The sequence below is a fragment of the Deltaproteobacteria bacterium genome, from assembly GCA_011773515.1.
In the GTDB taxonomy this organism is placed as follows: domain Bacteria; phylum Desulfobacterota; class Deferrimicrobia; order J040; family J040; genus WVXK01.
Genome location: WVXK01000016.1, coordinates 70,017 through 117,328 on the forward strand (window position 1 = coordinate 70,017; position 47,312 = coordinate 117,328).

41 protein-coding genes, 2 tRNA genes, 3 rRNA genes and 1 other RNA gene are annotated in these 47,312 nt (G+C 52.2%); all 47 read left to right on the forward strand.

Annotated features, from left to right (window positions below; all coding sequences use genetic code 11):
• Positions 1–88 precede the first annotated feature (88 nt).
• The 47 genes from GTN70_02085 (at position 89) to GTN70_02315 (ending at position 46,951) form a co-directional block, all read left to right on the forward strand.
• Positions 89–1,510: an NADP-dependent isocitrate dehydrogenase gene (locus GTN70_02085; protein NIO15786.1), complete on the forward strand. Its 1,422-nt coding sequence runs from the start codon at positions 89–91 to the stop codon at positions 1,508–1,510.
• A 45-nt stretch (positions 1,511–1,555) separates the two neighbouring features.
• Positions 1,556–2,494, forward strand: coding sequence for a malate dehydrogenase (gene mdh / locus GTN70_02090; GenBank protein NIO15787.1), 939 nt, complete (start codon positions 1,556–1,558; stop codon positions 2,492–2,494).
• A gap of 30 nt (positions 2,495–2,524) precedes the next feature.
• Positions 2,525–3,370: a fumarate hydratase gene (locus GTN70_02095; GenBank protein ID NIO15788.1), complete on the forward strand. Its 846-nt coding sequence runs from the start codon at positions 2,525–2,527 to the stop codon at positions 3,368–3,370.
• A 20-nt stretch (positions 3,371–3,390) separates the two neighbouring features.
• Entirely contained in the window at positions 3,391–3,948 is a 558-nt protein-coding gene (locus GTN70_02100) for a Fe-S-containing hydro-lyase (protein ID NIO15789.1), read from the forward strand.
• Between the two features lie 59 nt (positions 3,949–4,007).
• Entirely contained in the window at positions 4,008–4,331 is a 324-nt protein-coding gene (gene sdhC / locus GTN70_02105; GenBank protein NIO15790.1) for a succinate dehydrogenase, cytochrome b556 subunit, read from the forward strand.
• A 12-nt stretch (positions 4,332–4,343) separates the two neighbouring features.
• Positions 4,344–4,715 (forward strand): succinate dehydrogenase, hydrophobic membrane anchor protein, encoded by a 372-nt coding sequence (gene sdhD, locus GTN70_02110; GenBank protein ID NIO15791.1) that lies wholly within the window; start codon positions 4,344–4,346, stop codon positions 4,713–4,715.
• Positions 4,716–4,742: 27 nt separating this feature from the next.
• Positions 4,743–6,449, forward strand: coding sequence for a succinate dehydrogenase flavoprotein subunit (gene sdhA / locus GTN70_02115; GenBank protein ID NIO15792.1), 1,707 nt, complete (start codon positions 4,743–4,745; stop codon positions 6,447–6,449).
• Positions 6,450–6,461: 12 nt separating this feature from the next.
• Entirely contained in the window at positions 6,462–7,163 is a 702-nt protein-coding gene (sdhB, locus tag GTN70_02120) for a succinate dehydrogenase iron-sulfur subunit (GenBank protein NIO15793.1), read from the forward strand.
• A 69-nt stretch (positions 7,164–7,232) separates the two neighbouring features.
• Positions 7,233–8,390 carry an ADP-forming succinate--CoA ligase subunit beta gene (gene sucC / locus GTN70_02125; GenBank protein ID NIO15794.1) on the forward strand — a complete coding sequence of 386 codons (1,158 nt, stop codon included), beginning with the start codon at positions 7,233–7,235 and terminating at the stop codon, positions 8,388–8,390.
• Between the two features lie 24 nt (positions 8,391–8,414).
• Positions 8,415–9,296 (forward strand): succinate--CoA ligase subunit alpha, encoded by an 882-nt coding sequence (gene sucD / locus GTN70_02130; GenBank protein ID NIO15795.1) that lies wholly within the window; start codon positions 8,415–8,417, stop codon positions 9,294–9,296.
• A 37-nt stretch (positions 9,297–9,333) separates the two neighbouring features.
• Positions 9,334–9,564, forward strand: a complete 231-nt coding sequence (locus GTN70_02135; GenBank protein NIO15796.1) for a 4Fe-4S dicluster domain-containing protein — start codon at positions 9,334–9,336, stop codon at positions 9,562–9,564.
• On the forward strand, positions 9,557–10,690 hold the full coding sequence (locus GTN70_02140; GenBank protein NIO15797.1) for a 2-oxoacid:acceptor oxidoreductase subunit alpha: 1,134 nt from the start codon (positions 9,557–9,559) through the stop codon (positions 10,688–10,690). Before GTN70_02135 ends, GTN70_02140 begins: the two co-directional genes overlap by 8 nt.
• Entirely contained in the window at positions 10,690–11,520 is an 831-nt protein-coding gene (locus tag GTN70_02145) for a 2-oxoacid:ferredoxin oxidoreductase subunit beta (protein NIO15798.1), read from the forward strand. The genes GTN70_02140 and GTN70_02145 overlap by 1 nt, the downstream gene beginning before the upstream one ends.
• Positions 11,517–12,068 carry a 2-oxoacid:ferredoxin oxidoreductase subunit gamma gene (locus GTN70_02150; GenBank protein NIO15799.1) on the forward strand — a complete coding sequence of 184 codons (552 nt, stop codon included), beginning with the start codon at positions 11,517–11,519 and terminating at the stop codon, positions 12,066–12,068. The genes GTN70_02145 and GTN70_02150 overlap by 4 nt, the downstream gene beginning before the upstream one ends.
• An 11-nt stretch (positions 12,069–12,079) precedes the next feature.
• Positions 12,080–12,493: a nucleoside-diphosphate kinase gene (locus tag GTN70_02155; protein ID NIO15800.1), complete on the forward strand. Its 414-nt coding sequence runs from the start codon at positions 12,080–12,082 to the stop codon at positions 12,491–12,493.
• 81 nt (positions 12,494–12,574) lie between these two features.
• A complete protein-coding gene (gene rlmN / locus GTN70_02160; GenBank protein ID NIO15801.1) occupies positions 12,575–13,630 on the forward strand; it encodes a 23S rRNA (adenine(2503)-C(2))-methyltransferase RlmN in 1,056 nt (351 codons plus the stop codon).
• A gap of 47 nt (positions 13,631–13,677) precedes the next feature.
• Positions 13,678–14,538 (forward strand): S-methyl-5'-thioadenosine phosphorylase, encoded by an 861-nt coding sequence (mtnP, locus tag GTN70_02165; GenBank protein ID NIO15802.1) that lies wholly within the window; start codon positions 13,678–13,680, stop codon positions 14,536–14,538.
• Between the two features lie 15 nt (positions 14,539–14,553).
• Positions 14,554–15,309, forward strand: coding sequence for a tetratricopeptide repeat protein (locus GTN70_02170; protein ID NIO15803.1), 756 nt, complete (start codon positions 14,554–14,556; stop codon positions 15,307–15,309).
• Between the two features lie 11 nt (positions 15,310–15,320).
• Positions 15,321–16,118 (forward strand): DUF4115 domain-containing protein, encoded by a 798-nt coding sequence (locus GTN70_02175; GenBank protein NIO15804.1) that lies wholly within the window; start codon positions 15,321–15,323, stop codon positions 16,116–16,118.
• Positions 16,115–16,822: a GAF domain-containing protein gene (locus tag GTN70_02180; protein NIO15805.1), complete on the forward strand. Its 708-nt coding sequence runs from the start codon at positions 16,115–16,117 to the stop codon at positions 16,820–16,822. Before GTN70_02175 ends, GTN70_02180 begins: the two co-directional genes overlap by 4 nt.
• Positions 16,823–16,854: 32 nt before the next feature.
• On the forward strand, positions 16,855–18,201 hold the full coding sequence (gene mgtE / locus GTN70_02185) for a magnesium transporter (protein NIO15806.1): 1,347 nt from the start codon (positions 16,855–16,857) through the stop codon (positions 18,199–18,201).
• A gap of 5 nt (positions 18,202–18,206) precedes the next feature.
• Positions 18,207–18,977 (forward strand): DNA repair protein RecO, encoded by a 771-nt coding sequence (gene recO, locus GTN70_02190; GenBank protein ID NIO15807.1) that lies wholly within the window; start codon positions 18,207–18,209, stop codon positions 18,975–18,977.
• Between the two features lie 98 nt (positions 18,978–19,075).
• On the forward strand, positions 19,076–19,954 hold the full coding sequence (glyQ, locus tag GTN70_02195) for a glycine--tRNA ligase subunit alpha (protein ID NIO15808.1): 879 nt from the start codon (positions 19,076–19,078) through the stop codon (positions 19,952–19,954).
• A gap of 23 nt (positions 19,955–19,977) precedes the next feature.
• On the forward strand, positions 19,978–22,047 hold the full coding sequence (locus tag GTN70_02200) for a glycine--tRNA ligase subunit beta (GenBank protein NIO15809.1): 2,070 nt from the start codon (positions 19,978–19,980) through the stop codon (positions 22,045–22,047).
• A 33-nt stretch (positions 22,048–22,080) separates the two neighbouring features.
• The gene (locus tag GTN70_02205) at positions 22,081–24,885 is read left to right on the forward strand and encodes a pyruvate, phosphate dikinase (GenBank protein ID NIO15810.1); all 2,805 of its coding nucleotides are present in this window, start codon (positions 22,081–22,083) and stop codon (positions 24,883–24,885) included.
• 149 nt (positions 24,886–25,034) lie between these two features.
• Positions 25,035–28,595 (forward strand): chromosome segregation protein SMC, encoded by a 3,561-nt coding sequence (gene smc / locus GTN70_02210; protein ID NIO15811.1) that lies wholly within the window; start codon positions 25,035–25,037, stop codon positions 28,593–28,595.
• A gap of 104 nt (positions 28,596–28,699) precedes the next feature.
• Complete coding sequence (ftsY, locus tag GTN70_02215; GenBank protein NIO15812.1) at positions 28,700–29,614, forward strand: signal recognition particle-docking protein FtsY; 915 nt, start codon at positions 28,700–28,702, stop codon at positions 29,612–29,614.
• A complete protein-coding gene (locus tag GTN70_02220; protein NIO15813.1) occupies positions 29,607–31,223 on the forward strand; it encodes a hypothetical protein in 1,617 nt (538 codons plus the stop codon). The genes ftsY and GTN70_02220 overlap by 8 nt, the downstream gene beginning before the upstream one ends.
• Before the next feature lie 84 nt (positions 31,224–31,307).
• The gene (locus GTN70_02225; GenBank protein ID NIO15814.1) at positions 31,308–32,396 is read left to right on the forward strand and encodes a hypothetical protein; all 1,089 of its coding nucleotides are present in this window, start codon (positions 31,308–31,310) and stop codon (positions 32,394–32,396) included.
• Between the two features lie 11 nt (positions 32,397–32,407).
• Positions 32,408–33,154 (forward strand): hypothetical protein, encoded by a 747-nt coding sequence (locus tag GTN70_02230; GenBank protein NIO15815.1) that lies wholly within the window; start codon positions 32,408–32,410, stop codon positions 33,152–33,154.
• A gap of 13 nt (positions 33,155–33,167) precedes the next feature.
• Positions 33,168–33,392: a cell division protein ZapB gene (gene zapB, locus GTN70_02235; protein NIO15816.1), complete on the forward strand. Its 225-nt coding sequence runs from the start codon at positions 33,168–33,170 to the stop codon at positions 33,390–33,392.
• Between the two features lie 23 nt (positions 33,393–33,415).
• Complete coding sequence (gene zapA, locus GTN70_02240; GenBank protein NIO15817.1) at positions 33,416–33,697, forward strand: cell division protein ZapA; 282 nt, start codon at positions 33,416–33,418, stop codon at positions 33,695–33,697.
• A 6-nt stretch (positions 33,698–33,703) separates the two neighbouring features.
• Positions 33,704–33,882, forward strand: a non-coding RNA gene (gene ssrS, locus GTN70_02245) — 6S RNA.
• 173 nt (positions 33,883–34,055) lie between these two features.
• Positions 34,056–34,658: a 5-formyltetrahydrofolate cyclo-ligase gene (locus tag GTN70_02250; protein NIO15818.1), complete on the forward strand. Its 603-nt coding sequence runs from the start codon at positions 34,056–34,058 to the stop codon at positions 34,656–34,658.
• 14 nt (positions 34,659–34,672) lie between these two features.
• Complete coding sequence (gene rny, locus GTN70_02255) at positions 34,673–36,226, forward strand: ribonuclease Y (protein ID NIO15819.1); 1,554 nt, start codon at positions 34,673–34,675, stop codon at positions 36,224–36,226.
• A 5-nt stretch (positions 36,227–36,231) separates the two neighbouring features.
• Positions 36,232–37,014, forward strand: coding sequence for a TIGR00282 family metallophosphoesterase (locus GTN70_02260; GenBank protein NIO15820.1), 783 nt, complete (start codon positions 36,232–36,234; stop codon positions 37,012–37,014).
• 12 nt (positions 37,015–37,026) lie between these two features.
• A complete protein-coding gene (locus tag GTN70_02265; protein NIO15821.1) occupies positions 37,027–38,238 on the forward strand; it encodes a tyrosine--tRNA ligase in 1,212 nt (403 codons plus the stop codon).
• Between the two features lie 142 nt (positions 38,239–38,380).
• Positions 38,381–39,890: ribosomal RNA gene (locus tag GTN70_02270) — 16S ribosomal RNA — on the forward strand.
• A gap of 70 nt (positions 39,891–39,960) precedes the next feature.
• Positions 39,961–40,037 (forward strand) — tRNA-Ile (locus GTN70_02275).
• Positions 40,038–40,071: 34 nt separating this feature from the next.
• Positions 40,072–40,147, forward strand: a tRNA-Ala gene (locus GTN70_02280).
• A gap of 87 nt (positions 40,148–40,234) precedes the next feature.
• Positions 40,235–43,267 (forward strand): 23S ribosomal RNA (locus GTN70_02285).
• Between the two features lie 51 nt (positions 43,268–43,318).
• Positions 43,319–43,433, forward strand: a 5S ribosomal RNA gene (gene rrf / locus GTN70_02290).
• Together the 16S, 23S and 5S rRNA genes with 2 tRNA genes alongside form the textbook arrangement of a ribosomal RNA operon.
• 305 nt (positions 43,434–43,738) lie before the next feature.
• On the forward strand, positions 43,739–44,497 hold the full coding sequence (locus GTN70_02295; GenBank protein NIO15822.1) for a YebC/PmpR family DNA-binding transcriptional regulator: 759 nt from the start codon (positions 43,739–43,741) through the stop codon (positions 44,495–44,497).
• Entirely contained in the window at positions 44,498–45,010 is a 513-nt protein-coding gene (ruvC, locus tag GTN70_02300; protein NIO15823.1) for a crossover junction endodeoxyribonuclease RuvC, read from the forward strand.
• A 35-nt stretch (positions 45,011–45,045) separates the two neighbouring features.
• Positions 45,046–45,669 carry a hypothetical protein gene (locus tag GTN70_02305; GenBank protein NIO15824.1) on the forward strand — a complete coding sequence of 208 codons (624 nt, stop codon included), beginning with the start codon at positions 45,046–45,048 and terminating at the stop codon, positions 45,667–45,669.
• Positions 45,670–46,692, forward strand: a complete 1,023-nt coding sequence (gene ruvB, locus GTN70_02310) for a Holliday junction branch migration DNA helicase RuvB (GenBank protein NIO15825.1) — start codon at positions 45,670–45,672, stop codon at positions 46,690–46,692.
• A gap of 40 nt (positions 46,693–46,732) precedes the next feature.
• Positions 46,733–46,951 carry a DUF2905 family protein gene (locus GTN70_02315; protein NIO15826.1) on the forward strand — a complete coding sequence of 73 codons (219 nt, stop codon included), beginning with the start codon at positions 46,733–46,735 and terminating at the stop codon, positions 46,949–46,951.
• The last annotated feature ends 361 nt before the right edge of the window (positions 46,952–47,312 follow it).

Consider the following 47,312-nt stretch of genomic DNA (forward strand, 5'->3'; position numbering starts at 1 on the left):
TTTGTATACTGTATGCATTGTTTTGAGGCTTGCCAAATCTCCGAAAACGGCAAACGATTTTTGATGAAAAAAATTTGGGAGGGGAATTATGCCGAAGTTTAAAGATCTTGTTCCACCGAAAGAAGGACAGCAGATCACCGTTGATGCAGAGGGGAATCTGCAGGTGCCTGACAACCCGATACTGCCATTCATAGAAGGGGACGGGACGGGCGTTGACATATGGAATGCATCGGTGAAGGTATTTGACGCCGCCGTGGAAAAGGCATTTGGAGGAAAGAAAAAAATTCAGTGGTTTGAGGTTTTTGCGGGGGAAAAGGCATTCAACAAGTTTGGCGACTGGCTGCCTGAGGATACCGTCGAGGCTTTCAGGGAGTACATGGTTGGCATCAAGGGGCCGCTTACCACCCCTGTTGGCGGTGGAATCAGGTCGTTGAACGTTGCTCTCCGCCAGATTCTGGACCTCTACGTCTGCCTTAGGCCCGTTAAGTATTTCAAGGGCGTTCCAAGCCCGGTTCGGCAGCCGGAACTCGTCGACATGGTAATTTTCCGGGAGAACACGGAAGATATCTACGCGGGAATCGAATGGATGGCGCAGACCGCCGAAGCTGAAAAGATAATCGATTTCCTCATCAAGGAAATGGGAGTCAAGAACATACGATTCCCCGAGACGTCCTCCATCGGGATCAAACCCGTTTCAATCGAGGGCTCGAAGAGGCTGATTAGAGACGCCGTGCATTACGCCATCAAACACGGGAGAAAATCCGTCACCCTGGTTCATAAAGGGAACATTATGAAATTTACCGAGGGGGCTTTCCGGGACTGGGGGTATGAGCTTGCAAACGAGCCGGAACTGAGGCCTCACGTGGTTGCCCAGCGGGAAGCCTGGGTCCTGGAGAACAAGGAGAGCAACCCGGATATCTCCAACGTGGACAATGCCAGGATGGTCGAGGCATGGTTCGACCAGCTTGATGAGGACAAGCAGAAGGCCATTCTCAGTGAGGTCGAGGAAACTCTGAAGCTGTGGGATACCCACGGCGGCGGAAAGTGGAAAGACAAGGTTCTCATCAAGGACAACATTGCCGATATTACACTCCAGCAGGTGCTCACCCGCCCCAAGGAGTTCGACGTCATCGCAACGATGAACTTGAACGGCGATTACATCTCCGACGCCCTTGCAGCCCAGGTGGGGGGAATCGGGATCGCCCCGGGAGGGAACATCAACTATCAGTCCGGACATGCCATTTTCGAGGCAACCCACGGCACCGCGCCCAAGTATGCGGGGAAGGACGTGGTCAACCCCTCATCTGTGCTCCTGTCTGGAGTCATGATGTTCCAGCATATGGGGTGGAACGAGGTGGCTGACCTCATCATCAGGGGGATTGAAGGAGCCATCGGATCTAAAACGGTCACCTATGATTTTGCCCGCCTGATGAGGGCGGAAGGCGTCAAGGATGTGAACGAGGTAAAGTGTTCTGCGTTCGGGCAGGCCATTATTGCAAATATGGATTGATCGTTTCCCTAGCAGTTTAACTCTTTTATGAAAAGGAGGGGTGAAATGGCTCGCAGCAAAATCACCGTTATCGGTGCGGGACACGTGGGGGCTACGACTGCGCAAGACCTTGCATTGAAAGATTTTGCAGACATCGTTCTCGTCGATATCGTAGAGGGGATGCCTCAGGGAAAAGGCCTCGATCTCATGCAGACGGGCCCGGTTTTCGGCTACGACTCCAAGGTGATCGGCACGAACGGTTACGAGGAAACGGCAGGATCCGATATCATCGTCATCACTTCAGGGGTCCCGAGAAAGCCGGGCATGAGCCGGGACGACCTTTTGAAAATCAACTCGGGAATAGTCAAGGAGGTTACCGAGAAATCTGTTGCCACATCTCCCGATGCGATAATTATCGTCGTGGCAAATCCTCTGGATGCAATGACCTATGTTGCCTACAAGACTTCCGGATTCGACAAGAAAAGGGTTATGGGTATGGCGGGCATTCTCGACTCGGCCAGGTTCAGGGCTTTCATCTCTATGGAGCTTGACGTGTCCGTGGAAAACATCAACGCCTTCGTTCTGGGCGGGCACGGCGACACGATGGTTCCCTCTACCAAATATACCACCGTCGCAGGCATTCCGGTGGAGGACCTCATCGGCAGCGACAGGCTCGAAGCGATCGTGGAGAGGACGAGAAAGGGGGGCGGAGAGATAGTATCCCTTCTCAAGACCGGCTCGGCTTACTACGCTCCCGCAGCGGCCACAGTTGAGATGGTGGAATCGATCGTATTCAACAAGAAAAAGATCCTTCCCTGTGCCGTTCTCTGTCAGGGCGAATACGGGATCGACAACCTCTTCGTCGGTGTCCCCGTGAAACTCGGCTCGAATGGGATTGAACAGATCATAGAGTTTACGCTGTCCGATACGGAGAAGGCTGCCCTGATGAATTCTGCAGGTGCGGTAAAAGAGCTCTGTGACATCGTCGACAGCATGGGATTTTAATAAAAATAAAGAAGGAAGGATAAACCCAAGATGAGGGAGATAAATGTCAAGGACATGATTCCTGTGGTGTCGAAGATGTGTATCGATGCGACCACCAGCCTGGGTGAGGACGTTATCAAGGCCTACAAAGATGCCATTGTAATGGAGGAGTCCCCTGCGGCAAAGGATATCCTGCAGCGGCTGATTGAGAACGCTGAGATAGCAAGAGAGGAAGGAATGCCGGTATGCCAGGACTGCGGGTTTGCCGTTCTTTTCGTCGATGTGGGACAGGATGTCAGGTTTGTAGGCGGGGACATATCCGAAGCCCTTACCGAGGGGGTGCGAAAGGGATATGAAGAAGGCTTTCTCAGGAAGTCTATCGTTGCAAAGCCGGCAACGGAGAGGGTGAATACCGGCGATAACACTCCACCCGTGATTCATTACAACATCGTTCCCGGCGACAGGGTGCGTATAACCTTCCTTGCGAAGGGGGGAGGGTGCGAGAACATGTCCTCTGTGATGATGCTCACGCCGGCGCAGGGGCTCGAAGGGATAAAAAAAGCGGTGATCGAGAGGGTTCGAAATTCCGGTGGAAACCCCTGCCCTCCCATCAAAGTGGGGGTCGGCATTGGAGGGACCTTTGAAAAAGCGGCCATGCTGGCCAAGAAGGCGCTGCTCAGGAAGATCGGGGAGTTCAGCGCTGAGCCGGAGATGGCAGCGGTGGAAAGGGAACTCCTGGAAAAGATAAACAACACCGGCATTGGACCCCAGGGCCTTGGCGGCCGGATAACCGCTTTTTCCGTCTCAATCGAATCACATCCGAGCCATATTGCAAGTCTTCCCCTGGCAATAAACATCGACTGTCATGTCAGCAGGCATAAAGAGGTCGAAATTTAACAGAGTGAGGTGCGGGAAAAGTGAGCGAAATAAAGATTACGACTCCGGTTGACGAAGATGTGCTGTCCGAGCTCAAGGTGGGGGACAGGGTCCTGATCAGTGGAGTCCTCTACACCGCGCGGGATGCGGCCCACAAGAGAATGGCAGAGGCCCTTGAAAGGCAAGAGCCGCTGCCGGTAGATCTCACCGGACAGATAATCTACTATGCCGGTCCAAGCCCCACCCCCCCGGGAAAGCCGATAGGGTCAGTGGGTCCCACGACCAGTTACCGGATGGACCCCTATGCCCCCAGGCTCATGGATGCAGGGCTGAAAGGTATGATCGGCAAGGGGCCCAGGTCTCACCAAGTTATCGACTCGATGGTCAAGAACAAAGCGGTATATTTTGCCGCCATAGGCGGTGCTGCTGCCCTCCTGGCAAGGCAGGTCAAAAAGGCTGAAGTCGTTGCCTATGAAGACCTCGGCCCGGAAGCCATAAGGAGGCTCGTTGTCGAGGATTTCCCCGCCATCGTGGTCAACGATATACATGGAAATGATCTCTTTGTCGAAGGTGTCAAAAAATACGCAAAGGAAATGTAAAATTTCCCCAATAAAACTCAGGAGGTAGGCTTATGGGCTACAGGTGGCATACAGGTTCAGTGGCCTGGATTCTGCATCGGCTCTCCGGTGTGGCGCTCACCCTGTATCTGGTTATCCACATCTGGGTGATTCACCATATCGGGCAGGGGCCGGAGGCGTTCGACGCCATTATGGCCAAGGTTCAGACACCGTTTTTCAAACTTCTCGAAATAGGGCTTCTGGGAACGGTTCTCTTTCACTCATTCAACGGGTTCAGGATTCTGCTCTTCGACCTTGGAGTGGGGATCAGGCAGCAAAAGCAGGTATTCTGGGGTTCGGTCGTTGTCGGGATACTGTTCCTTCTCTACGGTGGGTTCAACATTCTATCCCACCTAGCTCACTGATGGGAGGATGCCATGCAGAGATATAAAGGATCTTTGAAATCCGGTGGGGCCCTGGGGTGGTTCTACCAGCGCCTGTCCGGGATGGCGCTTATCGTTCTTCTCCTTACTCACTGGGGGATCGAACACCTCGGGCCGAAGACGGCGGACGGCATTGAATATCTGGACATAGCGACACGTCTCGCTTCACCGTTCTGGAAAACTTTCAACCTCCTTTTCCTGGTACTGGCCATATTCCACGGCATGAACGGTCTTCTCATGATCATCAGGGACTACGTGAAGGTTCCCTGGCAAAAGGGGACCCTTTATTCTGTGGTGGTATTCTTAGGGGTAGTTTTCCTGATACTCGGTGCGCTCACCGTCATTCCTTTCCAGGTCAAAGCTTAAAAATTCAATGGAGGAAGGTGATTAGCAATGATTCACAAGCATGAGGTTATTATAATTGGTGCGGGGCTCGCCGGGCTTCGGGCTGCCCTTGAGCTTGCAGGAAAAGCAGATGTCGCCGTGCTCAGCAAAGTGTATCCCACCCGCTCCCATTCAGGGGCTGCCCAGGGAGGGATAGCAGCGGCAATTGCAAACGAGAGCGACGATACGATCGATTTGCACACATATGACACGGTGAAGGGGAGTGACTGGCTCGGTGATCAGGATGCACAGGAGCTCATGTGCCAGGAAGCTCCCGAAGTCATTTACGAACTCGAACATATGGGGTGTCCTTTCAGCAGGCTTCCCAACGGGAAGATCGCCCAGCGTCCTTTCGGCGGGCACTCGAGGCCGAGAGCGTGTTACGGGGCCGACTCGACGGGGCATTTCATTCTGCATACGCTGTGGGAAAAATGTCTGGAAAAGAAAGTGCTCTTTTACAACGAGTTCTACGTTTCCCGGCTGATCGCACAGGACAATCAGTGTTCCGGAGTTGTGGCGATAAATCTCAAGGATGGTGAGCTTCACACATTCCGGGCAAAGGCCATTCTTTTCGCGACGGGTGGATATGGCAGGGCATACCAGATAACCTCCAACGCCCATGCAAATACCGGTGACGGGCTTGCCCTCGTGTACCGGGAAGGGTTGCCGATCGAGGACCTCGAATGTGTGCAGTTTCATCCGACGGGGCTCTACAAGTCGGGCATACTCCTGACCGAGGGCGCAAGAGGCGAAGGCGGGTATCTTCTGAACAGCGAGGGCAAGCGTTTCATGGAGAAGTATGCGCCGAAATTCATGGAGATAGCACCGCGGGACCTCACTGCACGGTCCATGCAGACGGAGATAAACGAGGGCAGGGGGATAGAGGGGAAGGATTACGTCTATCTCGATCTCCGCCACCTCGGCAAAGAGAGGCTCATGGAGAGGCTTCCCCAGATAACGGAATTGACCAGGAAGTTTGCAGGCGTCGATCCTCTTTCGCAGCCCATACCGATTCAGCCAACCGCCCACTACTCCATGGGTGGTATCCCCGTCGACATCCATGGCCGTGTTATTTATGACGCGGCAAATAGTGTGGTGGAAGGGTTATATGCAGCGGGAGAGTGCGCATGCATGTCGGTTCACGGTGCAAACAGGCTCGGAACTAACTCGCTCCTTGACGCCGTCGTACACGGCAGGAGGGCGGGAAAAGCGATAATAGGAGATTTGAGAAATGGCCTCGATTACCGGACTCTTTCCGATGAGCCCGAAAAGCCGGTAAAGGAAGAGATAGAAAGGCTGATCAGGGGAACGGGGAAAGTGAGGGCGGCTGAAATCATAAAGCACCTCCAGGAGCAGATGCAGGCTCACTGCGGTCTCTTTCGGGATCAGAGGGGGCTCGAGACCCTTCTTTCCACCGTGAAAGATCTGCAGCATCAATTCGAAGATGTGGCCGTCGATGACAAGAGCCTCTACTACAATACGGAGCTGATAGAGACGATAGAGGTCTCCCATCTTCTCGAATTTTCAGAGGTCATAGTGGTGGGGGCGCTTGCGAGGACGGAGTCGAGGGGAGCGCATTTCCGGACCGACTTTCCAAGACGCGATGACGAGAATTGGATGAAGCACACCCTCGCTTACAGGACGGATGACGGTGTGCGGCTGGATTACAAACCCGTCGTCATAACGAACTATCCGCCTGAAGAAAGGAAATATTGAGGAGGAAACGAGATGAGGTATACCTTCAAAGTTTACCGATATAACCCGGAGCAGGATTCCTCTCCAAGATTTCAGACCTACGAAATCGATTGCGAAGAAGGATGGACAGTCCTTGACGCTTTGCATCATATCAAGTGGTATGTTGACGGGACCCTCTCGTTCAGGAGGTCCTGCCGGCATGAAATATGCGGCTCCTGTGCAGTTGTCATGAATGGCGTAAACGGGCTCTCCTGCAACACCCAGATCGCAGAGCTGAAGGGCAAGACCATAACCGTCGGGCCCCTCAATGGTTTCCCGGTTTTGAAGGACCTGATAGTGGACATGGACCTCTTCATAGATCGACTGAAGGCCATCAACCCGTTCTTTGTGTCGGATACACCCCCGACGGACAAGGAGTATTTGCAGTCTCCCAAAGACAGGGCCATCATAGATGACGGTGTCAACTGCATACTCTGTGCAAGCTGTACCGGATCGTGTCCCTCATTCTGGTACAACAAGGAGTACCTGGGGCCGGCAGCGCTTTTGAAAGCGTTCCGGTTCGTCTTCGACTCCCGGGACGAGGGGGCGGCCGAGCGGATCGACCTGGTTGACGATCACAACGGGCTGTGGCGGTGCCACACGATCTTCAACTGCAACGAGTGTTGCCCCAAAAACCTGAACGTGACCGGCGGGATCCAGGAACTGAAGAAGCTCGCATTTTTGAGAAAGATATAATCCGTAAACGGAAAGGGATACCGGGGGTGGAGGGTATCTTTTTTAAAGAACGCAGGAAGGGGAGAGAAGATGAATATCCATGAGTACCAGGCAAAGCAGGTCTTGGCAAAATATCGCGTTGCCATTCCTCCCGGCAAAGTTGCATTCACGGTAGAGGAGGCCGAATCCATTGCAAAGGAGATAGGGCTTCCCGTTGTCATAAAGGCGCAGATTCACGCCGGGGGGAGAGGCAAGGGTGGCGGCGTCAAAATGGCAAAGACGATGGAGGAGGTGAGGGAACACGCGGGGAAGATTCTGGGGATGACGCTCATCACCCATCAGACGGGTCCCGAAGGGAAACTTGTCAGGAAGGTGATGGTGGAAAAAGCAACCGACATCAAGAGGGAGCTCTACGTTGGCCTGGTGGTGGACAGGGCGGAGTCTAAAGTCGTCGTGATGGCCTCCTCGGAAGGCGGCATGGAAATAGAGGAGGTTGCGGCGCGGTCTCCGGAGAAAATATTGAAAGAGTATGTAGATCCGGGCGTTGGTATGCTGCCATACCAGGCGAGAAAGCTCGTTTTCGGACTCGGCATGGAGCCGGCCCAGGTAAGCAAGGCTGTCAGGTTCATACTCAGCCTCTATCAGGCATTTGCCGACACGGACTGCTCCCTTGCCGAGATAAATCCGCTGGTAATCACAGCCGATGACGACGTCATCGCTCTCGATGCGAAGATGAACTTCGATGGGAACGGGCTTTTCCGTCACCCCGATATTCTCGAGATGCGGGACGTAGACGAGGAAGACAAGATGGAATACGAGGCCTCGAAATTTGACCTGAGCTACATCAGCCTCGACGGAAACATCGGGTGTATGGTCAACGGGGCGGGGCTTGCCATGGCCACGATGGATATGATCAAACTCCACGGCAGCGAACCTGCCAACTTTCTCGATGTGGGTGGTGGTGCATCGACGGACCAGGTGAAAAACGCCTTCAGGCTGATTCTCGCCGATCCAAAAGTGAAAGCAATCCTCGTAAACATCTTTGGCGGTATAATGAGATGTGACGTGCTCGCCGAGGGAGTCGTTCAGGCAGCGAAAGAGGTAAAGTTGAGTGTTCCCCTCGTTGTCAGGCTCGAAGGAACAAATGTCGAAAAGGGAAGGGAAATACTCGAAAAATCCGGCCTCAACATAATTTCAGCGAAAGATATGAGGGATGCTGCTGAGAAAGCGGTCGCGGCGGCACAGTGAAATATTTCTAGGGGGAGAAGGCAGATGAGCATACTCATAAATAAGGATACCAGGGTCCTTGTTCAGGGAATTACGGGTGCCACGGGCGCATTCCATACAAAGCAGATGCTTGACTACGGTACCAAGATAGTGGGGGGAGTCACCCCTGGAAAGCGGGGGCAGAAGGTTGAGGGAGTCCCCGTTTTCAACACCATCGACGAAGCCGTGAGGGAGACGGGGGCGAATGCATCGGTGGTATATGTTCCACCTGCTTTTGCGGGTGATGCTATAATGGAATGCGTCGACGCCGAAATGGATCTTGTTGTGGCGATAACAGAGGGTATTCCCATTCTCGACATGGTGAAAGTCAAGCGATTCATGGAAGGCAGAAAGACCCGCCTCGTTGGCCCCAACTGCCCCGGAGTTATTACTCCCGGCGAGTGCAAGATAGGGATCATGCCCGGGTACATACACGAGCCGGGAGAAGTCGGCGTCGTGTCGCGGTCGGGCACGTTAACCTACGAAGCGGTTGCCCAGCTGACATCCCTTTCCCTGGGCCAGTCCACCTGTGTGGGAATTGGAGGAGACCCTGTCAACGGGACGGATTTCATAGATGTGCTGAGGCTTTTTGAGGGCGATCCCGAAACCCGGGCGGTGGTGTTGATCGGTGAGATAGGCGGTACCGCAGAGGAAGAGGCCGCCCAGTTCATCAAAGACAATATGACCAAGCCCGTGGTCGGCTTTATCGCGGGAAGGACCGCGCCGAAAGGGAAGAGAATGGGCCATGCGGGTGCAATCATATCGGGGGGGAAGGGAACGGCTGATGAGAAGATCAAGGCGTTCAAAGATGCAGGTATCGAGGTTGCCGAAAGCCCGGCCGATATGGGTGTTTCCATGGCCAGGGTGCTCGGCATGGAAATAAACTGACAAGGGGTATCGATCGATGATCAAGACGCAGGAAAAGATGATCCCGAAGGAAAACGAGAAGGTAAAGATCACCATTGTCCCGAAATTCTGCAAGGGATGCGATATATGCGTGAGGTTGTGCCCGAAAAGCGTTCTCGGTATGGAGATGTTCAAGGTCAAGGTTGTTGATATCGACAAATGCATCATCTGCGGTCAATGTGAGCTCAGGTGTCCCGATTTCGCAATTTTCGTCGAAAAAAAGGAAGTGAAGGGAGGCAAAAGTGGCTAAGACCATCCGTCTTTTGCAGGGAAATGAAGCCTGCTCCGAGGGAGCCCTGTACGCGGGCTGCACTTTTTTTGCCGGCTATCCGATAACTCCCTCAACCGAAGTGGCCGAGGTTCTGGCGGTGAAACTGCCCCTCATCGGTGGAGCCTTCATGCAGATGGAGGATGAGATCGCCGCGATGGCAGCCATTATCGGCGCGTCCCTTGCGGGCTCCAAGTCCTTGACCGCCACGAGCGGCCCCGGGTTTTCCCTCAAGCAGGAAAATATCGGTTTTGCTGCGATTGCCGAAGTTCCCTGCGTGATCGTAAACGTCATGAGGGGTGGCCCCTCAACGGGCGTTCCGACAGGACCGGGGCAATCTGATATCATGCAGTGCAGATGGGGAACCCACGGCGACCACCCGATAATTACGCTCACACCGGCATCGGTGCAGGAAATATTTACCGAGACGGTGAGGGCCTTTAACCTTTCAGAGAAATATCGGAATCCCGTCATTATCGCCTTCGATGAAATTGTGGGACATATGCGGGAGAAGATTGAAATTCCCGAACCGGGTGAGCTGGAGATAATCGACAGGACAAAGCCAAATGTGGCACCGGAAGAGTATTTCCCCTACGACTCCTCAAAGGGCGACATCCCCCCAATGGCGAACTTTTTCGAGGGTTACCGGTACCATGTGACCGGCCTGAATCACGACATGACGGGTTTCCCCGTCAATGCCTGTGAGCTGATCCATGTGGAGGAGGAGAGGCTCATGAGGAAAATTGATGCCAACAGGGATGACATTATCAAATACGAGGAGTTCATGCTCGACGATGCGGAGGTGGCGATTTTTGCATACGGCGCCTGCGGCAGGTCAGCCAAGGAGGCGGTGGAAACCGCCAGAGAGAATGGTATGAAAATAGGCCTCTTCAGGCCCCTGACCATCTGGCCATTTCCCGACAGGGAAATCGAGGCGCTTGCCGGAAGGGTGAAGAGCATCGTGGTTCCCGAGTTGAGCCTCGGTCAGATCATTCTCGAGGTCGAAAGGACTTCAAAGGGCAAAACCAGGGTAGAAGGGATATTCAGGGTCGATGGCGACCCCATAAATCCCGGGCAAATTCTGGACATGGTGAAGGAGGTTATCTGATGGCTTATGATTACAGTCCCTATTTGAGGAACGAAAAATTCCCCCACATTTGGTGTCCCGGGTGCACATACGGAATCGTACTGAAAGCAATCATCCGCGGATTAGAAAAATCAGGAATATCAAAAGATGACACGGCCATTGTTTCAGGTATTGGCTGTGCCTCGAGACTCCCCGGATATGTCGACTTTAATACCCTCCACACCGCCCATGGAAGAGCAATAGCATTCGCCACGGGTATAAAAATGGTAAAACCGGAAAAAAATGTTCTCGTCATCACCGGGGACGGGGATGCCACCGCAATCGGGGGAAACCACTTTATTCATGCCTGCAGGAGAAATATCGACATCACCGTGATCATCTTCAACAATTTCATCTACGGCATGACGGGGGGACAGTACTCCCCCACAACTCCCACCGGAGCCTTCGCAACGACGATGCCCTACGGAAACGTAGATCCTCACTTTGACATTAACGAGCTGTCCAAGGGGTCAGGTGCAACCTTTGTCGCCCGTGGGACGGCATATCACGCAGCCGCCCTGGACAGGCTGGTGGTAGAGGCCATAAATCACAAGGGCCTTTCTGTTCTTGAAATCATAAATGCATGCCCAACCACCTATGGGAGAAGGAACAAGTTCAAGAATCCCACGGACATGCTTCTCTGGATGAAAGACCATTACGTGCCTCTGAGCGCCTATCAGAAACTTCCTCCTGAAAAGGCTGAAGGGAAATACCCAACGGGAATTCTCTTCAGGATTGAAAAACCGGAGTACTCCGAAGTCTACTACGAGATGGTTAAAAGGGTCAGATCAAGAGAAAAAGGAGGGAGGTGATGGCGCGCTACGAGATCAGGTTTTCAGGATCGGGCGGTCAGGGGTTGATCCTCGCGGGAGTGATATTTGCAGAAGCGGCCGCAATATACGGAGGAATCAATGCGGTCCAGAGCCAGTCCTACGGTCCCGAAGCACGGGGAGGTGCAAGCAAGTCCGAGGTCATCATCAGCGACGAAACGATAAATTTCCCAAAAGCCATGAGCATCGATCTCCTTCTTGCCCTGACACAGGAGGCCTGTACCAAATACTATGTGGACCTGAAGGAAGAGGGCGTCCTGCTCGTCGACGAGGACTTTGTCACGGAGATTCCCGAGGGAAATTACCGGGTGATAAAGCTCCCCATCATCAGGGCGGCCCAGGAGAAGGTGGGAAAGGCTTTTGTGGCAAATATCGTTGCCATAGGGGCAATAACGGCGATCGTTGAAAAGATCAGTTTCGACTCCGTAGAGAAAGCCGTCCTCTCGAGGGTTCCCCGGGGGACTGAAGATCTGAACAAAATGGCCCTCAAGATCGGCTTCGATATGGCAAAGGAAAAAATCGCTCAGTAAAGGATCCCCCCTTGGAGAGGACGCTCAGCATAGTGAAACCCGATGGGGTCGAGAGGGGGCTCATCGGGGAAGTCATCGCCAGGTTTGAAAAAGAGGGGATAAAAATAGTAGCCATCAAGATGGTGAAGATGGAAAAAGCACAGGCCGAGGGTTTCTACGCGGTGCACGAAGGGAGACCTTTTTTCAACAGCCTCACCACGTTCATGTCCTCAGGACCGATCGTGGCCCTGGTCCTCGAGGGAGAGGGAGTGATAGCAAAGAACCGGGAAATCATGGGGGCCACCGACCCCGCAGAGGCCGCCGCCGGGACCATTCGGGCCGATTTTGCCTCGGAGATAGAGAAAAATATCGTTCACGGGAGCGACTCCCCCGAAACGGCGCAAAAGGAGATAGCCTTCTTTTTCAGCGAGCTTGAAGTGATCTAATAGGTAGACGTCCCCTGAAACCAAATCGCCCTTTCTGGTAGTATACTATCGGAAGGGGTTTTTTTATTGTGAGGCCGCCGTATGGGTAGCAGGGTAGACCTGAAGGGAAAAACTCTGGGGGAACTCGAGGAGCTCTTTTCCGCGTGGGGCAAGGAGCGATTCAGGGCCCGGCAGATATACAGGTGGATCTACGGAAAGCTCGAGACGGGCTTCCCGGAGATGACGGACCTCTCCAAACCTTTCCGCCGGGAGCTGGAGGAACACTTTCTCGTATCCCGCTTTGATCACGATGTGGTGAGGGTGTCCCGGGACGGGACGGTGAAGTTTCTCTTCATGCTCCCCGATGGAGATGGGGTTGAGACGGTCCTGATCCCGGAGGGCAGGAGAAATACCATATGCCTGTCTACCCAGGTCGGCTGCAGGATGGGGTGCCGTTTCTGCGCAGCCGCGGAGGGAGGTTTTTCGAGAAACCTGACCGCCGGGGAGATAGTCAATCAGTTCTGTGCGGCAGAGCAGTACCTGCGCGCACGGGGAGAGCGCTCGACCAACGTTGTCTTCATGGGTATGGGAGAGCCCCTGGATAATCTCGACGAAGTTTTAAGAACGATAGAAATCCTGAACTCAGAATTTGCATTTTCTATTTCCCAAAAGAGAATTACCGTTTCCACCTGCGGCCTTATACCCGAGCTGAAAAGGCTCGTGTCTGCCTGCGACGTTTCCCTTGCCGTTTCCCTGAATGCGACGACGGATGCTCTTCGAAGCAAACTGATGGCGGTGAACAAAAGATACCCGCTCCAGGACCTCGTACAGTTCCTCGAGCAGGTCAAGCCGAAAAAAAACAGAAAGGTTACGGTCGAATATCTTCTCATTGCGGGATTGAATGACTCACCGCGTGATGCGGCACGGCTGGCGGCGCTTCTGAAATCGTGCAGGGTAAAGGTAAACCTCCTTCCGTTCAACCAGACGGGTTCGAATTCCTATGCAACCCCCGGTTTTGCGTCGGTGGACAGATTCCGGGAAATCCTTGTGAACGAGGGAATCCAGACTATAATACGGGAGAGGAGAGGAGCCGATATTGAGGCCGCCTGCGGACAGTTGCGGGGAAAAATGAGGGGAAAGGGAAAAACCCTTGAATAGAAGATTGCCGCTTCAATAAGATTACAGAGGGCACGAGAGGTGAGAAAATGAAAACGGTTCTTGGCGTCATCGGGGGCAGTGGCCTTTACGATATTTCCGGCGTCGATATCGTTGATGAGGTGAGCGTCGAGACGCCCTTCGGACCCCCTTCCGATTCATACATAATCGGTGAACATGAGAGGGGGAAGATAATTTTCCTCCCCCGGCACGGTAGGGGCCACAGGATACATCCTTCAAAAATAAACTTCAGGGCAAATGTTTATGGGATGGTGAAGCTCGGTGTTACCAGGATTCTCTCCGTAAGTGCCGTGGGGAGCATGAAAGAGGAGATTGCCCCGGGCGACATCGTCGTCGTGGATCAGTTCTATGACAATACGAGGTTTCGCATCAACACATTTTTCGATGATGGGATCGTCGGACACATTGCCTTTGCAGACCCTGTTTGCGCTGAACTGGCTCAGATTTTGTACAATGCTGCTAACCAGGTGGTGGAGAGAGTTCATAACGGCGGGACGTATATATGCATCGAGGGCCCCCAGTTTTCGACGCGTGCCGAGTCCCTCGTGTATCGTTCTTTCGGGGTCGACGTGATCGGCATGACGAATATCCCGGAAGCGAAGCTGGCGAGAGAGGCAGGGCTGTGCTATTCAACAATGGCCCTTGCGACAGATTATGACTGCTGGCACGAGAGCGAAGAGGATGTCACAGCTGAAAAAGTGGTCGAAGTCCTGAAAAGGAACGTTGCGAACTCGAAAAAAATTATCCTGGAAGTAGCCATGAACCTTCCCGGTGAGAGAGGCTGTTCCTGTTCCCAGGCACTGAAAAATGCCATAATGACGGCAAGGGACAGGATTGCACCGGAAACTTACGAGAAGCTGAAACCCATCATTGGAGACTTCCTCGAATAGACAAAAGGAGATCTCATGAAAAAGTTGCTCACTTTCCTTACCCTGATGTTTCTTGTCTCTGCCCTCGCCTCGTGTGCTGCCACAAACAAACAGCAGAAAAGGGAGGCTGAATCAAGACTCCGACTCGCAGTGGGGTATCTGCAGGATGGAAAGATTACGGCAGCCCTCGCTGAGCTCGATAAAGCCGAAAAGCTCGACCCGGACAATCCGGAAATCAAGCTCGCCATCGGACTCGTCCATCTAAGGAGAGGTGATCTCGAGCTCTCAGAGAAATACATGCTGAAAGCAGTTGCAATTGATGAAGATTATTCGGAGGCGTACAACAATCTGGGCCTTCTCTACAGCAGGATGGGGAAGAGCGAAAAGGCTATCGAGTACTACAACAAGACCCTGGAGAACATCCTCTACCCGACACCCGAGAGAGCCTACAACAATCTCGGCATCGAATACGAGAAGATGGGATTGGCAGACAAGGCCGAGGAGATGTACCTGCGGGCCTCATCGATCTCTCCAACATTTCCCGCAGCTCATTTCAATCTCGGAAGGATCTATACGCAGAAGGGTGATTACGACGAGGCGATACAGCATTTCAACAGGGCTATCAGGCTGAATCCCGGGTACGTCTCTGCGCACTTTCAGCTCGGCACCGTGTATCTGAAGAAAAAAGATTATGAAAAGGCCCTGGAATCGTTCAGGAAAGTCGAGCAGATCAGCACATCGGATGATGTTAAAGATATGGCACGAGAGTATATCGAACTTATTGAAAGATAAAGGGGAAGGTTTTGCCTTCGATAGCATTGAAAGAAGCTCGAGAGAAAAAGAAGATAACCCTTGAAGAGGCTTCCCGGCTTCTCAAGATAAGCAAATCCTATATCAATGCCATCGAGGAAGGTGATTTCGACGTACTCCCGGAACCCGTTTTCTCCAAGGGCTATATAAAGAGTTACTGCCAGCTCCTCGAGGTCGACCCGAAAGAGATGTTGGATAGCTACAACGATTACATCTCTGCAAGGGAGCCGGTCAAACTCGAACCCCTGAAGCCGATACCGGGCAGAAACAGGAGAAGAATCCGTCTGAAAGGTTGGCCCGCATGGATCATAACGGCTCTGGCCATACTTGTTCTGATCGTTTCGGTGCTGGGCTACCAGATACGGAAGGAGAAAAACAAGCTCGCCCTCCGGGCAAAGCTCGAAACGGAGTTTGCACATAACGCCTCTGACATGGTGGAGCAGACAACGGAAAGAGGGGAGGGAGAGAGCGTGCAGGCACCGAAAAAAGAGGGAGAAAAGGCTGAGGCCGATAACGGTGGAATCAAGGCAAGTGAGGGCGATCAGGGATTGAATCTCAACCTCGAAGCCAGGGAGCTAACCTGGCTCTACATAGTCCCTGACAGCGGAAGCCCGATAGACGTAACCCTCTATCCCGGTGACCGGTTGAAGGTGAAAGCCAAGAAGACCATCAAGTTCAAACTGGGCAATGCCGGTGGTGTCTCGGCGGTCCTGAACGGGAAAAAATTAGGGCCTCTTGGAAAATCGGGGGAAGTGGTTGAAAAGACGGTGAGTATGGAGGGAGTTGAGTGAGAGAGGCAAATGTCCGCTGCAGGAAATGCGGAAAGATAATGGGAAAAGAGAAGGTCGACTACGACCACATACACTGGGGTTGCATTTGCGGGTACAAAGAGAAAACCTACTATGCGAAACGGACAAGGAGAGTCAACCCCTATGAGACGAAGTTTTCTCACCCCGTCCTCGATCTTGAGAGCGGGGGGGCGATTTCACTTTTTGCCGAAGTGGACAGGAAGGTGGACCTCTTGTCCCTCGAAGAAATAAGCAGGCTTACTACCTCCTCCGAACCTCTTCCATCCGTGCTTGCCGACATCGTAAAGAGCATCGCACGCAGGATGCAGGTGGAGGTCTGCTCTATTTACCTTTACAAGAGAAAGTACCTCGTCCTCACTGCCACGCACGGTCTTTCGCAGAAATCTGTGGGGGTGGTCAAATTAAAACCGGGTGAGGGAATAACGGGTGCGGCCGCACTCAGCGACGGTCCTGTAGTGGTGAGCGATGCGTCTGCTGATGATCGTTATAAGTATTTTGCCGTTACGGAGGAGGAAAAATACAAGGGGATGCTGTCCTGTCCGATCAGGGATGGAGATAGACTCCTCGGTGTGTTAAACGTTCAAACGGTAAAGATACACTTCTTCAACCCCTTTGAGATGAACTATATCAACATAGTTTCCAATCTGATCAGGAACTGCCTCAAAATAAGAGGGAAGAAAAGGTAAGAAGGGAAAGGTAAACTTCAGGGGCTGTCTCTATGCTTCTCAAAGAGCAGTATGAAAAACTGCTTGCCCTCGTCGAGAATGTGGACGACGATGCCGTCGGTGTCATGCTCACGACGCTTCACCCCTCGGACATTGCTGACTTCATAGAGGTCCTCGATGAGGAGTCGAAGAAGTATGTTTTCAGCCTTCTCGACTCGAGGATCGCCTCTGACGTGATAGCCGAGCTCAACGTCGATGCCAAAGGCGAAATTCTCGATGGAATCGAGGCCACCAGGCTTGCCGCCATCGTCGATGAGATGGACTCTGATGATGCGGCGGATATATTCGATGAGCTGAGTCCCGTTCAGCGTCTGGCCGTTCTCGAGGGGATAGACGAAGAGGATAGGGCCGAGGTTACGGAACTCTTGAAGTATGAGGATGATACCGCAGGCGGTATCATGTCTCTTGAGTTCATCTACGTTTATGAGTTTCAAACGGTACAGGAAGTAATAAACCTCCTGCGGGTGAGGCGGGAGCAGATCGAGCAGATTCACTTTATTTATGTTGTTGATAAGAAGTTTCACCTGCGGGGGATAGTGAGGTTGGTGGAGTTGCTGCTCTCTGACCCCAAGGAGCGCATAATCGGGGTCATGGAGCCCGCCCCCTATGCGATCAAGCCCGAAACGGATCAGGAAGAGGTGGCGAAAATATTCAAAAAGTACGACACACCCTCGATGCCCGTTGTGGACTCGGAAGGAAAGCTTCTGGGCCGCATAACTTTCGATGACGTGATGGATGTGGTGGACGAGGAGGCAACGGAAGACTTTTTGAGACTTGCCAACGTCGACATAGGAGAGAGGGTATTTGCCGATACCCTTTCCACTGCGCGGAAGAGACTCCCCTGGTTATCGGTGAATCTCTTTACCGCGCTCCTTGCGGCCTGGGTTGTGGGTCTCTTTGAAAACACAATCGGTCAGTTTGCGTTTCTGGCCGTATTTATGCCCATAGTTGCCGGCATGGGGGGCAACGCGGGAACGCAGACCCTCACGGTCGTCGTGAGGGGGATTGCTCTCGGGGACCTCGATTACGGCGGGGCCAAAAGGGTTCTTTTGAAGGAGATCATGGTAGGATTGTTGAATGGTATGACAAACGGCCTCCTGATGGGCGTCGTTGCCTATCTGTGGAAAGGACTGCCCGTTGTTGGTCTTGCCATTTTTCTGGCAATGGTAATCAATCTCTTCGTGGCGGCATCCTTTGGTACCATCGTTCCCCTCTTTCTTCGGGCCATTAAAATCGATCCTGCCCTGGCCTCTGGAGTTATTGTGACAACCGCCACGGACTGCATGGGATTTCTCTCCTTTCTCGGTCTTTCGACCCTACTTCTCAAGGAATTCATCTGAGCGTCATGGGACGGGCGTCGTTCATTACGGAAGGAATAAAGCTGAAAGAACACCTCTTCAGGGAATCTGACGTGTCCCTTTTGATTTTTACCGAGAGCAGGGGGACAATCAGGGCCATAGCACCCGGGCTGAAAAGGAGCAAAAAGAGATTTCCCGGTTCGATCAGGAAATTATGCCTTTATGAGTTCAGTCTTACCGCGGGCAAAAAAGATTACTACGTGGTGAGCGGAGCCCGTTTCTTACAGGCCTTCGAGGAAATTGCCCACAATTTCAAGGCCTATTGTGCGGCTGACTACATTCTCCAGGTAATTCAATACTTTTATCTCGAAAACATGGCATCCTCCTATATCTATCAATCATTGAGGATCTTTTTGGAGTCCCTGGCCTCTGGAAAGGATATAATTTCGACCGTAAAGTGGATGGAAATCAGAGTGCTTGCTGATTCGGGCTTCCTTTCAAACGTCACAACCTGCTCCCGCTGTGCCCGCGTTTTTCGAGAAGAGGAAAAAGGATATTACAACAGGGAAAACAGCCATATCTACTGCATAAACTGCAGAATAGCAGGAAAATATATAATAATTAGCAAAGACATGAGGGGCAAAGTAGCCGCAGCGCTTGATCCGGAGTGCGGGGAATTCACCCCGTTTCCCGAGCATGAGAGCGGCTCAATAAACAGGATTACCACCGAAGTGATCCTGGAAAAACTCGGCTTCGTTCCCAGGCCTCTCATACAAATTACACGGGATTTGAAACTAAAAGGCTTGAAAACCCTCTAATTTCTTATATTTCTTGACACCATATATGTTTAATGATATTTTCATATATTCCTTTCTGTTTGGTTATTGTTGAAAACTAAAACCCATGGAGGTAAAAGGTGAATTTTCAGGATCTTATCATCGCACTTCAAGAGTTCTGGGCGCGGAAAGGGTGCGTTGTTCAGCAGCCGTATGATATCGAGGTTGGAGCGGGTACCTTCAACCCGGCAACGCTGCTTCGCGTTCTTGGCCCCGAACCTTGGAATGTTGCTTACGTAGAGCCCTCCAGGAGGCCTACCGACGGGAGATATGGTGAAAACCCGAACCGGCTTCAGCACTATTATCAGTTCCAGGTAATCATGAAGCCCTCTCCCTACAACATACTGGATCTCTACTTCGAGAGCCTCGAGTCCTTCGGGATAGACCCGAAAAAACACGACATTCGGCTTGTTGAGGATGACTGGGAGAGCCCGACCCTCGGTGCGTGGGGTCTGGGCTGGGAGGCATGGCTCGATGGGATGGAGATTACCCAGCTGACCTACTTTCAGCAGGCAGGGGGCCTCGACCTCAAACCCGTTTCCTTTGAGATTACCTATGGAATCGAGAGGATCGCAATGTATCTTCAGAGGGTCGACAACGTCTTTGACCTTCAGTGGATAGGAGATGTGACGTATGGCGATGTCTACCACCGCGGAGAGGTGGAGTTTTCGATATACAACTTTGAGGAGGCGGACGTACCGATGCACTTCTCTCTTTTTGAAATGTTTGAAAAGGAGTGCAGGAGGCTCGTGGAGAAAAAGCTGGTTCTCCCGGCTTTCGACTACTGCTTGAAATGTTCCCACACCTTCAACATGCTCGATGCCCGGGGAGCAATTTCGGTAACGGAGCGGACATCCTATATCGGTCGTGTCCGGACCCTGGCGCGTATGTGTGCGGAGGGGTACCTGGGGATGCGGGAAGAGCTTGGATATCCTCTTCTGAACAAATCATTCAAATAAAAAAAACGGTGAGAGAGGAAGGCATGAGCAGAGAATTATTTATTGAAGTAGGCTGCGAGGAAATTCCGGCAGGCTTTATAGGGCCGGCCCTCGAGGCGGGCGAGAAATATCTCGAGGAAGAGTTGAGAAAGAAGCGGATAACCTTCTCCCGCATACAGATCACCGGCAGCCCGCGGAGGCTGGTGTTCAGGATCAAAGACGTGGGAGATACGCAGGAAACGCAGGAGGATCTCGTTCTCGGCCCCCCGGAAAGTGTCGCTTTCGATGCGTCTGGAAAACCCACGAAGGCAGCGCTGGGATTTGCGGCATCATCCCATCTGAAGGTGGAGGACCTGAAAATATTCGAAACCGAAAAGGGAAGGTATCTCGGGTACCAGAAGAAAGAGGAGTCTTCAACGGCAGAAGAGCTGTTTCCCGATATACTGATGGGGCTCCTTCCCGCCCTGCCGTTTAAAAAGTCCATGAGGTGGGCTGACCTGGATATCAGGTTTGCCCGGCCCGTCCACTGGATCATAGCCCTTTACGGGAATAAGGTCATAGATGTCTCCTTCGGGAACACGAGGTCCTCTAACTTCACCTTCGGGCACAGATTTTTAAAACCTGACAAGATTACCATCAACGAACCCTCGGAGTATGTGGAAAAGCTCAAGGAGGCTTTCGTCATCGTTGATTTCGATACGCGGAAGGAGATAATCAGGAAGCAGCTGAAAGACATAGAAAGCAAGATCGGTTTCACGTGGGTGGCGGATGAGAGTCTCCTGGAAACCGTTGCCAATCTTGTCGAGTATCCCGTGACGGTCGTAGGAAAGTTCGAGGAGTCATACCTGGAGCTGCCCAAGGAGATTCTGGTAACCACCATGAAGGAGCACCAGAAATATTTCGTTTTTGAAGATGAGAGTGGAAATCTATTCCCCGGTTTTGCAACGGTGTCGAACATTATCACAGAAGATATGGACGTGGTGGTCAGAGGGAACGAGAAGGTGCTCAAGGCAAGACTGTCGGATGCGGACTTCTACTACAAAGACGACCTGAAGGAGCCTTTGATCGGCAAGAAGGATAAGCTGAAAGAGGTCATTTACCAGTCCGACCTCGGCACCTATTTCGACAAGGTTGAAAGGGTAGAGCAGCTTTCCAGGAAGATCGCGGAAAAGGTAGATCCCGCAAAGGCGGACCTGGCGGCGAGGGCTGCGGCTCTGTCCAAAATCGACCTCATTACCGGTGTGGTGTACGAGTTTCCCGAGCTCCAGGGAATTATGGGAAGGGACTACGCTCTCAAGACGGGAGAGGAAAAGGAGGTTGCCGAGGCGGTATTTGAGCATTATCTTCCCAGAGCAGCCAGGGACATTCTGCCCGGAACAGGAACCGGTGCGATTGTTTCTATCGCCGACAAAGTCGATACCATCTGTGGTTGTTTCGGGGTTGGCCTGGTGCCGACGGGGACGCAGGACCCTTACGCCCTGAGAAGGCAGGCGATAGGAGTGGTAAACGTCATCATCGACAAAGGCTATGACCTCTCCCTCTCGGAGTTGATCACGTGGGCGATAAAAAACCTCGAGGATCGCATAAAAGGGGAAGAAGGGGCAATCATCGCAGACGTGTTGGAGTTTTTCCGGGGCAGGCTCCCGGGCGTCATATCTTCAGGAGATGTGGACCATGAAATCATCGACGCGGTGCTCAACGTCGGTTTCGACAATGTCCTGGATGCAAGGGGGAAGGTTGAAGCCCTTTCAACCTTCAAGCGGAGCGAGTCGTACGAGTCCCTGATCACCGGCTTTAAGAGAGCTCAGAACATAACGAGGGGAGCTCAGGTTGCAGATGCCGTGTCGCCGGAGCTTTTCGATCACGATGAGGAGAGGGATCTGTACCGGGCTATCCTGGAGGCCAGGGAATCGGTTGAGAGTCTCGTCGCGAAAAAATCATATGGTGACGCCCTGGAAAAGCTGGCTTCGCTGAGAAAGCCAATCGATCTGTTCTTCGAAAAAGTGCTCGTTATGGATAAAGACGAAAAACGAAGAAATAACCGGCTGGCGCTTCTCTCTGAGTTGACGGGACTTTTCAGCTGGATAGCGGATTTTTCTCAATCCAGAAAGTAGGCGAGTATATTTACATATATGGAGGAATTGGAAATGGCAAACAAGTACGTATATTTTTTCGGGGCTGGCAAAGCGGAGGGAAGAGCCGAGATGAAGGACCTTCTCGGCGGAAAGGGAGCGAATCTTGCCGAAATGACGAATCTCAAAATCCCCGTTCCACCCGGTTTTACGATAACCACCGAAGCCTGCAACATATTCTACAGAAATCGGGGGAGGGTCCCGAAAGGGATAACCGATGAGGTGGGAAAGAACCTCCGAAGGCTGGAAAAGCTATCGCGGAAAAAATTCGGGGATCGCAACAACCCCCTTCTCGTATCCGTCCGGTCGGGATCGAGATTCTCCATGCCCGGGATGATGGACACGGTTCTCAACCTCGGTCTCAACGACAATACGGTGAAGGGCCTGGCGAAAAAGTCCGAAAATGAGAGGTTTGCCTTTGACTGCTACCGGCGTTTCATAACCATGTTCTCAGACGTGGTCCTCGGCATACCGAAAGAGTATTTCGAAGAGATCCTCGAAAAAAGAAAAAGCGAAAAGGATATAGATCTGGACACGGATCTCGATACCGATGATTTGCTGTTTATCGTGAAGAAGTTCAAGGACCTGGTCAAAAAAAGGTTAAAAAAACCCTTTCCCCAGGCACCCGACAGGCAACTCAAAATGGCAATCGATGCAGTGTTCAGGTCGTGGAATAATCCCCGGGCAAAGTATTACCGGAAATCCCACAGTATCCCCGATAACCTCGGGACTGCGGTTAACATTCAGCTCATGGTTTTCGGGAATATGGGAAATGATTCCGCCACGGGCGTCGGATTTACCCGGAACCCCTCCACGGGGGCAAAGGAGCTCTACGGGGAATATCTGCTGAACGCCCAGGGTGAGGATGTGGTTGCCGGCATACGAACACCGAAGGGGCTGAAAGAGCTGAAAAAAGATATGCCTTCCGTTTTCAAGGAGTTGATAGATATCACGAAGAGGCTCGAGAAACATTACCGGGATGTCCAGGATTACGAGTTCACCGTTGAAAATGATCACCTTTACATGCTGCAGACCAGGTCAGGGAAGAGAACGGCCACTTCCGCCGTCAAGATTGCGGTTGATATGGTAAAGGAAAAGCTGATTTCGAAGGAAGCGGCTATCCTTCGGGTCGAACCTGCCCAGATAGATCAGCTTCTCCACCCCATCATAGACCCCAATGCCAGTTACACGGTGATTGCAAAAGGCCTCCCCGCTTCTCCCGGTGCTGCAACGGGGATGGTGGTATTCAATGCAGACAGGGCGGTTGAGCTTTCAACGGAGGGGAAGCCGGTGATTCTCGTGAGGAAAGAGACCAGCCCCGACGATATCCACGGGATGGATGCTGCAAAGGGAATATTGACTGCCAAAGGGGGCATGACATCCCATGCGGCGGTTGTGGCAAGGCAGATGGGGAAGACCTGCGTGGCGGGTTGTGACGATATAGAGATCGACGAGATGACGAACAGGTTTTCCGTCCAGGGGAAAACGATAATGGAGGGAGATTTCATCACTTTAAACGGGTCCATGGGAGAGGTGATACTGGGCGAGGTTCCCCTCATGACGCCCGAACTGACAGGGGCCTTTGGCGTTTTGATGAAATGGGCGGATTCATTCAGAAAGATCGGTGTCAGGGCGAATGCTGATGTCCCGAGGGACGCGCAGGTTGCGCGTGACTTTGGCGCGGAAGGGATAGGCCTCTGCAGAACCGAGCACATGTTTTTTGCAGAGGACAGAGTCAATATCATGCAGAAGATGATTCTCGCAAAGACGGTGGAGGACAGGAAAAAGTATCTCGATATGCTCCTCCCGATGCAGAAAAAGGATTTCGTTGGGCTGTTCAAGGCAATGGACGGGTATCCCGTCACCATCAGGCTTCTGGATCCACCCCTCCATGAATTCCTTCCGAAGATGGAAGATTTGATGGTCGAGGTTACAAAGCTCGAGCTTCTCCATGCTGACAAGGGGTTGCTGAGTGAGAAAAAGAGCCTCTTGGCCAGGGTAGAGGAGCTCCACGAGTTTAACCCGATGCTCGGGCTTCGCGGCTGCAGGGTTGGCATCCTCTATCCCGAGATCACGAGAATGCAGGTCAGGGCTATCATGGAGGCTGCCTGCACGGTGGCAAAAAAGAAGGTGAAGATATACCCGGAGATCATGATTCCCCTGGTAAGCATGAAAGAAGAGATGCAGGCCCAGAAGGAGATCGTCGTACAGGTGGCCGAGGAAGTGCAGAGAAAGTTCAAGACGAAGGTGAAATATCTTGTCGGAACCATGATCGAACTTCCAAGGGCTGCTATCTGCGCGGATAAGATAGCCGAAGAGGCGGAGTTTTTCTCCTTCGGCACGAACGACCTCACCCAGACGGCTTATGGCTTTTCACGGGATGATGCCGGAAAGTTTATCATGGAGTATATGAACACCGCGGAAAAGTGCGTCGGCTGCGGTGGTATACTCGAGAAAGACCTGTCCTGTCCCGACTGCAAGAGGGTATACGAACAGAGGGCTGATAATATCCTTAACTTTGATCCCTTCCAGACCCTCGACCAGGCAGGCGTGGGAGATCTCATAAAGATAGGCGTTGAAAGGGGCAGGGGGACGAGGAAAGACCTCAAGATAGGGATCTGTGGAGAGCACGGAGGCGACCCTGCTTCCGTCGAATTCTGTCATCTGAGCGGATTTGATTACGTGAGCTGCTCACCGTACAGGATTCCCATAGCGAGGCTCTCAGCGGCGCAGGTGGTAATTAAAGAGAATATGAGGAACAGGGCTTCTCGGAAGGCGGCGGGTGCAAAGGGAAAAAAGAGGAGAAAATCGGCCCGCTGAGGGCAGTTTATTCGAGTGAAGGTGTCGGGGTGACCCCTGCCGGGGTCACCTTTTTTTTGCTTTACTTTTTCCAAATCGCACAATATATTGTATTACCAAAGATGTTCTATACACTATATTGATACATCAAGCCTCAACGGAGATTGCGTATGAAAATAAAATCACTCGAGCTTGTGGGGTTTAAATCCTTCTGCGAAAAGACGGTCGTAAACTTTTCCGAGGGGGTAACCGCCATTGTTGGCCCGAACGGCTCCGGGAAATCAAACGTCGTTGATGCAATTCGGTGGTTGATGGGGGAGACAGCCCCGACGATGATAAGGACCAAATTGCTCGAAGATATAATCTTTTCCGGTTCGGAGACGTCACCGCCAATGGGCATGGCGGAGGTGACGCTTGTTTTCGACAATACGGTTGGCCCCAAACCGGCAGGCTACGAGAGCTTTTCAGAGATCCAGATAACGAGGAGGGCCTTCAGAGACGGGGAGTCCGAATTTTTCATAAACAAAACCCCCTGCAGGCTGAAAGATATCGTAGAGCTTTCCCTCGACGCGGGATCCGGGGCCCGGGGATACTGTATCATCGAACAGGCCAAGGTCCAGCAGATAATCACGGGAAAACCGGAAGAGACGCGCATGTTGATTGAGGAAGCAGCTGGTGTTGCAAAATATCGGTTGAGGAAAAAGGAGGCCCTGAGGAAGCTTGAGACAACGCGGCAGAACCTGATGCGGGTGTCGGATATATTGCTCGAGGTGAAAAGGCAGCTCGGTTCGATAGACCGGCAGGCGAGGAAAGCGAAAAGGTACAGAGTCCTCAAAGGTGAGATGAAGGATATGGAAATCGAACTTCTCAGGAGAAAAGCGGTGAGGGAGTGCGAGGAGGAGGCGCGGCTCGAAAATTTATTGCGCGAGACGGCGGCGAAGGCACGGAGAACGGAAGAAATATTGCAGGCGTATAAGGTCAAGGAGCAGGAGCTGAGGAACGCCGTGTTTGGCGTTGAAACGGAGATCGAGAGCATCAGGCAGAAGCTGTCTGAGAAAAACGAGTCATTTTACCGCCTTGATACCGAGCACGGCGCGGTGACCCGGGAAATAAAAAATGTTTCAGAGAGGATTTCGGCCCTCAACGATGCAGGAAGAAAGATCGAGATGGAGATGGCCGAGCTGAAAAATAGCATTGCGGGGCTTCTGGATGCTGCGGGAGAAACGGATGAGCAAATCGTCCTTTTTCAATCTGAGCACGGGGAGCCAGCAGAACTCCGGGAAACGCTGGGAAGGAGGCTGAAAGAGCTCAAGCAGAAACAGGAGCTTAAAAGGGATGATCTTGTCGACCTTCTTTCCCGCATCGGTGGTTTCGACAACTCGATCAGCATAAACGAGAAATGGTTTTCTGAAACCGATAGGAAGACAAAGCATCTCGCACGGGAGCTCGAGCAACTCCAGACGGAAATCGCCAGGGGAGAGAAGCAAGCGCGGGATGAAATCGAAAGAGAGAGAGAACTCACGGAGAAGATATTCCGCATCAGTGAGGAGTCCCGGGAGTTGAGCGCTTCGATCTCCCACTGCGAGAGAGAAGTGGAGATGCTAAAGGGCAATATCGAAGCTATGAACAAGGAGAGAGAGAGGACCGACAGCCGCCTCAATGCCCTGAAGCAGATTCTGGAAAATTACGAGGTTTTTGGTGAAAGCGTGTCTTACATCATGAATGAGTTCCGGTCAAAAGGAGAAGGGGCAGACATACTCGGTGTGCTCGGGGAACTGATAGCGGTCGAAAAGGGCTATGAGAGGGCCGTGGAGGCAGCCCTGGGGGAGAGCCTGAAATATATCATCGTCAAGGACGCAGACGACGGTGTCGTTGCCCTTCGGGCGCTGAAAAACACGGGAAAGGGAAGGGGGGCGTTCGCCCCGGTAAAGCTGCGGAAGAGGGACGTCAAGAGCGTCGAGATACCAGCGGGGGAAGGGGTTATCTCATCCATTGCCGGAATTATATCAGCGCCCGCGGAGTGCAGGGAGCTTATCGAAGACCTTCTCGGGGATGTCCTTCTCGTAAAAACCGTCGAAGATGCCGTGAGGCTGTGGAAGACCAACGGGTTCTGGGCGACCTATGTTACCCTCGAGGGTGACCTGGTTCTGCCCACGGGAGTCATTTCAGGAGGAAGCGTAAAAGGCGAAGAAAGGGGCATTCTGAGCAAGCGAAGAGAAATGGCGGAGCTGGAAGGCAAACTGCTGGGTGCAGAGAAGGATCTGAAAAACAAGGAAAACCAGCTCAATGTGTTCAAGGAGGAATTGGCAGAGAAGAGGGTGCGCTTCCAGAAGCTCCAGGCAGAGATCGGCGCCCGGGAAAAGGAAAAGCATTCGGCAAAAGTGCACATCGAGTTTCTCGAAAAGGAGATCGAGAAGCAGAAAAAGCGGTATGGATGGAGTGAAGAGGAACTTGCCCATCTGAGGGCAGAGATGAAAAGATATGAGACGCAAAACGAGGAGACCAGGATCGTGAAAGAAAAGAGTGCGAAAAAGGCTGCAGACTTGGAGAAGGAGATCACGGTCCTGAAGAGCGCAATCCAAGATGACGAGATAAGTTTGAGAGAGCTCGAGGAAAGGACCAGCAGGCGGGACCTTGAGCATATGGAGCTGAAGGAGCAAAAACGCAGGATCGAAACCGAGATCGAATCGATGAGAAAAATCGTAGAGGATAAAACAGCCTACAGGGGCAAGGTAGCCGAGGAGGCTGGAGGACTGGAGCGCGGCAGAGAGGGTCTTTTGCTCAGGAAAGAAGAGATGACCGTCCAGCTCAAAGCGGTAGCTGATGGAAGGGAAGAATTCGAGAAAGAAATGGCCGAAAAAAGCGCCCAGATATCCGGCATGAAGGTTAACCTGTCTGATGTGGAAAAAGAATCGGCGGATACCGCATCTGTCCTTAATAACTCAAAAGAGGAGATCTCTTCTCTGCGTGAGAAGCTCGTGGCGGTGAGGACGAGGCTGGAAAGCATACATTCCGTTGCCCACGACAGCTACGGTCTCGAAAAAATTGACCCGAGTCCGGCAACCGGCATGTTTGCCGATATTGGTGATGAACTTCTCCATGAGCAAATGGACGCCACGAGGAGGCGGCTCGAGTTGCTGGGAGAAGTCAATGTCTCTGCAATCGAGGAGAGGGATGAGCTTGCAAAGCGATATGAAAACCTTCTGGCTCAAAAGGAGGACCTTGAAAAGTCCATGAAGGACCTTGAAAAGGTGATTTCGAAAATTGACAGGGAATCCAGGGATAAATTCATAACGATGTTCAACAGCGTGAACGAAAAATTCATGGAACTCTTCCCCAAGCTTTTCACGGGAGGTAAGGGCCAGCTGAAAATGACGGAGGAGGATAACCTGCTGGAATCGGGTGTGGAAATAATACCCCAGCCGCCTGGTAAAAAACTGAAAAATCTGGCCCTTTTGTCCAATGGTGAAAAAGCGCTTACCGGTATCTGTCTCCTCCTGTCCCTGTTTTTCGTCCGGCCGGGGCCATTTCTTTTCCTCGATGAGGTTGATGCGCCCCTTGATGAGGCGAACGTAGACAGGTTCAACAGGCTGATTCGAGATATATCCCACAGCTGTCAGGTAATCATGATCACCCATAAAAAGAGGACGATGGAGCTTGCCGACTTTCTCTATGGGACGACCATGGACAGGCCTGGCATATCGCGTATCATCTCCGCGCAATTAAGTTAACCCGCAGGCAATCCCATCCCCCGAAAGTCTCGGGTCTCAGCTTTTTGTGTGCTATATTCTTTTTACTCTGATTCGGTTGATAAAGGAGAAAGGGGCAACAGGTGGTGGCCTTTTTATCGAAAGTCCGAAAAGGGCTGACAAAGACGAGAAGGAGCATCCTGGAGCGATTTGAGGATGCAGTGCAGGCAGGGAAAGGGGGAGAAGAGCTGCTCGATGAGCTCGAGGAAATCCTCATATTGTCCGACGTTGGTTTCGAGACGACCCTTTTCCTCATGGAGCACTTAAGATCGCGTCTCGAGAAACAGGAAAAACCGGATCCACAGCGTATCAAGCGGATTATGGAGGAGATCATAAGAAACATGCTCGAGGATGTCGAGGAACCCCTCGAGATTTTTCCTCCCTACCCATTCGTCATCCTCGTAGTCGGCGTGAACGGATCCGGTAAGACGACTACCATAGGAAAATTGGCACACGGCCTCAAAATGAAGGGACACTCCGTCTTGCTCGGCGCAGGGGATACGTTCCGGGCAGCGGCGATCGAGCAACTCGAGATCTGGGGCGAGCGGGCGGGGGTTGATGTGGTAAAGCACAGGCCGGGTGGGGATTCTTCGGCTGTTGCCTTCGATACGATTCAGTCTGCCCGCTCGAAGAAAAAGGACGTGGTGATAATCGACACAGCGGGAAGGCTTCACACGAAAAAAAACCTGATGGATGAACTTGGCAAGGTAAAAAGAGTTCTCCATAAGGAACTTTCCCATGCGCCTTCGGAGATTTTGCTTGTCCTCGATGCAACGACCGGACAGAATAGCATCAACCAGGCGAGGAGCTTCAACGAGTCTCTCGGCATAACCGGCCTTGCGGTGACAAAGATTGATGGAACTGCAAAAGGTGGGGTCCTCCTCGCCATAACGAGGGAAATAAAAATTCCCGTCCGATTCATCGGGATCGGCGAGGGCATTGATGACCTGCGGCCCTTTGGTTCAGCCGACTTTGCAAGGGCCCTTTTGTTCGATGAGTGACCTCCTGCTCATACAATTTCTCGGTGCCGTCGCATTCCTTCTCCTGGGGATTCGCCTGTCTGGAATGGGTTTCGAATCAGCCCTGGGGGAAAAAATACGGGTAGCATTCAAGAAACTGTCCGATAAGAGCGTTCCCGCCTATCTGGCCGGGTTCCTGTCAACCCTATCGCTGCAGTCCTCGGGAGCGACGGTGGCGCTTCTTTTGTCGCTTACGGCGACGACCCCGATTTCTTTACCTGCCTGCCTCGCAATCATCCTGGGAGCAGATCTCGGTGCTACCGTTATCGTTCAGTTGATATCCTTCAGAATAACCTCTATCTCATTGCTCGTTATCTCAGTTGGTGCATTCTTCTACCTTTTCTCCCGCAATCAGCGGAGAAAAGCTATCGGTCAGGGCATTCTCGGGTTCGGATTCATTCTGTTTGCCATAGTGATCGTAAACGAGCTCTCGGCGGGGGTGGGAAAAATCCCGGGGCTTGCGATGATCCTCGAAGGGCTCGACAGAGCACCGCTCATATCGTTCGCCGGTGGCCTGATATGTGCGCTGGTTTTCCAGTCCTCCACAGCCGTCCTCGCGCTGATAATCGGATTTTCGATACAGGATATCGTGACCATCAAGGCATCCATTCCCGCAATTCTGGGGGCAAATCTCGGGGCTACCGTCATCGCTTTTCTCTCCGCAATCGGAGGAAAAGAGAGAGGGGCGAGGATTGCGTGGGGACACCTCTTTTTCAAATTCGCAGGCGTACTGCTATTTCTGCCCTTCCTGAGGTATATACCGTCGATCCTCGAGACGATTTCCTTCGATCACGCGCATATGGTGGCGAACATGCACACGGTGTTCAACCTTACCATATCCCTCCTCTTTCTCCCTTTTACCCGTGTGGCGGCGAAGCTTCTCGAGAAAATGTATCCCGAAAAAGAGGACAGGGATGAATTCAGGCTTCAATACCTCGACAGATCATACGCAGCGTCGTCATCTCTCCTGGCGGCGCAGGTGTCGAGAGAGATCATGAGAATGGCGGATGTGGTTCGGGGTATGCTCATCGACATTCAGGAGATTATCGAGTCGGGCACGCTGGAGGGTATCGACGATATAGCCGGCCGTGATGATCTCGTCGATTATCTCGACAGGGAGATCAAGAAGTTTATCTCCGAGCACAGCCAGATCGATATAGGTCTGGAAGTGGGCAAGAGAAACGTGGCGTTTATTTCGGTTATCAGTTACCTCGAAGTAGCGGGTGACATAATCTATAAAGGAATCGGCGAACAGTTGAGTAATAAAATATTGAATAAGTTATATTTCTCTGAAGAAGGAAAAGGGGAGATACTGTTGTATCACGGCAAGGTCGTTGAGATGTACGATGAGGCACTATTCGCGTTCATGAGAGTCGACAGAGAGCTTGCCAGCCGGGTTATAAACAGAAAAAAAGTGCTGAGCAACCTCGAGAGGGATTTGAAGAACGCCCACATACGGCGGTTGCACCTGGGGATGAAGGAGTCCCTCGAAACCAGCTCGATTCACCTCGATATTCTCTCCTCCATGAGGCGACTCGTTTCTGTCTGCGCGGGGATAGCCCACTGCGTGGTCGACTTTGAGGGTCACTGACAATTGCAACCTTTGCTGACGGCTTGACATGATATGATATATTGTGTTTACCTTAGAAACTTCTGACAGCTGCGGAGAAAGGTTATGACCTACCGTTTTTCCAAGGATATATCGGGGTGCGGTCTTTCCGGGATCATCAACACCCGCGGTAACAGGATAGGTGGCGGCGAGATCGTCAGATCGATCGTACTCCAGACGGACAGAGGCAATGGCCTCGGTGCAGGGTATGCCGCTTATGGAATATATCCTGACTATGCGGATTACTATGCGTTTCACATCATGTATGACGATTACTCTGCGAAAGAGGAGACGGAGTCTCTCCTCGAGAATCTCTCCGACGTCGTTTATTACGAGGAGATACCGACCCGGGTCACGGAGAGGATAAGAATTTCCCCCATTCTCATACGGTACTTCCTGCGGCCCGTGATCGAAAAGGCCCCCCGGGATCTTCACCTCCAGCACGAGGATGACATGATTGTGAACCTCGTTATGCGGATCAATGGCTTTGTCGAGGGAGCGTACGTTTTTTCATCGGGTAAGAACATGGGAGTATTCAAGGGAGTCGGATTCCCGAGGGATATTGCTGATTTTTTCCGCATCGAAGACTACGAGGCCTATATCTGGACCGCCCACAACAGGTTTCCCACGAACACGCCGGGCTGGTGGGGAGGCGCGCACCCCTTCACTATCCTGGACTGGTCGATCGTTCACAATGGGGAAATATCATCCTATGGAATCAACAAGCGGTATCTTGAAATGTACGGTTACAACCTGACGCTTCTCACCGATACGGAAGTCGTTGCCTACCTCCTCGACCTGCTCATAAGGAAGCTCGGGCTGGATATAAAATCCGCCTGCGTGGCGCTTGCGGCACCTTTCTGGAAGGACCTCGACAACAAGGAAGGGGACCTTTTCAGGGCTATAAGGATGGTTTTCGGAAGCGCGCTGCTCAACGGCCCCTTTGCCATTCTCTTTGCTTTTTCAGACGGCATTGTCGGTTTGAACGACCGGGTAAAGCTCAGGCCGCTCGTTGTCGGGACGAAGGGAGACTTTGTCTACATGGCAAGCGAAGAGGCGGCGATTCGCGAGGTGTGCCCCGATCCGGACAAAGTATGGGCACCGAAAGCGGGACAGCCGGTGATAGCGAAGCTGGAAAGAGGCATCATCAACTGAGGGTACCGTTCATGAGAAGGGAAATTGACGCAAAAGGCCTCTACTACAGGGATCTGAACAAGATGGTGCGCGATGCTGTCGGTGAGGGATGCACGGAGATCATCCTTTGCAATGTAAACGGTCAGTACTACATAGGAGATGGCATAAAGAACAGGGTCACGATAGTCATCGACGGGGTTCCGGGAAACGACCTTGGAGCGTTCATGGATGGCCCATACATAATCGTCAAAAATAATGCCCAGGACAACGTGGGAAATACGATGAATTCGGGAAAGATCTCCATCCACGGCCACGCCGGTGACGTATGCGGCTATGCGATGAGGGGAGGAAAGATTTTCATAAAGGGAGACGTGGGGTACCGGGTCGGCATACACATGAAAGGATACCAGGATAAGATACCGGTCATGGTTGTGGGTGGCAAGGCGGGAGATTTCCTCGGGGAATATATGGCGGGCGGGGTGCTCATAATCCTCGGGATATCGCAGGGAGAAGATAACGGGCTTCCCGTCGCGGGTGATTTCCTCGGTACGGGGATGCACGGGGGTGTGATTTTCCTGAGGGGTGAGCCCGATATGAGCAGGGTCGGTGCGGAAGTTGGCGTGGTGCCGATCGAGGATGCCGACAGGCGAATTCTCGAGAGCTCGATAAAGGAGTTTTGCGAAGAGTTCGATTACGACTACAACGATGTTATGAAAAACGCGTTCACAAAGATAGTTCCCGTTACAAACAGGCCCTACGGGAATCTCTACGCGTACTGAGGGGGGAGAGGAGATGTCTGAGAATTTCGTTGGCAAGATAGAGTCAAAAATTTCCAAGTTCATTGAAATCGTCGAGAAGCTCAAGGTGGAAAACGCACGATTACAGGAAGAACTGAACAGGAAGGTTCTGGAGAACGAGCAGTTGCGGCGGCGGGCGGAGGAGTTGTCCCGTGAAAAAGATGAAGTGAAGAAGAGTATCGAGAGGCTGCTCAGCAAACTTGAAGTGATTGAGTTGTGAAGAAATTGTTGTATAATTGAGTCATGAAAAAGGTAATTGACATAAATATACTCGGGTATAAGCTGTCGATATCAACGGATAAGGATGAACGGTACGTCGAGGAATTGACCTCGTATCTCAATGGAAAGTTGCGGGAGATAAAGCGTGACAACAAGACCATAACGAATATGGATCAGCTGATTCTCACCTCTCTCACCATCGCCGACGAGATGCTGATAATGAGGAGAGAGCTTGAAAATACAAAGGGAAAAGTCAAGGAGCTCGATTTACTGCTGGACGAAAAGTTAGGTCACATACAGGGATGAAAACGGCGTTCCCTTCTGTGTTGGTGACTGACGAAAGGTTTGAGCCAACAAAATGTTGAACGGGAATCCTCCCTGACGGTGGAGAGCACACCCCGCACCGGGGAAGCCAGAAGCCGTTACAAGGGTACCCACCTATGTGGGACGGGTTCAACATCAATCGTCAGCACGGCATCGGCGGGGAACATTTCATAACCGTTTTTTACATATATGTGGGATTGACACAGGGTTTTTTGAAGGGATAAGGATTTTATTACTATAAAGCCTTAACGCAGAGAAGATTGCACGAGGAAAAAGCCCCACAAAGCCTTATTCCCTTCCTGAAATGATCCCGCGATATCACGTGTTGTGGGATTTTTTTATGCCAAAAAACAAAAGCGCAATCAGAAAGAAAGTGATCGAAATGAGGGAGAACGATCTTTCTTTCAGGGAAAGAAAGGAAAAGAGTTCTCACCTGGCATCTCTGCTTATCAACGATCTCCTGCTGGCGACGAACGTGAACTCGGTAGGGCTCTACTATCCCATTAAAGGCGAGGTTGATACGTTTCCCGTTTTTGACTTTCTCATAAGCAGGGGTACAACGTGCCTGTTTCCAAGAGTTGTATCTGACGTGGAAATGGTGTTTCTTCCCGTATCATCGAAAAGGGAGCTTGTGAGGAGAAAATTCGGAGTCTACGAGCCCGACGTGGGTTTCTACACCGGCCTGGAGGGGAGTGTGCCCGATATCGTTGTCGTGCCTGGTGTGGCGTTTGACAGAGAAAATCACAGGATCGGATACGGGAGGGGTTTCTACGACCGCTATCTGTCCAGGCACAAACCATTGCTGACGATAGGTTTCGGGTATGCCTTCCAGGTATTGAATGCCATTGATGCAGACTTGTGGGATGTGAAGCTCGACCTTGTTCTTACGGAGAATGGCTGGCAGGGAGACAACAAAAACATCTTTGCCGGAGGTTCGCGGTGAATAACACAACGCTAATAATCGCTGTACTTGCGGGATTGGTAGCTCTCCTGGGTGTAATATCCATCTTTCTTTTCATCAATAAGAGAACGGCGGATCAAAAAATCAAGAAGGCGGAAGAGGCTGCAGATGAGGTGTTGAAGAGAGCCAAGCGAGAATCGGAGAGCATCCTCAAGGAGGCCTCGCTTCAGGCAAAGGACTATATGCTTCAGGTGAGGTCAGATTTTGAGAAGGAAACCCAGGAAAAGAAGGGGGAACTGCAGAGGCTGGAGCGAAGATTCCTCCAGAAGGAGGAGCTTCTTGACAGGCGAACAGAGTCCCTGGAGACCAGAGAGGCAGATTTTACCAAGCGGGAAAAGCAACTTGACCAGACGCAGAAACAGCTGAGTAAAGATATAGAGGCTTACAAGGAGAAAATACAGGAGACAAAGGACAGGCTCGAGCGCATTTCCGGCTACACTTTGGAGCAGGCCAAACAGGAGCTCATGGATATGATCGAAGATGAGGCCAAGATGGACGTGGCGAAGAAAATCAAGGCAATAGAAGACACGTTCAAGGAAGAAGCCGATAGGAAAGCGCAGAAGATGATTGCCCTTGCCATTCAGAAGTATTCAGCCGATTACGTCTCCGAGAGAGTGGTCACCACCGTTCCTTTGCCGAATGAAGAGATGAAGGGAAGGATAATCGGGCGGGAAGGCCGCAACATACGCGCCTTTGAAGCTGCAACGGGCGTTGACCTCATCATCGATGATACACCCGAGGCGGTTATCCTTTCCGGTTTCAACCCCCTCAGGAGGGAAGTTGCGAGGGTGGCGCTCGAGCGGCTCGTCGCCGATGGACGGATTCACCCGGCCAGGATCGAGGAGGTTGTGGAAAAGGCGACAGACGAGATCAACCAGCAGGTAAAGGAAGCCGGAGAACAGGCAATTTTCGACCTTGGCATCCACAACATGCACCCAGAACTTACACGGATGATCGGAAAGTTAAAATTCAGAACGAGCTACGGCCAGAACATGTACACCCATGCGCTCGAGGTCTCTTTTCTTGCCGGCGCGATTGCCTCAGAACTCGGGCTGAATCCCAAGGTGGCAAAGAGGGCCGGTCTCCTCCACGACATTGGCAAGTCCGTTGATCACGAAGTGGAAGGACCCCATGCCCTTATCGGTGCCGAGCTTGCCAAAAAATATGGTGAGTCGAGCAGAATCATCCATGCCATAGCAGCCCATCACGAGGATGAATCTCCAAAGGACATCCTCCCTATCATCATTCAGGCAGCCGATGCCCTTTCCGGGGCGAGGCCTGGCGCCCGCAGGGAAATGCTCGAAAACTACCTGAAGAGGCTCGAGGATCTCGAGAAGATCGCAACTTCGTTTCAGGGAGTTGAAAAGGCATATGCCATACAGGCGGGACGCGAGATAAGAGTTATAGTCCAGCCGGGGAAGACATCCGATGAATCGGCTTTGATGCTTGCAAGGGATATCGTGAAAAGAGTGGAAAATGAAATGTCGTATCCGGGGCAGGTGAAAGTGACGGTGATCAGGGAGACCAGAGCTGTCGAATTTGCGAGGTGAGCGGTCTGAACATTCTTTTCATAGGAGATATTATCGGACGGCCGGGAAGGCGGGCCGTCAGGGAAAACATCGATAAGCTTCGCAGGGAAGAAGATTTCGACCTTGTCATTGTCAATGCTGAAAATGTGGCGGGGGGGTTTGGCCTCACGGCAGAGGTGATAGATGAGCTTCTCGGGTACGGGGTCGATGTCATCACCACGGGAAACCACGTCTGGGACAAGAAGGAAATCATAGGGTATATAGAAAGCAATGACCGGGTCCTTAGACCCCTCAATTATCCGCCAGGAAATCCTGGAAGGGGTTACGGATTTTTTACCGGGCGAAGCGGGTCGAGTTACCTCGTTGCGAACCTTTCGGGAAGAGTTTTCATGGGAACCTTCGACTGTCCTTTCAGGGCGGTCGATGCCATGCTTGAAACCAACAAGCAGAGAAGCAAGTTCACGATAATCGACTTTCACGCCGAGGCGACTTCGGAAAAGGAGGCCATGGGATACTATCTCGATGGCAGGGTATCGGGTGTAATCGGGACGCACACCCATGTTCAGACCGCAGACGAATGCATCCTTCCCGGTGGCACGGGGTACATTACTGATGTGGGAATGTGCGGACCGATCAATTCGATTATCGGAATGAAGAAGGAACATATACTGGAGAGGTTTCTCTCCCAGATGCCGGTCAAGTTCGAAGTGGCAACGGGACCGGTACTTTTCAGCGGTGTGATGCTGGCACTTGATGTCGAGACGGGAATGTGCCGGAGCATAAGAAGGATCTATGAAAAAAGCGTGTGAGGTTCTCTGCAGATGGAAGACATGCTGAGAAGGCTATTGCGCGGTGTGGTCGATGTAATTCAGGAAAAGGAACTGCGACTCAGACTCGAGGAAGCGAAGCGAAATGGGAAACAGCTCAGGATAAAAGCCGGCTTTGATCCTACCGCGCCTGACCTTCACCTCGGTCACACGGTTCTCATCCATAAGCTGAAACATTTCCAGGATGAAGGGCACCAGGTGATTTTCCTTATCGGGGACTTTACCGGGATGATCGGAGACCCTTCGGGTCAAACTGAAGCGAGGCCACCCCTGACGAAAGAAGAGGTGCTGGAGAATGCGAAAACCTACCGGGAGCAATTATTCAAGATTCTCGATCCTGACAAGACCGAGATCAGGTTCAACAGCGAGTGGCTCGGCCAGCTGGCTTCGGATGAGATTATCAAGATCGCCGCGCAAATGACTGTTGCCAGAATGCTGGAGAGGGACGATTTCGACAGCAGGTTCAAGGGGGAAAGGGCGATTTACATACACGAGTTCCTCTATCCCCTCCTCCAGGGTTACGATTCTGTAATCCTCGAGGCAGACGTGGAGCTCGGCGGGACAGACCAGATATTCAACCTCCTCGTGGGGAGGGATCTCCAGAGATATTTCGGACAGGTTCCCCAGGTAGTGATGACGACACCGCTCCTCGAAGGCACAGATGGCGTGCACAAGATGTCAAAGAGTCTCGGCAACTATGTCGGCATCAACGAGACACCGGAGGTTATGTTCGGAAAGATCATGTCGATTTCAGACGATCTCATGATCAGGTACTACGAATTGCTGAGCGATATTTCTCTGTCCGATCTTGAAGACACGAAGAGGAAATTAAACGAGGGGAGCGTCAATCCCAGGGATACGAAGATGGGGCTTGCCGGGGAAATCGTGGCCCGGTATCACGGCCACGATGCCGCAAAAAGGGCAGGAGAAGACTTTATTCGTAAATTTTCCGAAAAGCTCTTCCCCGAGGACGTTTCTCTCATCGAGTTTTCCTACCCCGAGGATGAAATCTGGCTTGCGAAATTGATCGCGGAAATTTCCCCCTCATTTAACTCTACGTCGAAAGCGAAGCGGCTGATCGAGCAGGGAGGGGTCGAGGTAAACGGAGAAAAAATATCGGATGCGAGAAAATCGATTAAAACGACAGGGGATATTAAATTAAAAGTTGGCAAAAAGGAGTTTTTCAGGGTATCATTTAATAGATAGGTTTTTTCCCGGGGCGGGAAATCTTCGGTTTTTGAAATAATTATTGACATTTAGCGGAGGTTTGGCTATAGTGTTAATTCTGCGATTATTACCCGATCTTTGAAAACTAAACAGTGAATGGTACAGGAATCAATTCCACAATTAACTGGAGAGTTTGATCCTGGCTCAGAGCGAACGCTGGCGGCGTGCCTGATACATGCAAGTCGAGCGTGAAAGCCCCTTCGGGGGTGAGTAAAGCGGCGGACGGGTGAGTAACACGTGGGTAACCTGCCTTCGAGAGGGGGATAACCATCCGAAAGGGTGGCTAATACCCCATAAGGCCACAGATTCCACGGAATCAGGGGTAAAAGGCGGCAGGAACTTAGTTTCTGCTGTCGCTTGAAGAGGGGCCCGCGCGCCATTAGTTAGTTGGTAGGGTAACGGCCTACCAAGACGACGATGGCTAGCTGGTCTGAGAGGATGATCAGCCACACTGGGACTGAAACACGGCCCAGACTCCTACGGGAGGCAGCAGTAAGGAATTTTGCGCAATGGGGGAAACCCTGACGCAGCGACGCCGCGTGGGTGAAGAAGGCTTTCGAGTCGTAAAGCCCTGTCAGGTGGGACGAATAAAGCTCGTCGATAAAGCGGGCTTTTTGACGGTACCACCAGAGGAAGCACCGGCTAACTCCGTGCCAGCAGCCGCGGTAATACGGAGGGTGCAAGCGTTGTTCGGAATTACTGGGCGTAAAGCGCGTGTAGGCGGCCAGGTAAGTTAGATGTGAAAGCCCTCGGCTCAACCGGGGAACTGCATCTAATACTGCTTGGCTTGAGTACGGGAGAGGGAGGCGGAATTCCCAGTGTAGAGGTGAAATTCGTAGNNCGTGGGGAGCAAACAGGATTAGATACCCTGGTAGTCCACGCCGTAAACGATGGGCACTAGGTATGGGGAGTCTTTATACTTTCCGTGCCGTAGCTAACGCATTAAGTGCCCCGCCTGGGGAGTACGGTCGCAAGGTTGAAACTCAAAGGAATTGACGGGGGCCCGCACAAGCGGTGGAGCATGTGGTTTAATTCGACGCAACGCGAAGAACCTTACCTGGGCTTGACATCCCGAGAACCTCCTGGAAACAGGGGGGTGCTTGCCTTTGGCAAGAGCTCGGTGACAGGTGCTGCATGGCTGTCGTCAGCTCGTGTCGTGAGATGTTGGGTTAAGTCCCGCAACGAGCGCAACCCTCGCCCTTATTTGCCAGCATTCAGTTGGGCACTCTAGGGGGACTGCCGGTGTTAAGCCGGAGGAAGGTGGGGATGACGTCAAGTCCTCATGGCCCTTATGTCCAGGGCTACACACGTGCTACAATGGCCGGTACAAAGGGCTGCAAACCCGCGAGGGGGAGCCAATCCCAAAAAGCCGGTCTCAGTTCGGATTGGAGTCTGCAACTCGACTCCATGAAGGCGGAATCGCTAGTAATCGCGGATCAGCAGGCCGCGGTGAATACGTTCCCGGGCCTTGTACACACCGCCCGTCACACCACGAAAGCTGGCTGTACCAGAAGTCGCTGGGCTAACCCCTTCGGGAGGCAGGCGCCTAAGGTATGGTTGGTGATTGGGGTGAAGTCGTAACAAGGTAGCCGTAGGGGAACCTGCGGCTGGATCACCTCCTTTCTAGGGAGTATCTTTTATTACCTGTGCCATCTCACTGTTTAGTTTTGAAAGATCCGGCAACCTGTGACGTGCAGACAAGGGCCTATAGCTCAGTTGGTTAGAGCGCACGCCTGATAAGCGTGAGGTCGGTAGTTCGACTCTACCTAGGCCCACCAGACAGAGAGGTCTTTGAATATATATGATCCATCAGGGGGTGTAGCTCAGTTGGGAGAGCGCCTGCTTTGCACGCAGGAGGTCATCGGTTCGATTCCGTTCACCTCCACCAGAATAAACTTGATACCAGAGATTTTACATATTTTCACTGATCTTTGAAAATCGATCGAGAATGGAAAGACTCCAATGCGCTGAGTGGTGGTCAAGCTACTAAGGGCGTACGGTGGATGTCTTGGTGTCAGGAGGCGATGAAGGACGTGGCTGGCTGCGATAAGCCCCGGGGAGCCGTCAAACAGGCTTAGATCCGGGGATTTCCGAATGGGGAAACCCACCGGGATTCATCCCGGTATCCTGTGCTGAATCCATAGGCACAGGAGGCGAACGAGGGGAACTGAAACATCTAAGTACCCTCAGGAAGAGAAAGCAAATGCGATTCCCTCAGTAGTGGCGAGCGAACGGGGAAGAGCCCAAACCAGATAACTGTCATAGCCCGTGAGCGTTGGTTATCTGGGGTTGCAGGGTTCGACCGGGCGGGATCACGGACCTGCCGGGAAGTTACAAACCTGATTGATAGCAGAAAAGGCTGGAATGCCTTGCCATAGAGGGTGATAGCCCCGTATACGAAATTGATCAGGCTTCCTTGGTCGAATTCCTGAGTACCACGGGACACGTGAAATCTTGTGGGAAACCGGGAGGACCATCTCCCAAGGCTAAATACTACCTGGCGACCGATAGTGAACTAGTACCGTGAGGGAAAGGTGAAAAGAACCCCGGCGAGGGGAGTGAAATAGAACCTGAAACCGTATGCCTACAAGCTGTGGGAGGGCTATGCCTCGGGCTTTCGGGCCCAAGGAATGCCTGACCGCGTGCCTTTTGCATAATGAGTCAGTGAGTTACTCTGCGTAGCAAGGTTAAGCCGGCAGGTGGAGCCGAAGCGAAAGCGAGTCCGAACAGGGCGAATGAGTTGCGTGGAGTAGACCCGAAACCAGGTGATCTACCCATGGCCAGGGTGAAGCAGGCGTAAAAGCCTGTGGAGGCCCGAACCGGTGTCGGTTGAAAACGGCTCGGATGAGCTGTGGGTAGGGGTGAAAGGCCAATCAAACCTGGAGATAGCTGGTTCTCCCCGAAATATATTTAGGTATAGCCTCGTAAACTCTGTGGCGGAGGTAGAGCACTGGATGGGCTAGGGGTCCTACAAGACTACCAAACCCAACCAAACTCCGAATGCCGCCAACATTTATTACGGGAGTCAGACTACGGGCGATAAGGTCCGTGGTCGAAAGGGAAACAGCCCAGACCGCCAGCTAAGGCCCCCAAATGTGTGCTAAGTGGGAAAGGATGTGGAAACGCTAAAACAGCCAGGAGGTTGGCTTAGAAGCAGCCATCCTTTAAAGAAAGCGTAACAGCTCACTGGTCGAGTGGTTCCGCGCCGAAAATTCAACGGGGCTCAAGCACACTGCCGAAGCTGCGGGTGGACGGCTTTACGCCGTTCACGGTAGGGGAGCGTTCCACCCCGGGTCGAAGCCGGACCGAAAGGACCGGTGGACTGGGTGGAAGTGCTTATGCTGACATGAGTAGCGATAAAACGGGTGAAAAACCCGTTCGCCGGAAGCCTAAGGGTTCCTGGGCAAGGTTAATCCACCCAGGGTTAGTCGGATCCTAAGCCGAGGCCGAAAGGCGTAGGCGATGGCAAACAGGTTAATATTCCTGTACCACCTGTATTGCGTTACCAGCGAAGGGGGGACGCAGAAGGGTAGGCCATCCTGCTGACGGAATAGCAGGTCCAAGCCTGTAGGAGGGTTTCCCAGGCAAATCCGGGAAGCCGTAACTCTGAGAGGTGATGGGGAGGGGTTTTTAACCCCGCAAACTGGCTGATCCCACACTGCCGAGAAAAGCCTCTAAGCGAGTAATACAGGTGTCCGTACCGCAAACCGACACAGGTAGGCAGGGAGAGAATCCCGAGGCGCTTGAGTGATCCCTCGTTAAGGAACTCGGCCAATTGACCCCGTAACTTCGGGAGAAGGGGCGCCCTCATTAGGTGAAAGACTTCGCGTCTGGAGCCGAAGGGGGCCGCAGAGAAATGGCCGCGGCGACTGTTTACTAAAAACACAGGTCTCTGCTAAGTCGTAAGACGACGTATAGGGACTGACGCCTGCCCGGTGCTGGAAGGTTAAGGGGAAGTGTCATCCTGAGCTTGTCCCGGGAGAAGCACCAAACCGAAGCCCCGGTAAACGGCGGCCGTAACTATAACGGTCCTAAGGTAGCGAAATTCCTTGTCGGGTAAGTTCCGACCTGCACGAAAGGCGTAACGACTGCGGCACTGTCTCAACGAGGGGCTCAGCGAAATTGTGATACCGGTGAAGACGCCGGTTACCCGCGGCAAGACGGAAAGACCCCGTGCACCTTCACTACAACTTGGTATTGGATTTCGGGGCAATTTGTGTAGGATAGGTGGGAGGCTGTGAAGCCGGGGCGCTAGCTCCGGTGGAGCCGTCCTTGAAATACCACCCTGGTTGTTCTGGAATTCTAACCCAGGCCCGTTATCCGGGCCGGGGACAGTGCCTGGTGGGTAGTTTGACTGGGGCGGTCGCCTCCTAAAAGGTAACGGAGGCGCGCGAAGGTTCCCTCAGGCTGATTGGAAACCAGCCGTAGAGTGCAAAGGCATAAGGGAGCTTGACTGCGAGACTGACAGGTCGAGCAGGTGCGAAAGCAGGTCTTAGTGATCCGGTGGTTCCGTATGGAAGGGCCATCGCTCAACGGATAAAAGGTACGCCGGGGATAACAGGCTTATCTCCCCCAAGAGTTCATATCGACGGGGAGGTTTGGCACCTCGATGTCGGCTCATCGCATCCTGGGGCTGAAGTAGGTCCCAAGGGTTCGGCTGTTCGCCGATTAAAGCGGTACGTGAGCTGGGTTTAAAACGTCGCAAGACAGTTTGGTCCCTATCTGCCGTGGGCGGAGGATACTTGAGGGGAGCTGTCCCTAGTACGAGAGGACCGGGACGGACGAACCTCTAGTGTACCAGTTGTCACGCCAGTGGCACCGCTGGGTAGCTATGTTCGGAAGGGATAACCGCTGAAGGCATCTAAGCGGGAAGCCCCCCCCAAGATGAGGTATCCCGTGGTTTAAACCACCTGAAGATCCCTTGTAGACTACAAGGTTGATAGGCCGGATGTGTAAGCGCAGCGATGCGTTTAGCTAACCGGTACTAATAGATCGTGAGGCTTGACCGCCACTCAACGGATTGGAGTCTGAATCTCGGTTGAAAAAGAGCAAGAGCTTTTCCGGTGGCAATAGCGGAAAGGAAACACCCGTTCCCATCCCGAACACGGAAGTTAAGCTTTCCTGCGCCGATGGTACTGCAGGGAAACCTGTGGGAGAGTAGGTCGCTGCCGGGATTTAATTTCAAAAACCCTCATTGTGAGGGTTTTTTTTTGCAATGCAGAACGCAGAGTGCAGATTTCAGAATTCAAAACAAAACAGTATAAATTCAGAACGAGAACTTTCTGCCCTTGTGCTTCGTGATCATCAGTTTATCTGATCTTATGGCTGTATGGTAATCTATTCTGCATTCTGCAATCCTCATTCTGCAATACCATAGAAATGCCACTGGTTTTTTAATTTGCTTCTTGGTGTATATGATGAAAGTCATTATAATTTTAGAGAGCCATATTACTTGTCAATGCCGTTGATGGAGTTCGATATGTCGGGACATTCGAAGTGGCACTCGATAAGACATAAAAAAGCTCGGGAAGACGCAAAGAGGGGGAAAGTTTTTACAAAGCTCACCAGAGAGATTATAACTGCAGCGAGAATCGGCGGCGGTGACCCCGACAGCAATGCCCGGTTGAGGACAGCGATTGCCTCTGCCCGTGCCGGCAATTTGCCCATGGATAACATACAGAGAGCGATAAAGCGTGGCACGGGTGAGATTGAAGGAATATCCTATGAAGAGGGGACTTTCGAAGGGTACGGACCGGGAGGTGTTGCGGTTATGGTGAAGGTCCTCACCGACAACAGAAACAGGACCGTCTCGGACATACGGAGGATATTTTCGAAGGGTGGGGGGAATCTGGGAGAGTTAGGGTGCGTGTCATGGATGTTTGAAAGGAAGGGAGTCTTCAATGTCCGCAAGGAAATCATCGGTGAGGATGAACTTTTCGAGATTGCCGTCGAAGTGGGGGCGGAAGATTTGAAAAGCGAAGAGGGTTCTTCTGCATACGAGATATACGCAGACCCTTCGGCGTTCGAAGACGTGTTGAAAGGGCTCGAAGAGAGAGAGATCAAGGCCGATTACTCTGAAGTCACCATGATTCCCCAGTCAACGATTAAATTGACGGGAAAACAGGCAGAGCAGATGTTGAAACTCATGACCGCCCTTGAAGAGAATGATGACGTGCAGAGCGTATTTGCAAATTTTGATATCTCAGAAGCGGATATGGAAGCTTTCGGAGGAGGGTGATTGTTCAGGATTCTGGGGATAGACCCCGGTAGTATCTCCACAGGCGTTGGCATTGTCGATTTCGAGGGAAAAACTCCCCATCACGTCTTTCATACCGTTCTCCGGGTCTCGGCAAAGCAGGATTTTCCATCAAGGATCGACTTTTTCCACAAAGAACTCACCCGCATCATAGACAGCTTCGAGCCGAAAACCGCGGCGCTGGAGAAGGTTTTCATTTCAACGAATCCGTCATCTGCCCTGAAACTCGGTCTGATACGGGGAGTTATCATGCTCAGCTGCCGGATCAAAGAACTGGAGATCATCGAGGTGTCTACGCGGGAGATGAAAGTATCCCTCACAGGATACGGGGCTGCGGATAAAAAGCAGGTCGCATCCATGGTAAAGAGGATTCTCGGGATTTCCGAAAAGCTCTCCCATGATGAGTCCGATGCCCTCGCGATAGCGATCAGCGCAGGCTATGAAACAAAGAGCAGGGTTTCTGCTCACAAACTGAGCAGTGAGAGCAACGGGTAGGGTCTGGCGGCATTCCGGTTAAGGGGAGTTTATCGATGATAGATTATCTCGGCGGGACCCTGAAGGAAGTGGACGAGACGGGCGGGGTGGTCGATGTAGGCGGCGTCGGCGTGAGGGTCGTAATGTCTCTCCGGGATATATCGGAGTTGCCGGATTTGGATGGAGAGGTCAAGTTATATGTGAGGACGGTTTTGCGGGATGACTCGCTCGTGTTGTACGGGTTTACATCGAGGCAGAGGCGCGTGCTCTTCAATCTGCTCGTAACGGTGCCCACGGTGGGGCCATCCCTTGCGATTTCCCTCATATCGTCGATGGAGTTCGATGAAATCGCAGGGGCGATCATATCCGAAGATCACGAGAGGCTCTCGAGCGTCCAGGGAATCGGTAAGAAGACCGCCCAGAAAATCGTCATTGAGCTGCGTGATAAACTGCAAAGAAGGCTGGAGGATATTCACCTGCCATCGCTGGTTTCCGAGGAGGAGAGAGCGATAAGGAGGGATGTGGTGGATGCCCTCGTTTCTCTGGGATTTTCGAAGCAGGACTCCATACAGACCTGCTCCGAGGTCCTTCAGGGAACCGGAAATGAAAGAGCCGGAGTGGATAATATTATCATGCTCTGCCTGAAAAAACTGGGCAAGAGAGGGGGCGGAAAAAAGTAGATGGAGAAAAGACCTTTAGACGGGAGCATTTTTCCGGAAGAATACAGCATGGACCTGTCACTTCGACCGAGACGGATCGACGAGTACATCGGGCAGAAAAAGATCGTCGAGAACATCAATCTCTACATACAGGCTGCCGTGAAAAGAGGGGAAACCCTCGACCACGTGCTGATTTCGGGCCCGCCCGGATTGGGAAAGACGACGCTCGCCCACATAATAGCGAACGAGATGAGGATTCCCATTCAGACCACAACCGGCCCGGCAATAGAGAAGAAAGGGGATCTTGCAGCTATTCTGTCGAACCTTGAACAGAGTCAGGTTCTTTTCATCGACGAGATCCACAGACTATCCCCTGCGATTGAAGAGATACTCTATTCAGCAATGGAGGATTTTTTTATCGATGTCGTCATCGGGCAAGGCCCATCGGCCCGGACGATAAAACTCGCCATCCCGCCTTTTACCCTCATAGGGGCTACAACCAAGACGGGCCTCCTGACATCGCCACTTCGTGACCGGTTTGGGGTGGTACTGAGGCTGGAGTACTATACCCCCGAAGACCTGGTAATGATCATTCTCAGGTCAGCGGGGGTTCTCGGGATAGAAATAGACAGGGAAGGAGCTTACGAGATTGCGAAAAGGTCGAGGGGGACCCCACGGGTGGCGAACCGTCTCCTGAAAAGGGTAAGGGATTACGCAGAGATAATGGAAGATGGCAAAATCAGCGTAAAATCTGCGGGAATGGGCCTTGACCTGATGGATATAGATTCCTCGGGGCTCGATATGATGGACAGGAAAATCCTGTCCGTGATCATAGACAATTTTTCCGGTGGTCCCGTTGGCATCGAGACGATAGCCGCAAGCGTGAGCGAGGAAAAGGATACACTGGAGGACGTGTATGAACCGTACCTCATTCAAAGGGGGTTCATAAACAGGACCCCGAGGGGCAGGGTTGCGACAAAACTCGGTTATCGCCACCTGAAAAGGAAGTTGCCCCCTTCCTCTGAGCAGGAAGATCTTTTGTGAGGGAAGGAGAACCCATCGTTTCATCGTGGAGAGGATACCTATGGATTTCCACTGGCTTGGCAGACTCCTGGCGACGGCGGGCATCCTGCTCTTCATCGTCGGCGTCCTGTTGATGTTTTTCCCGAAGATTCCCCTCCTGGGAAAGCTTCCCGGGGATATTTACATCAGGCGGGAAAATTTCACCTTTTACTTCCCCATCACCACCTGTATTCTTCTCAGTATCCTCTTAACCCTCATTCTCCTGATTTTCAAAAAATGAGGCACTCTGCTTCAATAAGCCTCCCGGGCAATGTAATTCATCGGAAGTGAGTTAAGGCACGGTTTTTACCATTTTGGATGGGAAATTGCTCGCTAACCTTTTAAAAAGATTGGTTCTCTTGACTCAACCTGATCCTTATTTGGTGTGGCGTTGACGCGACACAACTGTTTTAATATTGCAACGCACAGCACGGCATTATTTTCCGTGTTCCTGCGACTGCGCTGCTAATATATTAATATTATTGGCTTTTCTAAATAAGAAAGAAATACGATATTTGGTATGTTAGTTGCAACATTCATCTATCAATGAATATTTCTCTCGAAAAAGACGGGTATCAGAAAACGATACGATCACCCGTCCA

Bases quoted from the DNA above. Each gene is read 5' to 3' on its own strand.
- GTN70_02085 (NIO15786.1), top strand. From the start codon at position 89: ATGCCGAAGTTTAAAGATCTTGTTCCACCGAAAGAAGGACAGCAGATC.
- mdh (NIO15787.1), top strand. From the start codon at position 1,556: ATGGCTCGCAGCAAAATCACCGTTATCGGTGCGGGACACGTGGGGGCT.
- GTN70_02095 (NIO15788.1), top strand. From the start codon at position 2,525: ATGAGGGAGATAAATGTCAAGGACATGATTCCTGTGGTGTCGAAGATG.
- sdhD (NIO15791.1), top strand. From the start codon at position 4,344: ATGCAGAGATATAAAGGATCTTTGAAATCCGGTGGGGCCCTGGGGTGG.
- sdhA (NIO15792.1), top strand. From the start codon at position 4,743: ATGATTCACAAGCATGAGGTTATTATAATTGGTGCGGGGCTCGCCGGG.
- sdhB (NIO15793.1), top strand. From the start codon at position 6,462: ATGAGGTATACCTTCAAAGTTTACCGATATAACCCGGAGCAGGATTCC.
- sucC (NIO15794.1), top strand. From the start codon at position 7,233: ATGAATATCCATGAGTACCAGGCAAAGCAGGTCTTGGCAAAATATCGC.
- sucD (NIO15795.1), top strand. From the start codon at position 8,415: ATGAGCATACTCATAAATAAGGATACCAGGGTCCTTGTTCAGGGAATT.
- GTN70_02135 (NIO15796.1), top strand. From the start codon at position 9,334: ATGATCCCGAAGGAAAACGAGAAGGTAAAGATCACCATTGTCCCGAAA.
- GTN70_02145 (NIO15798.1), top strand. From the start codon at position 10,690: ATGGCTTATGATTACAGTCCCTATTTGAGGAACGAAAAATTCCCCCAC.
- rlmN (NIO15801.1), top strand. From the start codon at position 12,575: ATGGGTAGCAGGGTAGACCTGAAGGGAAAAACTCTGGGGGAACTCGAG.
- mtnP (NIO15802.1), top strand. From the start codon at position 13,678: ATGAAAACGGTTCTTGGCGTCATCGGGGGCAGTGGCCTTTACGATATT.
- GTN70_02170 (NIO15803.1), top strand. From the start codon at position 14,554: ATGAAAAAGTTGCTCACTTTCCTTACCCTGATGTTTCTTGTCTCTGCC.
- mgtE (NIO15806.1), top strand. From the start codon at position 16,855: ATGCTTCTCAAAGAGCAGTATGAAAAACTGCTTGCCCTCGTCGAGAAT.
- recO (NIO15807.1), top strand. From the start codon at position 18,207: ATGGGACGGGCGTCGTTCATTACGGAAGGAATAAAGCTGAAAGAACAC.
- GTN70_02200 (NIO15809.1), top strand. From the start codon at position 19,978: ATGAGCAGAGAATTATTTATTGAAGTAGGCTGCGAGGAAATTCCGGCA.
- GTN70_02205 (NIO15810.1), top strand. From the start codon at position 22,081: ATGGCAAACAAGTACGTATATTTTTTCGGGGCTGGCAAAGCGGAGGGA.
- smc (NIO15811.1), top strand. From the start codon at position 25,035: ATGAAAATAAAATCACTCGAGCTTGTGGGGTTTAAATCCTTCTGCGAA.
- GTN70_02220 (NIO15813.1), top strand. From the start codon at position 29,607: ATGAGTGACCTCCTGCTCATACAATTTCTCGGTGCCGTCGCATTCCTT.
- GTN70_02225 (NIO15814.1), top strand. From the start codon at position 31,308: ATGACCTACCGTTTTTCCAAGGATATATCGGGGTGCGGTCTTTCCGGG.
- GTN70_02230 (NIO15815.1), top strand. From the start codon at position 32,408: ATGAGAAGGGAAATTGACGCAAAAGGCCTCTACTACAGGGATCTGAAC.
- zapB (NIO15816.1), top strand. From the start codon at position 33,168: ATGTCTGAGAATTTCGTTGGCAAGATAGAGTCAAAAATTTCCAAGTTC.
- zapA (NIO15817.1), top strand. From the start codon at position 33,416: ATGAAAAAGGTAATTGACATAAATATACTCGGGTATAAGCTGTCGATA.
- GTN70_02250 (NIO15818.1), top strand. From the start codon at position 34,056: ATGCCAAAAAACAAAAGCGCAATCAGAAAGAAAGTGATCGAAATGAGG.
- GTN70_02265 (NIO15821.1), top strand. From the start codon at position 37,027: ATGGAAGACATGCTGAGAAGGCTATTGCGCGGTGTGGTCGATGTAATT.
- GTN70_02295 (NIO15822.1), top strand. From the start codon at position 43,739: ATGTCGGGACATTCGAAGTGGCACTCGATAAGACATAAAAAAGCTCGG.
- GTN70_02305 (NIO15824.1), top strand. From the start codon at position 45,046: ATGATAGATTATCTCGGCGGGACCCTGAAGGAAGTGGACGAGACGGGC.
- ruvB (NIO15825.1), top strand. From the start codon at position 45,670: ATGGAGAAAAGACCTTTAGACGGGAGCATTTTTCCGGAAGAATACAGC.
- GTN70_02315 (NIO15826.1), top strand. From the start codon at position 46,733: ATGGATTTCCACTGGCTTGGCAGACTCCTGGCGACGGCGGGCATCCTG.